Source organism: Tenacibaculum sp. MEBiC06402 (assembly GCF_049239625.1).
GTDB lineage: Bacteria > Bacteroidota > Bacteroidia > Flavobacteriales > Flavobacteriaceae > Polaribacter.
The window spans coordinates 230687-288357 of the sequence record NZ_JBMKKT010000094.1; the positions used below are offsets into that span (position 1 = coordinate 230687).

At 29.9% G+C, this 57671-nt stretch carries 45 protein-coding genes (2 of these 45 running past the window's edge); 14 read left to right on the top strand and 31 right to left on the bottom strand.

Annotated features, from left to right (window positions below; all coding sequences use genetic code 11):
- On the bottom strand, positions 1-244 hold the 5' portion of the coding sequence (gene pbpC / locus ACOSP6_RS07995; RefSeq protein ID WP_422093536.1) for a penicillin-binding protein 1C. It extends 2036 nt beyond the left edge of the window; 244 of the gene's 2280 nt are visible here — the first part of the coding sequence; its start codon is at positions 242-244; its stop codon lies beyond the left edge, outside the window.
- Between pbpC and ACOSP6_RS08000 the strand changes: the two genes are divergently transcribed.
- Positions 210-368 (top strand): hypothetical protein, encoded by a 159-nt coding sequence (locus ACOSP6_RS08000; protein WP_422093535.1) that lies wholly within the window; start codon positions 210-212, stop codon positions 366-368. The two genes, pbpC and ACOSP6_RS08000, sit on opposite strands and share 35 nt — an antisense overlap.
- A gap of 15 nt (positions 369-383) precedes the next feature.
- Here the strand turns inward: ACOSP6_RS08000 and ACOSP6_RS08005 are convergent, their stop codons facing one another.
- From ACOSP6_RS08005 to ACOSP6_RS08015, 3 genes are all read right to left on the bottom strand, one after another.
- Positions 384-1046 (bottom strand): hypothetical protein, encoded by a 663-nt coding sequence (locus tag ACOSP6_RS08005; protein ID WP_422093534.1) that lies wholly within the window; start codon positions 1044-1046, stop codon positions 384-386.
- 63 nt (positions 1047-1109) lie between these two features.
- Positions 1110-2255 (bottom strand): metallophosphoesterase family protein, encoded by a 1146-nt coding sequence (locus ACOSP6_RS08010; protein ID WP_422093533.1) that lies wholly within the window; start codon positions 2253-2255, stop codon positions 1110-1112.
- A gap of 193 nt (positions 2256-2448) precedes the next feature.
- Complete coding sequence (locus ACOSP6_RS08015) at positions 2449-7962, bottom strand: alpha-2-macroglobulin family protein (RefSeq protein WP_422093532.1); 5514 nt, start codon at positions 7960-7962, stop codon at positions 2449-2451.
- 115 nt (positions 7963-8077) lie between these two features.
- On the opposite strand from ACOSP6_RS08015, the gene ACOSP6_RS08020 reads away from it, so the two are divergent.
- The 3 genes from ACOSP6_RS08020 (at position 8078) to ACOSP6_RS08030 (ending at position 9675) form a co-directional block, all read left to right on the top strand.
- Entirely contained in the window at positions 8078-8659 is a 582-nt protein-coding gene (locus ACOSP6_RS08020) for a tRNA-(ms[2]io[6]A)-hydroxylase (RefSeq protein ID WP_422093531.1), read from the top strand.
- Between the two features lie 90 nt (positions 8660-8749).
- Complete coding sequence (locus tag ACOSP6_RS08025) at positions 8750-9187, top strand: DUF4268 domain-containing protein (protein WP_422093530.1); 438 nt, start codon at positions 8750-8752, stop codon at positions 9185-9187.
- An 11-nt stretch (positions 9188-9198) separates the two neighbouring features.
- A complete protein-coding gene (locus tag ACOSP6_RS08030) occupies positions 9199-9675 on the top strand; it encodes a CAP domain-containing protein (protein WP_422093529.1) in 477 nt (158 codons plus the stop codon).
- Between the two features lie 7 nt (positions 9676-9682).
- Here ACOSP6_RS08030 and ACOSP6_RS08035 read toward each other — a convergent pair whose 3' ends face one another.
- Positions 9683-10630 carry a C1 family peptidase gene (locus tag ACOSP6_RS08035; protein ID WP_422093528.1) on the bottom strand — a complete coding sequence of 316 codons (948 nt, stop codon included), beginning with the start codon at positions 10628-10630 and terminating at the stop codon, positions 9683-9685.
- 103 nt (positions 10631-10733) lie between these two features.
- Complete coding sequence (locus ACOSP6_RS08040; protein ID WP_422093527.1) at positions 10734-11069, bottom strand: DUF4870 domain-containing protein; 336 nt, start codon at positions 11067-11069, stop codon at positions 10734-10736.
- Between the two features lie 193 nt (positions 11070-11262).
- Here ACOSP6_RS08040 and mnmE point away from each other — a divergent pair, with 193 nt between their 5' ends.
- Positions 11263-12660, top strand: a complete 1398-nt coding sequence (gene mnmE / locus ACOSP6_RS08045) for a tRNA uridine-5-carboxymethylaminomethyl(34) synthesis GTPase MnmE (RefSeq protein WP_422093526.1) — start codon at positions 11263-11265, stop codon at positions 12658-12660.
- An 844-nt stretch (positions 12661-13504) separates the two neighbouring features.
- Here the strand turns inward: mnmE and ACOSP6_RS08050 are convergent.
- The 6 genes from ACOSP6_RS08050 to rpsU form a co-directional block, all read right to left on the bottom strand.
- A complete protein-coding gene (locus tag ACOSP6_RS08050; protein WP_422093525.1) occupies positions 13505-14068 on the bottom strand; it encodes an REP-associated tyrosine transposase in 564 nt (187 codons plus the stop codon).
- A gap of 666 nt (positions 14069-14734) precedes the next feature.
- Positions 14735-18820 carry a DUF6443 domain-containing protein gene (locus ACOSP6_RS08055; RefSeq protein WP_422093524.1) on the bottom strand — a complete coding sequence of 1362 codons (4086 nt, stop codon included), beginning with the start codon at positions 18818-18820 and terminating at the stop codon, positions 14735-14737.
- A 6-nt stretch (positions 18821-18826) separates the two neighbouring features.
- A complete protein-coding gene (locus ACOSP6_RS08060; RefSeq protein WP_422093523.1) occupies positions 18827-22039 on the bottom strand; it encodes an RHS repeat domain-containing protein in 3213 nt (1070 codons plus the stop codon).
- A 345-nt stretch (positions 22040-22384) separates the two neighbouring features.
- The gene (locus ACOSP6_RS08065) at positions 22385-22576 is read right to left on the bottom strand and encodes a cold-shock protein (protein WP_422093522.1); all 192 of its coding nucleotides are present in this window, start codon (positions 22574-22576) and stop codon (positions 22385-22387) included.
- 454 nt (positions 22577-23030) lie between these two features.
- Entirely contained in the window at positions 23031-23894 is an 864-nt protein-coding gene (locus ACOSP6_RS08070) for a sigma-70 family RNA polymerase sigma factor (RefSeq protein ID WP_422093521.1), read from the bottom strand.
- A 374-nt stretch (positions 23895-24268) separates the two neighbouring features.
- Positions 24269-24460 carry a 30S ribosomal protein S21 gene (rpsU, locus tag ACOSP6_RS08075; protein ID WP_422093520.1) on the bottom strand — a complete coding sequence of 64 codons (192 nt, stop codon included), beginning with the start codon at positions 24458-24460 and terminating at the stop codon, positions 24269-24271.
- A 390-nt stretch (positions 24461-24850) separates the two neighbouring features.
- On the opposite strand from rpsU, the gene ACOSP6_RS08080 reads away from it, so the two are divergent.
- Positions 24851-25765 (top strand): hypothetical protein, encoded by a 915-nt coding sequence (locus ACOSP6_RS08080; RefSeq protein ID WP_422093519.1) that lies wholly within the window; start codon positions 24851-24853, stop codon positions 25763-25765.
- Positions 25766-25840: 75 nt separating this feature from the next.
- On the opposite strand, the gene ACOSP6_RS08085 is transcribed toward ACOSP6_RS08080, so the two are convergent.
- From ACOSP6_RS08085 to ACOSP6_RS08100, 4 genes are all read right to left on the bottom strand, one after another.
- Complete coding sequence (locus ACOSP6_RS08085) at positions 25841-26542, bottom strand: hypothetical protein (protein ID WP_422093518.1); 702 nt, start codon at positions 26540-26542, stop codon at positions 25841-25843.
- A gap of 401 nt (positions 26543-26943) precedes the next feature.
- Positions 26944-27723: a hypothetical protein gene (locus tag ACOSP6_RS08090; RefSeq protein WP_422093517.1), complete on the bottom strand. Its 780-nt coding sequence runs from the start codon at positions 27721-27723 to the stop codon at positions 26944-26946.
- Between the two features lie 10 nt (positions 27724-27733).
- Positions 27734-28120: a hypothetical protein gene (locus tag ACOSP6_RS08095; RefSeq protein WP_422093516.1), complete on the bottom strand. Its 387-nt coding sequence runs from the start codon at positions 28118-28120 to the stop codon at positions 27734-27736.
- Between the two features lie 26 nt (positions 28121-28146).
- On the bottom strand, positions 28147-29616 hold the full coding sequence (locus tag ACOSP6_RS08100; RefSeq protein ID WP_422093515.1) for a T9SS type A sorting domain-containing protein: 1470 nt from the start codon (positions 29614-29616) through the stop codon (positions 28147-28149).
- A gap of 337 nt (positions 29617-29953) precedes the next feature.
- Between ACOSP6_RS08100 and ACOSP6_RS08105 the strand changes: the two genes are divergently transcribed.
- Positions 29954-32506, top strand: a complete 2553-nt coding sequence (locus ACOSP6_RS08105; RefSeq protein WP_422093514.1) for a ligand-binding sensor domain-containing protein — start codon at positions 29954-29956, stop codon at positions 32504-32506.
- Positions 32507-32509: 3 nt separating this feature from the next.
- Here ACOSP6_RS08105 and ACOSP6_RS08110 read toward each other — a convergent pair whose 3' ends face one another.
- Both ACOSP6_RS08110 and ACOSP6_RS08115 read right to left on the bottom strand, forming a co-directional pair.
- Complete coding sequence (locus ACOSP6_RS08110; RefSeq protein ID WP_422093513.1) at positions 32510-33250, bottom strand: NYN domain-containing protein; 741 nt, start codon at positions 33248-33250, stop codon at positions 32510-32512.
- Between the two features lie 142 nt (positions 33251-33392).
- Complete coding sequence (locus ACOSP6_RS08115; RefSeq protein ID WP_422093512.1) at positions 33393-34589, bottom strand: response regulator; 1197 nt, start codon at positions 34587-34589, stop codon at positions 33393-33395.
- 180 nt (positions 34590-34769) lie between these two features.
- On the opposite strand from ACOSP6_RS08115, the gene ACOSP6_RS08120 reads away from it, so the two are divergent.
- The 3 genes from ACOSP6_RS08120 to ACOSP6_RS08130 are packed head-to-tail and all read left to right on the top strand — an operon-like array spanning position 34770 to position 40587.
- The gene (locus tag ACOSP6_RS08120) at positions 34770-37859 is read left to right on the top strand and encodes a hypothetical protein (RefSeq protein ID WP_422093511.1); all 3090 of its coding nucleotides are present in this window, start codon (positions 34770-34772) and stop codon (positions 37857-37859) included.
- The gene (locus tag ACOSP6_RS08125; protein ID WP_422093510.1) at positions 37859-39058 is read left to right on the top strand and encodes a hypothetical protein; all 1200 of its coding nucleotides are present in this window, start codon (positions 37859-37861) and stop codon (positions 39056-39058) included. Before ACOSP6_RS08120 ends, ACOSP6_RS08125 begins: the two co-directional genes overlap by 1 nt.
- The gene (locus tag ACOSP6_RS08130) at positions 39052-40587 is read left to right on the top strand and encodes a glycoside hydrolase family 2 TIM barrel-domain containing protein (RefSeq protein WP_422093509.1); all 1536 of its coding nucleotides are present in this window, start codon (positions 39052-39054) and stop codon (positions 40585-40587) included. The genes ACOSP6_RS08125 and ACOSP6_RS08130 overlap by 7 nt, the downstream gene beginning before the upstream one ends.
- On the opposite strand, the gene ACOSP6_RS08135 is transcribed toward ACOSP6_RS08130, so the two are convergent.
- The 3 genes from ACOSP6_RS08135 to ACOSP6_RS08145 form a co-directional block, all read right to left on the bottom strand.
- Positions 40580-41797, bottom strand: a complete 1218-nt coding sequence (locus tag ACOSP6_RS08135) for a glycosyltransferase (protein WP_422093508.1) — start codon at positions 41795-41797, stop codon at positions 40580-40582. The two genes, ACOSP6_RS08130 and ACOSP6_RS08135, sit on opposite strands and share 8 nt — an antisense overlap.
- A 107-nt stretch (positions 41798-41904) precedes the next feature.
- Positions 41905-43161, bottom strand: coding sequence for an oligosaccharide flippase family protein (locus ACOSP6_RS08140; protein WP_422093507.1), 1257 nt, complete (start codon positions 43159-43161; stop codon positions 41905-41907).
- A gap of 18 nt (positions 43162-43179) precedes the next feature.
- On the bottom strand, positions 43180-43458 hold the full coding sequence (locus tag ACOSP6_RS08145; protein WP_422093506.1) for a hypothetical protein: 279 nt from the start codon (positions 43456-43458) through the stop codon (positions 43180-43182).
- Positions 43459-43598: 140 nt separating this feature from the next.
- On the opposite strand from ACOSP6_RS08145, the gene ACOSP6_RS08150 reads away from it, so the two are divergent.
- On the top strand, positions 43599-45674 hold the full coding sequence (locus tag ACOSP6_RS08150; RefSeq protein ID WP_422093505.1) for a tetratricopeptide repeat protein: 2076 nt from the start codon (positions 43599-43601) through the stop codon (positions 45672-45674).
- Positions 45675-45690: 16 nt separating this feature from the next.
- Here the strand turns inward: ACOSP6_RS08150 and ACOSP6_RS08155 are convergent, their stop codons facing one another.
- The 6 genes from ACOSP6_RS08155 to ACOSP6_RS08180 are packed head-to-tail and all read right to left on the bottom strand — an operon-like array spanning position 45691 to position 49996.
- On the bottom strand, positions 45691-46431 hold the full coding sequence (locus tag ACOSP6_RS08155; RefSeq protein WP_422093504.1) for a LytR/AlgR family response regulator transcription factor: 741 nt from the start codon (positions 46429-46431) through the stop codon (positions 45691-45693).
- 6 nt (positions 46432-46437) lie between these two features.
- A complete protein-coding gene (locus ACOSP6_RS08160) occupies positions 46438-46755 on the bottom strand; it encodes an Hpt domain-containing protein (RefSeq protein ID WP_422093503.1) in 318 nt (105 codons plus the stop codon).
- A 2-nt stretch (positions 46756-46757) separates the two neighbouring features.
- Positions 46758-47801: a sensor histidine kinase gene (locus tag ACOSP6_RS08165; RefSeq protein WP_422093502.1), complete on the bottom strand. Its 1044-nt coding sequence runs from the start codon at positions 47799-47801 to the stop codon at positions 46758-46760.
- A gap of 16 nt (positions 47802-47817) precedes the next feature.
- Positions 47818-49032 (bottom strand): sensor histidine kinase, encoded by a 1215-nt coding sequence (locus tag ACOSP6_RS08170; RefSeq protein WP_422093501.1) that lies wholly within the window; start codon positions 49030-49032, stop codon positions 47818-47820.
- A complete protein-coding gene (locus ACOSP6_RS08175) occupies positions 49032-49571 on the bottom strand; it encodes a heme NO-binding domain-containing protein (protein ID WP_422093500.1) in 540 nt (179 codons plus the stop codon). Before ACOSP6_RS08175 ends, ACOSP6_RS08170 begins: the two co-directional genes overlap by 1 nt.
- A gap of 2 nt (positions 49572-49573) precedes the next feature.
- Entirely contained in the window at positions 49574-49996 is a 423-nt protein-coding gene (locus ACOSP6_RS08180) for a response regulator (RefSeq protein ID WP_422093499.1), read from the bottom strand.
- Positions 49997-50176: 180 nt separating this feature from the next.
- Between ACOSP6_RS08180 and ACOSP6_RS08185 the strand changes: the two genes are divergently transcribed.
- Positions 50177-52015, top strand: a complete 1839-nt coding sequence (locus ACOSP6_RS08185) for a cystathionine beta-synthase (protein ID WP_422093498.1) — start codon at positions 50177-50179, stop codon at positions 52013-52015.
- 58 nt (positions 52016-52073) lie between these two features.
- On the opposite strand, the gene ACOSP6_RS08190 is transcribed toward ACOSP6_RS08185, so the two are convergent.
- The 4 genes from ACOSP6_RS08190 to ACOSP6_RS08205 all read right to left on the bottom strand — a co-directional run bounded on the left by ACOSP6_RS08190 (position 52074) and on the right by ACOSP6_RS08205 (position 56197).
- Positions 52074-53120 carry a sensor histidine kinase gene (locus ACOSP6_RS08190; RefSeq protein ID WP_422093497.1) on the bottom strand — a complete coding sequence of 349 codons (1047 nt, stop codon included), beginning with the start codon at positions 53118-53120 and terminating at the stop codon, positions 52074-52076.
- Positions 53117-54250 carry an FIST signal transduction protein gene (locus ACOSP6_RS08195; RefSeq protein WP_422093496.1) on the bottom strand — a complete coding sequence of 378 codons (1134 nt, stop codon included), beginning with the start codon at positions 54248-54250 and terminating at the stop codon, positions 53117-53119. Before ACOSP6_RS08195 ends, ACOSP6_RS08190 begins: the two co-directional genes overlap by 4 nt.
- A gap of 196 nt (positions 54251-54446) precedes the next feature.
- Positions 54447-55157 (bottom strand): LytR/AlgR family response regulator transcription factor, encoded by a 711-nt coding sequence (locus ACOSP6_RS08200; RefSeq protein ID WP_422093495.1) that lies wholly within the window; start codon positions 55155-55157, stop codon positions 54447-54449.
- 5 nt (positions 55158-55162) lie between these two features.
- Positions 55163-56197 carry a sensor histidine kinase gene (locus ACOSP6_RS08205; protein WP_422093494.1) on the bottom strand — a complete coding sequence of 345 codons (1035 nt, stop codon included), beginning with the start codon at positions 56195-56197 and terminating at the stop codon, positions 55163-55165.
- Between the two features lie 231 nt (positions 56198-56428).
- On the opposite strand from ACOSP6_RS08205, the gene ACOSP6_RS08210 reads away from it, so the two are divergent.
- Together ACOSP6_RS08210 and ACOSP6_RS08215 are read left to right on the top strand one after the other, a co-directional pair.
- Complete coding sequence (locus ACOSP6_RS08210; protein ID WP_422093493.1) at positions 56429-57304, top strand: CPBP family intramembrane glutamic endopeptidase; 876 nt, start codon at positions 56429-56431, stop codon at positions 57302-57304.
- 112 nt (positions 57305-57416) lie between these two features.
- A protein-coding gene (locus ACOSP6_RS08215; RefSeq protein WP_422093492.1) for a helix-turn-helix domain-containing protein crosses the window boundary here: on the top strand, positions 57417-57671 show its beginning. It continues 810 nt past the right edge of the window; the window shows 255 of its 1065 coding nt (coding positions 1-255); the start codon lies at positions 57417-57419; its stop codon lies beyond the right edge, outside the window.

A 57671-nucleotide genomic window follows, 5' to 3' on the forward strand; every position in this document is an offset into this window, starting at 1 on the left:
CTTTTCTATTCTCTAAAAATGCTTTTGCAATTGAAACAGGATTAAATCCAAAGTGTTTATAAAAATGGGCATCCTCAAATTGGAGAATACAGTGTTTAAATTTATAAGGAACTGAATCTAATTCTGGAAACCTCCATTGTCCATCTTTAGCAATAGTTGCGCCCAATAATTCGTTATTACGAGATAAAAGAACTGTAGAAGTAGATTCGTTGAAAAGCTTTTCTGGTAATGAAAAAAAATACATTAAAAATAATATCAAAAATATACTTAGCCTTTTCCAACGCTTTAATAAAAAGTATTTGATTTTTATCATTTACCAATTTTTATCTAAAAGAAAAATTCGAATAAATCTACTAACAATTTTTTGACTTTCAATGATTCATTTAGTATTTGGTATAGGTTACCTTACCCATTTTTAAATAATTAACAATATGTTGAATGGAACGTGTTTTTGCCTTCATAAATGTGTTGGTAAAATCAAACAAGAAAACCGAGCTCTCACCAGTTGTTACAAATTGTAAAATTCTTTTTTGTTCTTTAACATCATATAAAATTACTTCAGCATTCAGAATACAGTACTCAACTGTACTCTGAGTTCCTACTCCATGAGGACCAACAGCAGGATTATAAGTAGTTTCCAATCGATTGGTAATTTCAAAATTTGAAAAACTTAAAATATAATCAGTTTCTGAATTGGTAAACACTTCATTTAACACTTCTCTATCTGCATTAATTCCCTTGTTAAGCTCATCCAATATGGGATGTACATCAATTATATACTCTGCAAACAAATTAGACTTTATAGCTTCTGTGATAAACTCATTAATGTAAGAATCAACAAATAAACTATCTGTAGCGAAGTTTTTTTCAAAAGTATTAATAAAATTATTCGCTCTGATATTTTCAAAACCAGTTATTAAAACAGTTTTATTTTGAAAATTTTCGAAGTTCCCTTCTTTAACAACCCTATTGATATAATCTTTTTTAACAATACAAGAAGTAAAAGATAACAGAGCGATAGCAAACCATAGTATATTCTTTTTCATATTAGCTATATTAAATAAAAACAGGAGCAAATTTACTAAAGTTAATTTACTCCTGAGGTTTAATTAATTTGAATATGGATTCGCGTTTTTAGACGAAGTGAGAATTGTTTGATCTCTTATAGTCGTTGGGTTATTAGGAACCGAAGCATAATATGGATTTCCCTTATCGAATCCCATAGAGGTTAATTGAATTTCTCCTGAACTCATTACATCTATTTTTGTGTATCCAAAAAATGTTGCTTCACCTGGGCTACCTGCGTTACCAGCAATTACTTGATAGGTTTTATTACCTTCTGGCTGCATTCTCTGATAATCATGTTTATGAGCTGAAAGCATAGCAATAACATCATTATCTCTCAATTTTGGCCAAAGAACTGGTCCTTCTGGAAACCCTGCATGACCTGTTTTTGGTGTTATCTCTCCATTTTCATAGATATAATAAGGTTTATGGCCCAAAACAAAAATATGATCGATAGAGCTATCTTGTTTATACTCTTCTACTTTATTAATAATCCAATTTGTTGGAATTTGTCCTTCTAACCCATAAGGATTTTCCGTTGTTGGAGTATTATATGTATCAGTATTCATAAGTATAAACCCAATATTCTTTCGTGTAAAGGCAAAAGTCATTTGATTATTAATACTATCATTTCCAGTTACTACAGCTCTATCTTTAGGCATAAATTCGGACATATGTTTCATCCATATTTCCGTTGAACCTTTTAACGGCCATTCATCATGACCTTTTACACCATAATCAGCCCAATATAACATTTCATGATTCCCAGGAACTGCAACCGTTTCAATGCCAGAAGTGCTTATAGAACTAAAATTGGTGTCTTTGTATAAATTTACCCAATTACTTAATTGATCATCTAATTTTGTTGTAGTAGTTTCTCCCAATACCATATCTCCTAAAAAGAAGAACAAATCAGGTTTATTATCAAGATTTGCAACTTCGTTCCAAATTCTTTTCATTGCATATAAGTTAGCCGTAGATCCATTGGTAGCTGTAGTATCATACTCCTGATGTCTATCAACTCGATTACATCCTAAAAACACAAAACTATATTCGACCGAGTCCTTAGAAAATGATGCTAACTCTTTTATTGTTTCTTTAGTTCCTTCTTTTGATTTGTCTTTTTTGTTTATACTACAAGCAACAATTAAAGATGTCGCTAATAAGAAAGTTAAGTATTTAGTTTTCATGGTTAGTTAATTTAATTGATAACAAATTGATTATGTTCAAATATTATAAATATATCTTATCATTGAAAGGAAAAGGTTATGAGTGTAGAAAAATTCGTTATGAACATGTTTATTACGGGATAACTAAAGGTACGATATAAAAAAACACCCTACTTTTTATTGTTGGGCGTTTTTTAATTTATTGAGTAAAATCTTATTTAGTAACCTTAATCCATTGGCCTTGCGTTCTTGCCAAATAATCGTTATCGTACATGGCTTCACCTTGAACTCCCGGTAAATAATAATCTCCCAAATAAGATGCGTTCATCAACACCTTAAATGTTTTAGATTGATACTTTCTAAGGGTAAAATAGTTACTTACACTTGCGTCTCTTATATCGGTATAATCAACGCTATCAGAGTTTGTATTACTTCCAAAATCAGTAAAACGTGTATTTACAATTTCCCAACCTGATGGAAGATACTGTGTTAACGCAATATTTTCTACATTCTCTTCAGTACTATTTTTAATTGTGATTTGCGCAATAAAGTTGGTTCCCTGAGATAAACTAGATACGTCAATTGGGTTTCCGTTTTTGTCTTTATAGTTTACAGAAATTTCCAAGTTCTTTTGAATTACTTTTTCTTGACCTACTGGTAATATTCCTTTGTTATAAACTCTAACATATAGGACACCTTCAGACTTATTCGAAATTTTAAAAGAGTTTTGATTTTTAACGTCTTTTAAATCCTTAATCACCATAGATTTAGCCGAAGTTATTCCATTTGTATTTGAATTAAATGTATAATCTGCAATAATTCCCTTGTCAGTTCCATTCTTTAATGCATATTGAGCCATTGCTAATAAACCATATGATGTAGTTTGTGTGCTCATCCATCTTGAACTTGATAAACTTTCTGCAATTTCTTTTGCCAACTTAATAGCCTTCACATCATCACCCACTAATGTGTAAGTTTCTAAAGCCATAGCTTTATTTCTTACTTCAGAACCATAATAAGAATAATATCTTTTTGTGTATGATTCTTCAGTTAATGTGCTTAAAACTGACTTTGCTATAGATCCTTTTCCAATAACTGCATACGCAGCAGCAAGCCTTCTTTTTGCTTGATTAGAAATACCTTTAGTTTCTCTTAAACGATTCATAGAAGCTAAATCTGGACTATTAGCTAAACTTAATGTATATAATCTGTAAGCCTGTGCTAAATCATTTTTATAATACTTCTTTGAATCGAATCTCCAATTTCTAGCAGCATTCTTCTGATAATTTATCCACTTCGATTTAAAACCAATTGGCAAAACATAACCTTTCTTTGAAGCTTCAATTAAAAAGTGTCCTGCATAAGAAGTTCCCCAATCATTAGTATAACTTGATCCTGGCCAATAAGATAAACCACCATTAGAGCGCTGGAAACCTGATAAACGTTGAATAGCTGCTTTTACATTTCTATCCATTGATTTTTGCTTCTCTTCTGGCAAATCGAATAAATCATTCAAGTATAACTGTGGAAAAGCTCCTGAAGTTGTTTGCTCTACACAACCATGTGGATAACGAATTAAATACTCTAAACGATCCGTAAAATTCATAGGAGGTAATGTAGAAAGCTCGATACTCGCTGTATTTGTTCCTTTTGTACCAAAAGTTGTAAAGTCTATAGTACTCTCTTCGTTTCCTTTTAAAACAATCTCCTTAACCTCAGTTGTAATAGGATTTGGATTTAACACATCGATTTCAACTTCATAAAATGCTTTTTCTGAACCAGAACTTGCCTCGACTCTCACCTTTCCAATACCTTTAAAATCTTTAACTTTTAAAGTAAAATAAGCCATTTTTTCATCTGGCTGACTGAATGATAAGTTTTGCGTATTACTTCCAACTATTTCATAAGATTCATTTGGTTTAATCTCCACTTTTACATTTTTCACGTTTTCTTTCATTGCGAAAACCGTAACTGGTAATGTAACCGTTTCTTGCGGAGTTATTTTTCGAGGTAATGATGCTAACACCATCACTGGTTTTCTTACAAATGCCGTTTTCTCATCATTTCCGTAGGCCTCATTATTTACATCTGAAGCAATAACCATCGCTCTTACTGAACCCACATAATTTGGAATTTTAACACTATGCGTTTTTACTTCTCCCGAACCTAATTGGAATGGCCCCAAGAACTTTACCATAGGTTTAAAACGATTTGCTTTCTTATTTTTACTTCCAGCTTCAGCTTCATCTCCTCCAATACTCAAAATTTGGTTGACACTTCCTCCATAAGCACCAATAACATCATCAAAAACATCCCAAGTCTTAACTCCTAATGATTGTTTTGCATAAAACGTATGCCATGGGTTTGGTGTTTTAAATCTAGTTAAATCTAGAAGACCTTCATCAACAATTGCCACTGTATAGGTCATAGGTTTTGAGTTTACCTCCTTCACTCTAAAGGTTGCAGTACTCTCTGGTTTTAACTCATCTGCTAACTGAATTTGTGGTTCTAATTTTGTTTTCGGATCATTAACCAAAAGAGGAATCGCACCATACATCCTAATCGGTAAATCGTTTTCAGTTTGAGTATGCTTTTGAAGCAACGAAATATTTACAAACACATTAGGTGTGTAAGTATCTAGAATTGGGAATGTAAAATCTGTTTGTTTATCCTTCGTATCAACCCAAAAATAATCTAAGACTTCAGTTCCGTTTTCTATAGTAAGCAAAGCTCTTGCTCCTTCTGATGATGGAAATTTAATTGTAGCTTTTTCATCGACATTATAAGCATCTTTATCACTTGAGAATACGAGCATCGTCGCATTTGTTTTATCCTGACTTCCTCTTTTCTTTCCATACCAAGATGGCCAGTCAAAATATACTACAGAAGATGTTACGTGGTTACTATTTTTATCTCGAACTTTTATCAGATATCTTCCCCAGTCGTTTTTACTAATTTTTAAATTGAATGAACCTTTACCAGAACTCGTAGTAGTTACTTGTTTCATTGTGTAAGGCGTATGATAAGTAGAACCATCGTAGTATGACAATCCGTTACTAGAGGAATTCCACCACCATCTCCAACTCATTTTATACACTTTAACCTCTAAATTGTTGGCTATTCCCTTTCCTTCTTCATTTACAGCTGCAACGTTGAATGTATAATCTTGATCAGTGAATAAGTAATTTTTAGATTGTTGTTCTTCAGCTTTATTTAAACCAGCATAAGATTTATAAGGAGAAGCTTTTATACTAAATACATCTGTGCTAAAATCGCCACCATTTTCATAAACTTTAGTAATAAAAGTTGCTTTTACCATTCCAGGAACTCTACTTCCTAAATTTGGTTTTTTGGTAAATGATGTCTTTCCTTCATCGTCTAAATTGCCCGAAGCAATTGTACTTGTAGCAGTGTTAAAATTTCGTGTTACATCATCAAACGTATAATTACCAAAGTTCGGGAATTCAGTTTTTGTTTGCGTAAACTTTGACTCAATATCATACTTTAAACCTCTCGCAATTGCACCGTGCAACCATTTTACTTCGATATTTCCATTGATATCCTCTGATGCTCTTACTATTTTGTTATCCGTGTTAAACTTAATCTTTAAACGATTAGGTTTAATTGTTTCAATTTTTAGATTCTTATGAAATTTTGCTGCACCAACATTAACACGTACTCTCCAATTTCCTGTAATAGCATCTTGCTCTGTTTTTGGAGCATAGGTATAAATATTTTGTGCGTTCTTGTAAGTTATATGCTCATCGATTATTTTTCCTTGTGGATTAACTAATTCAAATTTAATAGGATGCCTTTCTGGAATTGGATTGGCCTTATCATTTAAAACGAATGTAAGGAATAGCTGATCGCCTGGCCTCCAAACACCTCTTTCTCCATAAATATATCCTTTAATTCCCTTTTGTAATTTTGAACCTGAAACATCAAACTTACTCATTGAAAGCGCATTCCCGTCATTCAATTTTACATAAGTTGTGCTATTTATATTAGAAACAGCAGCAAAATATGCTCCTTTTACTTGATCAAACTCAGCAATACCATCCGCATTTGAATTACCTGAGGTAATTACTTGTTTCTGCAAATTGATTAACTCTACTTTTGCCCCGCTAATTGGTTTAGCTGTGGTAATATCTGTTACAGCAACAAAAGTCTTGTCATTGTTTCCTTTTTTAACAATTACACCGATATTAGAAGCTAAAATATTAGTACTAATTTTTGTATCTCGGTAGAACGAATTTTTACAAGGATCTTTTCGTTCACTCCAATTATACTCATACTCCTCATCATAATAATAATCATCATAATACGAATAGCTTCTTGCTTTGTCAAACTGCCTAGTATCTACTTCTTTCTTACCAAAAGTAATTGTTTCTTTCTTACTGTCACCGTCGCATGAATAATTTGAATATGCTTTAGGAAATGATAATTCAACGCGATACATAGCTCCATTTTCAACTTCTATAAGCTCAGCTAAATCTACTGCAAAAGCATTTGGTTGAGTTAAATCTAAACCTTGATCTCCAAGATTTACCGTATACTTAGCAGTTGGACGACCTACGTAGCGTAAATCTCCATTATTATTCAAATTATTGTTTTGTAGAAACTGTAAAACATTGTTTTTATAAATTTTATAAACTAAAACATCAACAGCTCTAAGGTTTGTAGCTTTAAAGTTTATTTTTAAGTTATTCGAGTTTGGTAAGATAGTTCCACTCTTTACAAACTTTACCTCAGGCTTTAACTGTGTGAAGTATAAACTACGAACAACATTGTTTTTCAACGTGTATCCTTCGGAGTTCTTTATTCCCTTAAACACTTCGATATCTAATTTTGTTTCTCGCGTGCTAGTAGGATAAACAGTTACCACATTTCCTTTGATATTATAGGTATATACCTGAGTTTTGGTATCAACAAACTGAATTAAGCCTTTTAAGTTCTGTGATTCTTGTAAAACATCTGAAAAGTGAATTTCGATACGTTTTTTACCTGCATCAAATACATCAAAAGATAAGACCTTAAAATTGTTTTTACCAGTAATAAACAATTCTCGTTCTCCTTTAGAATCTGAGTTTACAGCAGCTCCATTCCAAGTTACTTTTAAAGATTTATCTTCATCTCCTCTCTTTAAACTATCAATTTTAAAATTTACTGTTGAAGCAAAATCATCTGTAACATCAAAAGTGATTTCCTTTGAGCTTCCGTCATATTTAGATTTTATAATGTCTGATAGTTTCTTACCATCAACAACATCACTTGCTGTAACTGTTCCTTCAACATAATACCAGTTTTTATCATAAATAGATGGTGATTTTATAGCAACTCCGAAACTTAATGCTTTGGTTTTCAAATAAACTGTAAATGTCTTTAAATCTTTTTCAACATTATTATAAAGTTTATCTAAATGTAAATTCAGAACATACTCTTTATTACTTTCTAATTTCTTTTCAGGAACAAATGAAAGTATATTATCCTCAAGAAGAACTTTCCCTTTAACCTCAGGAGACATTGAAATGACATCATCTAAAACCTTATCGACATCTACTTTTTTATTTAAGTAAAATTTCAGATTTGGAACAACAGAAATTGATTTTTCAGGATAAACACTAATGTAATTCGTATAGGCATTTACATCGCTCTCTACTTTCTCTTTTTTCTTGCAACTGGCAATTGTAACAAGTACAATTAATAGACTAAATAATATTTTTTTCATGGTTAAAGGTTTCTTTTTCTATGAGTTGTTCTTCAAAATTAACAAAATACTCGACAAATAGACGCTAGTTTTAGTATTTTTGTCCACTATTTTACTTACTGTCTTTTAAAAAATTATGTTAGGATTAAAATTTGACACTGAAACGTCATGGGTAGATGTTGCCAGTAATGGATTAGAACAATTATTAACTGATCATGCTTTTGCAGAAATTAAAGCGTCTGGAAATGCTACTTCAATTATTATTAATTATTCAGAAGAAACTGATTTAGTTAAAGATATGAGTGATATTGCCATTGAAGAAATGGAACACTTTAGAATGGTACATGAAGTAATGATTGAAAGAGGAATGGTATTAGGACAAGCTACGAAAAATGATTATGCTCTAAATCTTCAAAAGTTTTTTCCAAAAGTACATGATCGTAAAGAAGCTTTAGTACACCGTTTATTAGTAGCTGCCCTAATTGAAGCTAGAAGTTGTGAGCGTTTTAAAGTTTTTGCTGATAATATGGAAGACGAAAAGTTATCTAAATTTTACACAGATTTAATGATTTCTGAAGCAAACCATTATACGTTATTCTTAGGATATGCCAGAAAGTACATGGACAGAGAAGTTGTAGATAAAAAGTGGAATGCTTTATTGGCTTTTGAGGCTGATATGATGAAAAATAGAGGTACCATTGCTAAAGTGCATGGATAAAGATTATAGTTAGCAGTTAGCAGTTAGCAGTTAGCAAAGAAAATATTATATCTGCATATTGCTTACTAACCAACCCAATACACAAATACAATGTTTAGCAAAGAAGAATCGGCGCGCATACGTAAAGAATTTTGGACTAGTTTTGGAAAATCTTTTCCAAGAAAATGGTTGTTATACAATACAAAAATCAAAGGATTTTCCTTTAAGTTTCAAGCTGACAGAAAAAAGGCATTTGTTTGTTTAGATTTTGAACATCCAGATGAAATTGCTAACGAATTACTTTACGACCAATTACTATCTTTAAGAAAAATATTAGAATCTGAATACTTGCCGGAAGTAATATTTGATGATAATTATCAATTAGAAAGCGGAAAATATATTCGAAGAATATACGTTTTACATGAGAAAAAGTTTAGTATTCATAACAAAAATACCTGGAGAGATTGTTATGAGTTTTTTGTAGAGACTATGACACAATTTGAGTTGTTTTACTATGAATATGAAGACTTTATAAAGCAAGCGATTTAAATCCCCTAGAAATGAAATATTTACAACCTATCTTAATCTTGTCACTTATTTTTATAATAACTTCATGTAGTTCTGATAGTGATAATGCCGGAATCATTGATGATACTAGTAACTCTTCTTCTTACGAAAAAGACATTCTTGAACTTATTAATAATCATAGAAACAGTAAAGGTTTGCCATATCTAAAAGTTTTGAATATTATTAAAACTCAAACTGATAATCATACAGACTATATGATTGCTGATGGTAAAATTTCACATGATAATTTTAGTTCTAGAAGTAACTATCTTCAAACAAATGCTCAAGCAAAAGCAACAGCGGAAAATGTTGCTTCGGGTTATAGTTCAGCTTCATCGGTTGTAAATGGGTGGTTGAACAGCGATGGTCATAGAAAAAATATAGAAGGAAACTATACTCACTTTCACTTAACAGCTAAACAAAGCTCAAATAACAAGTGGTACTACACGAATATTTTTATACGTAAGTAATTATATATCACCTCCACCATTTTTTGTTTTTTGTTTTTACTGATTTTATAATCAACGCCTCAGTAGAAAGAATTTCATGAAAATCATAACTAATACGCTCATATCCTCCAAATCGCCAAGAAGGTCCGTAAGAGTTTTTGATGATAAAACCTTCGTTATCATAGCCAACTATCACAACTGCATGGCCCATATATTTACTGTCTAAATCAGTGGTTTCCATTATTACTTGGTTATTCACTATTTTAGAGTTTAAATCTTTACCAAACAAACCTTTAGCTTGATTATACGTAACATAATTACCTGTAATAGTTTTCACCTTAAAACCTACATTTGGAGTAATTGTATTATATTTTCGTGTTGAAAATCCTTTCCATGCTGGTGCGTACAATACGTATGAAACAGGAATGGCTTTTATTCCATTTCTTAATTGTTGTTTTATGTACTCAACATTTCTAACCTTTTCAGAATTAAGATATTCATATTGATCTAAATAAACGACAGCCTTATCTTTGTAATTAAGTACTAGATTAAAAAAACCAACTTCACCTTCGTATAAATATTTACCAAATTCTGTTTCGGTCATTGGTTGAACCTTTTTATAATCTAATTCATATGGCAAATATTTTTCCTCAATTATACCGTCTTTCTGTAGTGATGGAATATAAAACTCTAATTTATGTCCTCTCGTAATACTTTTATTATTAAACTGATATCCTTTTTGAAAAGCATACAAGTATTTTTCACTTAAATCTTTAGGAACTCCAGGAAACGTTTCAAAAGCAGCGGCAATAGCAAATGCTGTACATGTGAATTTTACACCTTGATTTTTTACTGATGATTGTGAACTAATATGAATAACTGGTAATGAATTTCTAACCGTATTCAGTTTATTGATTTGTGAATTACTTTGAAAAGCTAGCAAGAAGGCGATAAACAAAATTCTAAAATTTCTCATAGGGCATGCATTTTTAATTTTAGTAAATATACCAAAATCCAAAACCAGAAAAGCCCCTTTTTAAAGGGGCTTTTCACTAATTCAAATAAATTAAATTTTCCAATTAAAAAAATGATATACTAAATGGATAATTTGGCTCTTCTTCATTGCTTGCTCTTATGGCGTTCATAATAGGGAAAATGAAATAGAAAATTCCTAATACCAAAAACCCTAATAATCCTAAGCCAAATAATAATATCATAGGTATGCATAATAAAACATACAAGAACATACTAATTCTAAAATTCAAAATTGCTTTTCCATGCTCATCCATACCTTCCACTTCATCTTTCTTTATTGCCCATAATATTAATGGAACCAAAAATCCACCAATACCAGAAACTAAATCTAATAATTGACTTAAATGTGTAATTACAAGTAACTGTTTATCTTTTCGCATTTTTTTAATGATTAGTTATACTTAATAGACTGTTAACCGCCAATTTTGTTACAGTAATTGGATTATTTTGACACTTTTTAACAATAAAAAGTCATTAAATATGAAAAAACATATTAATACCCTATCTATAACAAGAATCATTTTACTGCTATAGCTGAACAACTCTTCATTATATTTGCAAAAAATATTCGATTTGCAAACAAACGTTAACGATACTATTATTGCTTTGGCTACTCCATCTGGAGTTGGTGCTATCTCTGTAATTAGACTTTCTGGAGAAAATGCTATTAAAATTGTTAGTCAATTTTTTAAGTCTGTTCGAAAAAACAAATCTTTATTAGACCAGAAAACACATACCGTTCATCTAGGTCATATCGTGGAAAATGAACGCATTATTGATGAAGTTTTAGTTTCGGTTTTTAAAAATCCAAATTCATATACAGGAGAAAACGTCGCAGAAATATCCTGTCATGGATCTGTATTTATTCAACAAGAAATTTTGCAATTGTTCTTACGTAACGGATGTAGAATGGCAGATAATGGAGAATTTACGATGCGTGCTTTCTTAAATGGTAAAATGGATTTAAGTCAGGCCGAAGCTGTTGCTGATGTTATTGCTTCTAATTCTGAAGCTTCGCATCAAATGGCAATTCAACAAATGCGAGGTGGAATTACCAATGAATTAAAAGAGTTACGTGGACAATTATTAGATTTTGCAGCATTAATCGAATTAGAGTTAGATTTTTCAGGTGAAGATGTTGAATTTGCGGATAGAACAAAGTTTAATGCTTTAGTCGATAAAATTTCATCTGTATTAAAACGATTAATTGACAGTTTTGCTTTTGGAAATGCCATGAAAAACGGGATTCCTGTTGCTATTATTGGTGAACCTAATGTTGGTAAATCTACCTTGTTAAATGCATTATTAAACGAAGAAAAAGCGATTGTATCTGATATTGCAGGAACAACTCGTGATGCTATTGAAGATGAATTAATTATAGATGGTGTTGCTTTCCGTTTTATTGATACCGCAGGAATTAGAGAAACCGAGGACGTTGTAGAAAGTATTGGAATTCAAAAAGCTTACGAAAAAGCTGATAATGCACAATTAGTTATTTATTTGTTTGATACTTCTAAGAAAGAAAAACGCGAAAAAATTAAGGAAGAGTTAGTAATTGTTCAAAAACGATTCGAACATAAACGATTATTAGTTATTGCTAATAAAATTGATTCTTTATCTGAAACCGAAATTGAAGAATTAAAGAATACGATTCCAAACGCTTTATTACTTTCTGCTAAGCAAAAAATTGGTGTTGATACTTTAAAAAGTGAGTTGACATCTTTAGTTAATAAAGGGGCTTTGAGTAATAACGAAACTATTGTTACCAATTCTCGTCACTTTGAAGCATTAAACAATGCTTTAGAAAGTATCAATTCTGTTGCCAATGGAATTGAACTGGGAATTTCATCAGATTTATTTGCTATTGATATTCGTGAATGTTTACGTCATCTAGGTAACATCACAGGAGAATACGACGTTGACAAAGATATTCTAGGTCATATTTTCTCTAACTTTTGTATTGGGAAGTAAATCTACAAACTTATTACTGAATACTAAGTTCAGTAAATGTATTGGGAATAATAACGTTATATAACACTAAAAAGATAGCTCGGAAATAATTTCTGAGCTATTATAAATTGTATACAATATTAAGTTATGATGTTGCACGGATTATAAATCCGCGCTATCGGGATATATTTAACTTATCTATTAATAAATCTCACAAAAACTATTCTCTATTTATTGTTTAAAAAGACTTACAACCGAATTGATTTTTGGTTTCCATTCTTTTATTTTTAAAAGAATAAATACAAGTTCAATTGAAGAAATTATTCCAGTATAATAAAATAAGTTTTTTAAACCATGGGTTGAATTATATAACAATTCAACCATATACAGAAAAATAGTAAATATCCACACCTTACTTAAGAAAGTACTTGGCACCTCAATTTTTTTGAACTTAATAAAAGTTATAATTAAGGGAATAAGTTTTATTACAAGAAGTCGTGGAAATATATTGTATAAATTTAAAACATTCTCTTGTTTAATTGTTAAAACTGTAATTGAAAGAAATATCCAAAATAGATAATTAGATACTATATTGTAAATATTAGACTCTCTATCTTCCTTGTATGTTATATAAACTCCCAAAAGTATCAATACAGACGAAATTATACTGTATAAATTTGTTGTGATTTTATATTCATAAACACAAAATATAATTCCAAATAAAATTATTCTTGAGATAAGGTTTTTCATTTTTATTATTAATTAGTTCTTTTTAAATTACTAGTTAGATCCGTACTCTTATTTTTTCTTCTTATTGTTCCCCCTATCCCGCCAGTTTGTACCTTGTGGTAATTATTAATCTTCTTTATATTGATATCGCAAAACCCAAATCATCAGTTCTTAATATTGAATGATCTCCACTAAAATTTCTAGCACTTGAATATTTCCAATCTATTGGATTGCTAACAAAACCACTTACAACAGGGTTTAAATGAATATAATTTATCTTTTGTTTAATGTCTTCATTGCTCCAAAGTTCTATAGGTTTATTATGATGCTGCCAAAATTGATAGTTTCGAATATTTGATTGTTTGCTTCCAGCACGTTTGAACATCCATAATAACCATTCTTTTCTACTTTCTTGTGGATTATCTATTATGCCTTGTATCAGTTTTTTTGAAGTGTGCTTTTTAAAATCTCTTAATAATTCTGATGGTTTTCCTTCGGAAGAACGAAAAATAAAATGGATATGATTTGGCATAATACAGTATACAAACAATTGTGAACCTTTTTCTTTTTTACAATATTCTATACTATCAACTAGTATATCAAAATAATTTTGACGTGTAAATACATCTATCCAATATACAGTTGCAAAACTAACAAAGTATAATCCTTGTTTATTATGAAATTTATAATTTCTACTCATAGCAATACCAAAATAAAAAAACCACGCTATCTAAACAAATAACATGGTTATATATTATAGCATATTTCTAATTGCTTACTCATACTCGCCACTAGTTACAAACTGGCGGGAGCAAGGGCTATCTGCTCATTCTTTATTAGTTTCAAATGAATTTCTAGTAAAGAGAATAAACCCTGTCTTATTTTTTCCTATAATCTTTGCATTTAAATAAGACTTTTCTATTTTAATAATTTTAGGTTTATCTTCTATTAACTCAATTAATCTATGCTCACTAGAGCAACTAGACAACAAAATGCATATTATAAAAAGTAAAGTACTATTTTTCATATTTTTTATTTCTTCGCTAAATATAGGAACGGTATTGTCAATAAAAGTACAATTAAAATAATAATTAAATTATTCAACAACTTATTCTTTAATAAATTCCTATAAATAAGGAACCCTAAAAATAACGTATAGATAAAACCGGCTACATAGTAATTGAGTATATCAAACATTTCAATTAATAAAAAAAGAAACATTAAATTAATATTCGAATTTAAACTATTTAGTTCTTTAATATTATATAGAACAAATATGTTAACAATTATAAAAGATAAAATAAATAGCCACTTCTTCTTATTATTAAATTTTAATAAAATACTTTTTAAATTTTTCATTCTAAAATTATTCTTTATTATTTTCTTTCTCCTGTTTTTTTAAAGCTTGCTTAGCCCACTCCTCTATTGTCTTTAAAATTTTGTTTGCAGCTTCAGGTCCTTTCTTCTGCAACTCTGTAAAAAATTTCAATAATTGTTTTTCATAAAACTTTGTTTTTTTCTGACCAAAACCATCTTTACCTAGTCCTACTTGAACTCCTGTTGCTGAATATATCAAAGCTACAACAAAACCATTTGAATTTGGACCTAGTGGCCCATATGTAGGTAAATTTTTATAATTTCCATCATCATCTTGTTCACTAAAATATTTAAAAAAACCTAGAATTCCCTTCTCCATTCTATTGTTAGTATTATCAAGTTTAGGCTCAATCAAAAGAGCACCACTTACATAACCTCTTCCATTTTTAAAATATTTAGGGTTAAATTTCTTAATACTTGGAGTTCCAGTTTTTCTTCCTTTTGATGGGCCAGTTAACTCAATTATTACATCAATTTTCTCTGTTTTTACTCTAATAAATGCATGTTTGCCAATTCCTGATGATCTTGCTAGACCTATATTTTCATTATAAACCCAAATTGAATCCCCCTTAATTTCTTTAAAAAAAACAGGATTATTCTTGGTAAAATGATAGGGACTATCTTGATAATATTTTTCAGAAAACCTATCTGATTTGTAAAACCTCCCTAATGCGGGATCATAATCCCTCCATTGATAAGCTATCGAATTTTTACCGGATTCTTCCTCAAATTCCTCATTAGCAAAACCTTTTTTCTGTGCATTACTATTTCCTATACTCAAAGTATTATTATTGTATCCTTGATGGGTCAGACCATATGGATAATAATTTTTTTCTTCAACTATCTCAGTGCTTGATGAAATTATACCATCGTTATTATTATCAGTATAACTTAAACGGATATTTCCTAAATGATCTTTGTATTGGTAAACATAATCAAAATTTCCATTATTATCAACCTGAACATAACCTTCTGCTTGGTTAAAAAATTGTAATGTTTTTGTTCCTGTTCCACTTTTTTCATACACAAAGCCTTCAGCATAATCAGTAACAACATCATCTACAATTTTTCTTACTTTATTTCCTGATGCATCGTATTTATAGTTGATATACTTTCCTCCAATTACTACTCTTTTAGGTAAGTTTAAATGGTTATATAATATATCATAATTAATACCTTTATTATAATCTTTAAGCATATTTCCGTTTACATCGTAAAAATACTCAGTAGTTGCATTAGAACCATTTTTAAATCCAAAAGTACTACTTCCTGAAGATGTTTCTTGTACTCTTGTTAATTTGTTACTTCTACTTGCATAGGTGTACACCAAATCGTCCATCAATCCAAAACTTGTTGCACTTGAATTTCTATGACCTCTACGTTGTAATCGGGTTATATTTCCATTCTTATCATATTTCACAGTGGGCAAACTGTACTTATTTGCATTATCTGTAGCTTTAACAATCCTATTTAAATCATCATAATCGTACTTATACCATCTTAATTGATTATCATTTTTTGTACGCCATTCTGTTTCTGAGATATTTCCGTTATATAATTTAGTAGCGCTATGTAATGTGTTATTGTAATTAATTTTGAAAGCAAATAAATCATTTCCTAAACTTGCCGTATTGTTAATCTGCTCTAACCAGCCTCTAATATTATAGGTATAATCAACAGTTTGTAATCTGCTTTGATTGGTCTTTCCTCCAACACCTTTACTAATCAATTGACCTAAATCATCATAAGTATTGTATACCAATACTTCTTCTGCTTGACTTCCTATTTTTTGAGTTTGTTTTTTAAGCCTATTTGCATGATCGTATTCAAACTTATCAACTATGGTAATTGTAGGTAAATTATCATCTGTTTTGGTGTGGGTTGTTGTCGTTTCCAAAACTTTACCAGAAAAATCTAATTTACTTTTTAATATTGTTGTACTCGACAAATAGTCATTTTTAGTATACACATAAATAGGTCGTGCTTTTTCATCAAAATAACTTACTGTGGTAGTCCAGTTGTTCGTTTCTAATATTCGTACACGAGAACCTGTAGCTAAGCCTTTTACATTTGTAATGGAATTAACACCATATACGTTACTTACAGAGGTTCCAGTTCCTGCTCTGTTAAAATTGTAATTATCATAATAATTAACCGTTAAAACTTCTAAACTAGTACTAGGGAAGTCACTATAACTATAATAAATTCCTAAGCCTCCACTTGAGGTTAGCTTTGTTTCATATAATTCAGCATCTGTATTGTTTGTAGCATTTACATGAGTTTGCATCTGAGTTTGTGTAAGCAAACTTCCATGCGTATAAATCCCTGTATAAACTACCCTTCCTAAAATATCATATTTGGTAAAGTTCCATTTCTTCGAAGGCCTTTGTAAACCATCTTGTGTTAAAATAGGACGATCTAGAATATCGTAAACTATATATTCCCAATCTTTACCTGCTATTTTCTTTTGCACTAATCGGTTACGATAATCATATCTGTACTGGTAACATAACTCATTTAACTCAACAGAATCTGGTTTAGCAGAATGAGGTTCAGCTTTTGGAGAAAGAACATAAGTTAAATTCCCAAAATCATCATACACATAATAAGTATCATGAGCTACATTATTATTATAAGTACGTTTTAAAACAACTTGACCTTGCTTGTTTTTAAACTCTTCTGTTGTATGATTCTTAGTTGTTCCACTATGATTTTCGTCTTTAGTAATGGTTTTTGTTAGTTCACCAGCTTCATAATAACCGTAATTATTAGAAGACGCAGTATTTAACTGTAACGTTGGTACGTACGTATTACTCGAAACTGTTGTTGTTACATAATACTCTCTAACCTCTGTACCATGATTTGTTTGGTATTCAAACTTGATTTCATGTCCACCTCCCATTCTCCAATCATATCCAGGTGCAGCTTGTTTAATAATTCTATTTAAGGGCGAATTGTCAAAAGCTTTTTCTGAGTATGGGTTTGGTACAGATGAATTTATGTCACTTGTATATTTATTTTTATAATAATTATCACTAGCTGTGGCTGCTCCTGTTTTAAAGTAACCATCATTAGCTGTTGAAGCATAAGGTAAATGACCTTTAACAGCTCTACCCAACTCATCATATCCTACATGAGTAACAATATCTTTTTCATTACTACTTTGCTTAATGGCTATACTTTGCTTAGTTCTTCCTAATCCATCATAATAAACTACACTTTTTATAGCATCTTTATTTTGAGTAAGCTGAGTAATAGTAGTAACCGCTTTCTGAGGAACTATTTTATAAACATAATTTTCATTACTTAATCCTGCTCCAGCTGGACACCCATTCGATGTTCCACCTCCATTGGTTGTAGGACACTGGTCACTATTATTACTTACATAACCAGAGGGTTGTGTACATTGAACTTTAGTAGTGTTTGGGTCTCCTAAACCATCACCATCAGTATCTGCATACCAAGTACTTCCTCCGATTGTTCCTAAAGTAACTTGTATAGAAGAAGAACCAGTACTCCATTGTCCATCTGAATTTCTAGCTCGTAAATAGTATCTTCCCGAGCTTGTTACTGAATATGTCGCATTAGAATTAGATGTGCTTGTACCTGAACTATTTGTTCCTTGCCAGTACCATGTATCTCCTGATGGAGGATTTCCTTTACTTAAGGTAGCACTTGTACAGTTTTGAGTTTGAACTATAGGGTCAGAAGGTATAGAGGGACCAGAGGCACCATTTACATTAATAGGCTTCATTGTTTCCATAGTACCACTACTTGAACTTGTTGCTGTATAAGTAATTAATTGAATACCTACTGTAGTCCATTTTATGGTAATATTTGTGTCTGATTGACTTAAAATACTACCTCCATTTACAGACCAAGCCCCCGTGTAGATAGTAACTCCAGATGCGGAAATTGAATAATTTTCTGTATCATTTACATTCACATTATGTTCTCCAACAATAGTGATAGAACCTGTTTGATCTCCTCCATCAGGAGAACCAAATTGAGCATTACTAATTATTGTAAATAGCAATGCAATAACTATTGTTATATAAAATTTTATCCTTTTCATAGTCTATTAATTTTTATAACGATATTGATTTTCTTCTAAAATATTTCCGTCTTTATCCTTTACTTGTTTTAAACGATTAAAATCATCATAAACATAAAACATCGTATATCCTCTAGCATCTGTAACACTAGTTAAACCTAATAATCTATCATAAGTATATGTAGTAACTTGAGCCGTTGTGCTAGCAAAAGCGTTTCTTAAAGCTGTTAGTTTAGTTCTTAATTGATCTTCTGTACTGGAAGATACATCTGAATTAGATGCTGAAATAGCATCGTTAATTGCTGCTAATTGGGTAGAATTAATACTAGTATATCCTTTTATTTCTGCAATAGGCATTGAACCTTCATAACCCCATACATAATAAATTTTAGCATCATTCTTCTTGCTTATTTCCTTCGGGTTTCCTTTACCAGTATAAGTATGATAAATAACTCTATCTTCAAGAGCGGCTGTCCCTTTACTTGCTTTAACAATGTGAGGTTTATAAATACCGTTTCCGTAATCTTTATAGGTCGTATTTTGAGTACTCAATTTAGTAGTTGTTGAACCTACTTTCTTTGATACTTCAACTTGCAAAGGTTCTGCAATTCTATTTTCACTAATTAACCTACTGTTGTTAAGTTCATGTGCATATTTTGTGGTTGTAATAATCGTTTCTCCTTTACTATTTGTTACAAATTGCCTTGTTGGTAATTTATGAGAAACATTATCATAAAACTTCTCAGTTGTTGAAATAATATTTCCATTGGTATTAATTATAGTATTAGTGGTTTTATTATCAACAAACCAACGAGAAAACATCTGGTATTCCTGAACCGAGCAATAAGTTGAGCCATTTCCTCCTACAATTACATTACTACAATTTGTTGCGTAACCTGAAACCGATTTATCACTATTTAAGAAACTATAATCGTAAACTGTTTCAGAAACTCTGTTATTTGATTTATCATAACCTTCTTCTTTCCATAACATTCCATTACTGTAATCTTCAAGTGAATTAGGAACTACAACCGAGGCACCACCACTATGCGCATAACCTTGAAATGAGCCTCCAATTAAATTAACACCATAATTCCTAAAGTATCTTTTGGTGTGATACGAATTACTACCATTTTTAAATGTTTCTTTAACATTAGTATATAAAACATGTGAGTTTTTACTAAGTGCTAATGTATTTTGAACGGCAGAATTAAGTTTATTAAAGTTATATGGAAAATAGTTATTGTTTTTAGGATAGTAATACAGGACATTATCTTGGTAATTAAACTCATGATAGCTTCCTAGAACATCACCGCTTGAAGTATTACTATCATCAAATTTCTGATAACTATATTCTTTTGTGATAGGTAAAAATCCGCTTTCACTATAACTTTTAGTTGACGCTATTCTTACTCCTCCAAAATACTTATGTTTAACATAGGTATTTTGTTCTTTACTGCTTCTAATTACAATGCCCCATGTAGTATTACTGTAATTATAGAGACTTACTCTAAAACGAAACGTTTTATTTGGTAATTGAAGATTGTCTAAAAATGAAACTGTTTCATCTAAATTATCTCCTAATCTGTCTAAAGTTTTCGTATAATAAACTATTCCGCTAGTATCTACTAATTCCACTAAAGGTTTATTCCATCTTGAAGGTAAGGCTCCATCAAAGTTGTTTAAGATTATATCCTCAATAACAAAAGGTTCATTGTTTAAGGTAAAGGTATTAGTGTAATGTGTTTGATTACCTAATGGAGATGCATTTTCTAAAACAGTAAAATCAACATCTATCCACTTCTTCTCATAAGAGTTATAATGAGCTTCATTTGGTTCGAAAGCAAATTCTGTATATCCTTTTGTCGGGTAAATAATTTTCTTGATATTTCCTGTATTAAGTTTATTGACGTTAATATCTCTATTAGCTCCAGCATAATCAGCTACTCTCAGGCAAGATCTTGTAGGTGATATTGAACAACTATTTATAGGTATAACATATTTACCAGATGGTATTAATTGACTATTTGCATAACCATTATAGTATCCAAAATGATCTTGTGAGAAATTTCCTTTAGCTGGAAACTCTTCTTTATTTTCATACTCAAACTGATACCAAATCTCCAATACATTTAGCTTACTTACTTTTGTGATATTATCTAAAAACAAGCGTTTTTTACCAGTTAAACTGTAATTGAAAACAAATTCTTCTATCTTTTCACTCGGATTACTAACTTTAATTTTAGTTAGTTTCTTTCCTAAATTACTGTTGCTAGTATCTTTATTAGCATAGAAAAATTCAACTGAAGAACTATTAAATGTAATCTTTTTTAAGTCTCTTTTTACATAAGCATTACTGATACTTGAACTTTGTAAGTTAGCTGGAACTCCGTCTAAATGATATCCTTCTGCTAGATGAATCCATTGTGATCCTACATATGATTCTTGATAGGTATATCCAGTATGATATTCATAATTTATTACCCCATTATTATAAGGTAAAATAATACTATCCAGTTTCCATGATGATATATAACCCGCAGTTAAACATGGATTAACACCAAATCCACCACCTCCAACAGTACTAGTATTAGTCTCGATAGTGTTAAAAATATATTGAGTACCACTTGTATCTGTAATTTTAAAGCCTGATTGAAGCGTATAGTCATTATAGAAATCAATCTTAAAATTCTCAGTATTTGGAATTAAAACAGGTTGTTTGTTCTCATTAAAAACAAACTTAGCAGATTGTCCTGATGGCAATGAAAAATTAAACTCATCCGGTCGTGCATCTACACAACCATTTTTCATCCAGCTCTTTTGTGTGTCGGTTAGCTGTAAATTATCAAAGTTCAAATTCTGACTTGAATTAAACCAACCAGAAATATTATTAGCAGTGTCTTCGTCTGGTCTTCCGTTTACAATACGGTCAATACTACCACTTCCATTAGTTAAAGACCATTTTAAACCTGTTAAACCATCAGAATCATTCACCTTAACACCTCCTGCGTGGTACGATAAACTTATTGGTAAGTTAATACCTCCCGCATTAAAACTATATAACGGAACGCTAATGTTAGGAACTCCTGTAGCATAACTAATTGGTACACTACCATACTCTATCATTTTCATTGCCTCTGGTGCTGGTGGAATAATATCTGGTAAATTAGATATATTATCCTGACCAAAAGACAAAGAAACACTAAGCATTAAACTAATGCTCAACACTAATTTTCTCATAAGATTTATTGAATTTTAGCAATTTATAATTAAACAATTTTTCCTCGAATTAAATATACACTTTTTAAAATAAAGTATAAAAAAAGAAAACAAAATCTTCCACCTCTCCTCCTCCTTAATAGTCTGAAAGCATTGTTTTTGTCGAGTTAGTTAGATTTTTTTTTGGTAAGTAAACTTTCTTAAATATTAATCAATCCGAGTATATTGATTGAGAATCTCAAAAAAATCAAAGTGAATTTAATTGGTTTAAGAAAAATAAAAAACCCACTCAAAGATTGAGTGGGAAATTGCTATGAAAAAGAATCTCCAAACGTCTTTGGAGAAGTTTTAAATATTGTTATCGGTCTAAATTACTTCAACATTAATAGCATTCATACCTTTTTGACCTCTTTCAGATTCGTATCTTACTTTATCTCCTTCGTTGATATTGTCAATTAAACCAGAATTATGAACAAAAATATCTTGTCCTGTTTCTGATGATGTAATAAACCCAAAACCTTTTGAGTCGTTAAAAAATTTTACTGTACCTTCTTGCATCGTTACTGTTATTATTATTTATAAAAAAATTGTTTAAGAAGAACTATAAATAACTTATAATAAATAAGTTATTAATATTCTAAACACTTAAAAAAATAAAGTAATGATGAAATATAAAAAGGAAAGAGAAATCTCGGATACTTGTTACTTGATACTACCTTAAAATTGAAAATATTGTTCTACTTGAACGGGTCAAAGGTAACTGTTTATTTTTAATTCTAACTATTTTAATAATTTAATTAACTATCATTACTTAAAAAAAGCTCCATACATATTATGCTTTCTTTATTTCTGCTCTTCCTCTCACAGATTCTTTTGTAAATTATCTTCTATTTCTTAACTCTCTCATAAATTTAATATTTCTAAATTGTATTTCATCTCGCTTTAAGACTCTATCATTATTCTCCTGGTCTTTTACTTCAATTATTTTCAGACTTTATGAATTATTAAATTCTTACCCTAAAAAATCTACTAATGTCTTCGATTTTGACTGATGCTTTAATCTCAATAGTGCTTTCTCTTTTATTTGACGAACTCTTTCTCGAGTTAAATCGAATACTTCACCTATTTCTTCTAATGTCATAGAATACTCTTTCCCTAGACCGTAAAACAACCTAATAATATCAGATTCTCTTCGTGATAATGTTTTTAGTACTCTGTTAATCTCAATTTCCAAAGATTGAGTGTTCATTTCTTTATCCGTTTCTGTTAATTCACCAGAATGATAAACACTATAAAAATTTGAATTTTCTCCCTCTAACAATGGAGCATCCATTGATAAATATCTTCCAGAATTTATTACCGATTCTTTCACCTTAGTTATTGACATATCCAATGTTTTTGCTATCTCATATATAGAAGGATACCTTTCATTGTCCTGCTCTAACTTTATAATTGATTTTTTTATTTTATTAATATCTCCTATTCTATTCAAGGGTAATCTTACAATACGAGACTGCTCAGCCAAAGCTTGTAATATGGCTTGTCGAATCCACCATACTGCATAGGATATAAATTTAAAACCTCTAGTTTCATCAAATCGTTGAGCCGCTTTTACCAAACCAATGTTTCCCTCGCTTATTAAATCTATCAACTTTAATCCTTGACTCTGATATTGTTTAGCTACGGATACAACAAAACGTAAATTTGCGCTAACCAAAGTATCCAAAGCCTTTTGATTTCCTGCTCTAATTTGTCTAGCCAACTCCACCTCTTCTTCTGCTGAAATTAAATCTACTTTTCCGATATCTTGCAAATACTTATCCAAAGCTTTTGACTCCCTGTTCGTAACTTGCTTTATAATTTTTAGTTGCCTCATTTTATTTTTTTGAAAATTAGATACTGGGTAAACCATTAAGTATTATAAAATCAATTGTACTTAATGTTATAATTATATAATTAGAAAAAAATTAAAGCGCTACTAGTAGAAGACTTTCAAATGAGCTTTGAAGAAATTTAAGCTAAACTTATTAATTCATTTGAAGTTTAATCTAAGATTTATTATATATCTCAAAGATATGAGTTTATCGCACAAAAGAGACAAATAATTCTTATTTATTTTTCCGATGATATTGAATACAAAAAACCCACTCAAAGATTGAGTGGGAAATTGCTATGAAAAAGAATCTCCAAACGTCTTTGGAGAAGTTTTAAATATTTTGTTTGGTTTACAAAACCAAATTTTGCTTTTAACTAATCGTTCTGAGTAGAAATTCTTTCTTTGTATTGAGCTTTCTTAACCTCTGCTCTTCTTCTAACAGATTCTTTAGTATACTCTCTTCTCTCTCTTAATTCTCTCATCAATTTTGTATCTCTGTGCTTTCTTTTGTATCGCTTTAAAGCTCTATCGATATTCTCTCCGTCCTTTACTTTTATTATTAACATATGGTATAATTTATCATGATTAAACTTAATTCCGACTATTTTCAGAATTAATAAGTTATAATTCAATTGTTATACATTGCTCAACACAATGGAAACATTGAACTGTATATAATTTGCAAAAAAATTAAAACGCAAGAGGAAAAAGTTTGTAAGGATCGCCTTGAAGAAATGAAACTTAACTAAATAATCCGTTTGAAATTTAATCTCAGATTTTATTATATGCCCCAAAGATATGCTTTTACTGAGGAATATAAAAGGATTACTTTGATTTTAAATTTCTATTGTTGATTCTTAAAAGAATAAGTACATCATCAAAAAAAAGAACTTTTAAGTGCATTTTGAGCTAAAAACACGAAAGTCATTTTTATACTTTTGGCAAAAATCAAAACAATGCTTAAAACCAATACGCTACTATTTATTTTTGCTTTTAGCTTTTTTGTAAAAGCACAAGAATCTAAAAAAACTTTCACTGCTAATTGGTCTGTAGGAGATCAAAAAGTGTATTTACATGAACTTCAAAAAACCGTTAGGAAAAACGACAGCACTTTTTATGATGAACCTACGAGTTTTAAAACCATTGTGAATGTTAAAGAGGAAACTCCTGAAACTTTTATACTTGATATAAAGTATTTTAATCTAGCTTATAAACTAGCTACATACATTTACAAAAACACCAAAAATGTTTTACCCGAATTAGAACACATCAATTATACCTACAGTTTTAACAAAACGGATTACTCCTTAGAACTTTTAAATTGGAAAGAGGTGAAAAAACAGTATAAAAAATCTGCAAAAAAAATTGAAAATTACTTCTTATACGATATCAAAGAGAAAGATTCTAAGATGGCGCCACTAGGTGGTACGATGTACTCATATATTGGTGGACCGATCGAAAAGCTCAAAGTTGCCTATAGCTCTAAAGAAAAAATCGAAGAAATCATGAAATCTGAGATAGCATTTATTTTTGAATCTTATGGAAAAGAATTCGTCATTGATATGGACGACTCTTCTGAAAAAATAGTTCCAATGAAAAAGCTTGAGACAGAATCATTAAAAACAATTACTACAAAAAACAACTCGGATATTGACGCAGAAGGTCATTTTTCCTCAAAAAATGAATCAGTTTACTTCATTGTTAAAAATGAAAACACGGAGCAAAAACCAAATGGCAGTTATAAAAAGGCAACCGAAATTGATCAACTAAATTTTAGTTCAGGTTGGCTTACTCGTCACAGTTTTGAAGTAGTAACTTTCATTAGCAATAAATTTTTGAAAGGAGATAAAACAACGATTACGCTGCAATAACTCAATAAATATTTTTTTTAAAAAAAAATCAAAGTAATTAAAATATAAATCCGGTGAGATGCATTTTCACTGGGTTTATCTTTTGTAAATATTCCCGTTGAATTTTAACACTTGACTTTTAATAGAAATTACTTCTTCCTTTACTTCACAGTCATCATTCTTATCTCTAAAACTTTCCAATTTTGAAATTACATTTTTAACGGATAAATCATAAAAACCATTTGTCACTGAATCAGTAACAATTAATTTATTGACTGTTTTATTAATATTGGAATAACAGGCGTTACTACTTACATTAACAACTCCTGATTCTTCCTGTAAAGTGTAAGAATCTAATACTTTTTTAAGAGCAGCATTGTGTTTTGTAAATAACGAAATATCTTTTCTACTATATGGATTTGGTTGTGAACTTCCTACATATTGAATTATTATTCCAAAAGCTTTGTGTGTTGAAGAAAGCTTGTAAGTAGTTGTATCTATTTTAATATCGGCAATATAAATTGCATCAGAAACCCAACCACTTTCTTTAGAAGGTTCAAAGAATTTATGAGAAATTACACCTGTTTTGTTATTTATAATGAATATATGACTATTTAACTCGTACATATCTTCCTCTTTATTAACAACTTCAGGAATTACAATAAGAGTTTCATTTTTATTACCAGGAAAAACTTGGGCTGAAATAAATTCTGTATTTGAACTTTCAACATTTACTTTATCTAATGCAATTTTTATAAGTTCTTCTTTTGAAAATTCAGATGAATTACCTGAATTCATATTTTGAGAATAGGATAAAAAAGTACAGAAAAATATTAAGACTAAAATCTTGTTTTTATTAAATAACATCGATGATTTTTTCTAGGAAATAATGAATAAACCCAACCACAATTATTACACAAAAAAGCAATACAAATCGAAAAAACAAAAGTCTCTTTCGTACTTTAATTCTCTTTTTAATGTGAAAATAATCTATCGTTACGAAAATGACAGCTATAATACACCCGATTAATGTACCTATTTGCAACAATGCAATATCGTAATAAATATTAGCTATTACTGAGAAAATATTTGAAGATTCAAATTTTGAACCTAAAAGTAGCTTCATATAAACTAAACCACTCAATAATGATAGTATTATCCATACTACATAATTTAGAACGTACTTTATTTTATTCATTCTATCGCTCTAACAATTGAAAAAAAAATTCATCTTCTTTCTCGAACTTTCCATCTTGATCCGAGCTTTGATAATAGTGTGTTTTCTCAAATTTCTTCGAACCTTCTTTATGAACATGTTTTGATGCCCAACTTTCATTAAATCTAATATACTCTATTGACAATTTTCTCTCATCGTAATTTTTAGCTCTATGATATTGAGTCAACTTTTCATGATAATCTATTTTTGCACGATCTAAAGCATCCGTTAAGTAGCTACTAAAGTCTGTTTCAAGCTTTAATTTCTTATACAACAAATACGTTCTAAAGTTCCCTCCATATTGTATTATAACAAGTTTATCTTCTTTTTTCTTTATAATTACTTGATTATATAACGTAAAACCTTTTTCGAAATTATTTCTTGAAAAACCTGTTGACTCATCATATTCGCAAAAAGACAATTGATGAAACTTCCCTTTATAATTCCTTAAAATCCCTTCTTGATCGCTAGGTCTTCTACCTTTAATTTTATGCGCTGCATAATAACCAAAATCATTATCAGATAATTTCTCTACAATTAAATTAGAAGTTAGTATTTCCTCTTTTGTACCACCTAGAAATAGTGTGTAACCTTTTATCAGTTCATATTCTCCTGAAATATCTATGATACTATTATTCTTTTCTTGTTGCTTCTTATCATATTGATTTTCAAAACGACATATAACAAAAGCTTCATCCCTTTCAATTTTAAAAGAGAAAAGGATGAATAATGGAAACCAAAATGTCAGACTATAATACTTCAATTATTTCGTATTAGCTAACCGCTTTTTTAACTACTTGTTCTAATTCTAAAAATGCCTTTTTCTGATTCGGAGCTAAAACTAACTCTTTAATTTTTCCCGTAATTATCTCAACAATGTTTTGATATCTTTTTTCACTTTTACCAAAATAGGCATGCATCATTTTATTTGGAATAATATAAGTCATTTTCACTTTGTTATCTTCTTGAAAATGAATTTTCATTCCATGCATAGCACTCTTTTTTAGCACAATACATTGAGCCATTTGACCGTTAGAATCTAATCTATGTTCCCAAACATCATACTCTTTTGAAACTTCTAAACTTGAAGCATTTTTTAATTGTTGGTTTAGTGTGTCTAAGGTATTATATTCATTTTTTACATTAATTGTATTTTCCATATGAGATTTATTAATAATTAAACTTTTTATTCTTTAATAATCTTTAAAGTGTGCGTAGTTTCTCTTTCTATGAGTTTAACTAAATAAACACCAGGAAGTTCTTTTGATAAATCGATACTTATTTTTGAAGCAATTCTATTTGTTGAAAAAACTAATCTTCCATACACATCATGAACTTGAACTTCATTCGTGCTATCAATTAAAGATTCATCAATTTCTAACGTTGTTGTTGATATAGTAGGATTTGGATAAGTACTTATTAGTTCTTCAATAACTACATCATCTCCATTACTTTTAGATTCGCAGTAAAATGGACGAGAATGTTCAATCTTCGATTCATATTTATTGATTGTTTTTTTAGATTTAAAAAACAAATACTGAAGTCCTAACATTTTATGAAATGCAATAATATCTGAGGGTTTGCCTTGTGTTAAACCTGAAGTCCTAGAGTCGTAATCGACGATTCTACCTGTTATTAGATCTGGATTCAGACTTAGCTCCCAGTTCGATGAATGATTTATGACAGCTACTTTAAAAAATGAATTTCCGTCAGATTTCCAAATTTGCATTCTTGTTACTCCATTATTTATAGGTCTTTTATAAAATGCAACTATATCATCATAATTTTCTCCTTTACGATCAATGTTTAATGAAATTACGCGTTTCGATATTCTATCTACATTGTTAATTGCATAAGGACTACTCTGAAACCAACCGTTAGAACCTTGGTACCAGAAATTAGTTCCTGTTGATAACCACACATGAATTCTGAACTGTCCGTTACCATAATCATAAAATGCCGCAATATCATCCACATGACCATCTTTATCAAAATCACCAGAAATAACTCGGTCTGTAACTTTTGATGCAGTGTAACCAATACTATTCCACCAGCCTACACTGCTTGAATACACAAAGGTATTTCCATTTGAACGGAATGTATGAATTCGAGTTTCACCGTTTCCATAATCATACAAAGCGGCAATATCATCCCAATAACCGTCATTATCAAAATCACCCGATACTACTCTACCAGTTATTTTATCAGGATCATAACCATTTAAAGAATATACACTGCTCTGAGAAAAAATTGGCGTAGATGCTCCATTACTTTTAAATAAATCAAAGCGCATACTAGACACACCTGTTTTATTGATTAAAATGAAATCATCTATATGTCCGTCATTATCAAAATCTCCGCGAACCATTCTTCCATTAACATTTGCTAAATCATAATTAATCATATTATCACCTACTTTTAATGATTTATTTCCATTCAAATCACTCGATAAAGTATTTAACCTAAAAGCACCAGTTGTATGACTATTCCCAAGCATTACAACATCATTTATAACATCATCTCCAGAATTGTCCTGAGAAAAATTTCCAGAAATCACATAATCGGTAAAATTTATCGGTGAAATCCCACAATCTTGTGCCATTATTACATTCATTGTCAAGATTGAGATTGCAAAAAAGAGTAAAGCTTTTTTCATAATTTTCATTTTTTACTTGTTTTTTAAATAGTTTTTTTAATTCTCTTATCATATCGTTAAAACAATTTTTTTAACTGCAGATAATTTTTTAGTTGTGACTAAAATATTTTGTAACAAACAAAAATCACCCTCTAAAAAAAGCTTTGTGACGAACCCTATAATTAAAAGTGACAAACATTCGTTTTTTATAAATTAAGTAGAGCAAACTAAAACAAAACATCTAAAACCCTTGTAAATAAAGAAAAAGTGACGAACACATCTATATTAGTGACGAACAATAAAACAAGTTTTATTCCATGTAATAATTAATATTACATTTGTTAAAAACCATATTTTCTTGAAGTTACAATTCGCATTTTTAATCTTTATTATTTTTCTTCAGACAGGAAATACGCAAGAATTTATTTACAAAAACTTTAGTATTGATGAAGGGTTACCTAGCTCCGAGGTGTACGATATGTATCAAGACAAACTTGGTTATATCTGGTTTGCTACCGACAAAGGACTGTCGCGTTATAATGGTTATGAATTTGAAAACTTCACAACGAAAGATGGACTTCCAGGAAACACCGTACTAGATTTTTATCCTCAAAAGAATGGAAGAGTTTATTGCTATGAGTACCATAGCAAAAGTTTGTTTTATTTCAATTCAAATTTTGATGGTTTTCATAATTACAACTATAACCATTTGCTTAGAGAACAATTAGCTAGTAATCAAGTTTTAAAGAGTATCCATTTTGACGAAAGCGGAACACTCTATACTGGTGGATATGGAGTTCATGGTTTAATCAAAATTACTTCAAATGGGACACTTACTAAACTTTATGATAAAATAGAAGGAAATGATCAAGAGGGATACGATATAAAGTTGGGGATAATTCCCCAACAAAAAACTGCTTTTGCTGTTTACGCGAATTATTCATCTACCAATGAAGTAATTTTTGTTAACACAGAAAATAGCCTAAGCTCCAGACTAGATATTGTTAAATTAAAAAATGACAAAATCGCTTTCATAGATCAAAAGTTGGGCGTTCTCTCTGAAGATAAAACTATAAAATATTACAAAGAACACCTGAATCCAACTGGTATTAAACGTATAAATGATTCTCTTTTTTTTGTTGGATTCTATAACAATGGAGCCGAAATTAGAGATGCTTCTGGTAAAATCTATCAAACATTTTTACCTAACAAATCGGTGTCAGATTTATTAATTGATAAAGAAGGTGGTTATTGGTTTAGTACTTTGGACAACGGTATTTATCATATTAAAAACCCCAAGATTAAAATACTTATCGACTCTCATGTTACTTCATTAACAAAAGATGACAAAAATCAATTATTTGTTGGTTTAAGTAATGGGAATATTGGAAAAATTAGTAATAATGATTTAGAAATATTTTACAAAGGAAAAAACAACAATATTTCATTGGTTCAATTTGACAAAAAAGACGGACAACTATATGGATATAGCGATGCAATACTTTTTAACTATACAACTAACGAAACTGTAGCAAGTTCTTACTCAAACAAACTCCCAGAAAAAATCGGGCATCCACTATTAAAATCTAGTAATAACAATTTCAGTTTTGTAGGAAAGGATAGCATTCTTCATTACAAACTGACAAACGACATTCATGATGTTTGTTATTATAATAACAAATTTTTAATAGGAACCTCTTCAGGCTTATTAGTCAAAGAAAATAGTGTTCTTAAACCTAAGCCATTTCTTGACTCTATAAAAGTAAGAATTGATGACATCGATAAGGGTGAATTAACCAATACCATCTTCATGGCAACGCAAGATGCTGGGGTTATTGTTTATCGTGAAAATGATACTATTTATAGCATCAATAGAGAAAAAGGACTTACTAACAATATCATTAACGAAGTTCATATTGAAAACGATTCAACGCTTTGGGCTTGCAGCAATACTGGATTAAATAGAATTTTATTCAATAAAGAAAAAACTAATTTTCGTATAACGACTATTACAACTTCAGACGGTTTATTAAGTAATGATATAGATGACATTGAAGTATTAAATGATACTGTTTGGGTAGCCACGAAAAAAGGACTTTGTTTTTTTGAAAAGCAGTATATGAACGAAAAGAATACAACCAAAATATTATCACTTTCTCTAAAAGAGATTAAGGTGAATAAACAAAAAAGAAATAACTTTAAAGAAAGAGTAAATTTAAAACACAACCAAAATAATATCGAGTTTACGCTTCAGGCGATCTCACTAAAAAATAGTGAGCAAATAAATTATTTATACCGTTTAAAGGAAATAGATAGTTCTTGGTATTCAACGAAAAACAGAACGATTAGTTTTCCCTCTCTTTCTCCTGGATCATACACTTTTCAATCAAAAGTAATAACCAATGGAAAAATTTCAGATAAGGAACTTTCCTATTCTTTTGAAATTCAACCACCATTTTGGCAAAGTTGGTGGTTTTACAGTTTGGCTGTCATTGTATTCGCGGGATTTATCTATTTATTTTTCAGAATTAGAGTTCTTACATACAATAAAGATATTGCTCGAGAATTAATGCGTTTGGCTATCAAAAAGTTAAAACCTAATGATCAATATTACCATTTTAGAGCTAATGGAGTAGACTCTAAAATACCAACAAATCAAATTTTATATGTTAATTCACAAGGAAACTATTTGGACATTATTACTACTAAAAAAACCTACACAATTCGTTGTAAAATAGGTGACTTTATTGACACAACACCCGATAAATTAGAATTTTTAAGAGTTCATCGATCCTATATCATTAGAATTGATCAGGTTTCTAGTAAAGGAAAAAATTGGGTCATTATAAACGAGGCTCAAGTACCTGTTGGCGAAACTTACTTACATCAGCTTGAAAAAATAAAATTCTAAATTTTACTTCTTCTTTCTGGAAGTTGCTTTCTTTTTTATGCGAACATAAATCAATTTGTTGTTATTTTTTTGATTTTCTCTTTGTTCGATATCAAATTTTCCCGTGGATTTAATTAGAGGAGTTAATTTTTGAAAACCATAATTTCTGGAATCAAAATTTGGACGTTTTTGTTGTATTAAACTTCCAACATCTCCAAGAAAAGCCCAACCATCATCATCAGATAAATCATTTATTGTTGATGAGATTAAATCCAATTCCTTCTTGGTAATTTTATCAACCGAAGGTTCTTTGGTTTCTATTTTTTCTTCAGTTTGTTTCTTTAAAATTTCAATATAAATAAATCGATCGCAAGCAACTATAAAAGGATTTGGTGTTTTCTTTTCTCCAATTCCAATTACATTCATTCCTGCTTCTCTTAAACGAGTTGCTAATCTCGTAAAATCGCTATCACTAGAAACCAGGCAAAAACCATCAACCTTCCCACTATACAAAATATCCATAGCATCAATAATCATAGCAGAGTCCGTAGCATTTTTACCGCGTGTATATCCGTATTGTTGAATTGGAATAATTGCGTTTTCAAGAAGTAAATTTTTCCATTTAGACAAACCAGGACGTGTCCAATCTCCATAAATCCTTTTTATAGTAGGGTTTCCATATTTTGCTATTTCTTCCATCATTTCTTCTACATAAGCAGAAGGTATATTATCTCCGTCAATTAAAACAGCTATATTATTTTTCATTATAAACCAGTAGTTTTTAGATTTCCCATAAAGTTAACACTATTCAAATGATTAACCTGAGAGTAATACTAAAAACAGAAAAGCACATTATAAAAATGTGCTTTAAAACTGATTGTTACAAATAATAAACAATATTTACCCACTAGCTTAGAATGACTTGCTTTTCTGAATTCATTACTAAATTCTTTTTAGCTTTATTTTTTCTATTATAATGCCACGCAATTTGACCTAATTGCATGATAATTTTAAAAGAGTCTTTCATTGATAGTTTAGAACCATCGGCATGAATCCATCTCTTTAATGGTTGCTCACATAATAACTGTCTCGCTTGTTGTAATCCATAATGAAGTGTTACTCTTCTGAAGATTTCAACATCAAATATCCATTTAGAAACAAATTTGTCTTGGAAAGAAATCTGGATAACATCTCTATGAAAAATTTTCGCACCACATTGTGTGTCTTTAAAATCCATAGAAAGGATTTTTCGTATGATGAAATTAATAGTTTGACTAATAATTTTTCTAGCTGATTCTTTAGTAATATTAGCTCCCATTCGGCTAATTCTAGAACCGCTAACGATTTTGTAGTCTGAATTTTCAATAGTAGAAACTAAATCATCAAAATCTCTTAAATCCGTCGACAAATCTGCATCTAAAAAGCCTATAAAATCTAGACCCTCTTCTTTTAGCATATGTAACATACCTTGCCTTACAGCTTCAGCTTTACCTCCATTTTTTTCACAATCGTATACTGTTATAAAATCTTCTCTACCTTTTCTAATAGTATTTAAAACTTCTAATGTTTTGTCAGTACTTCCATCATTTACAAAACACAAATGATAACCTGTGTTATTGTCAATAAAGTTGGTAAACTCATCGCTTAATAATCTCTTTTCTTCATTATAACAAGGAATTACAACTCCTACACATCTTTTTTGTATAATAACTTCATTATAATTTTTAGATTTATTTGATTCAGCCGGCGAGCCAATTAATCTTTTTACCCTCGTACAAACCTCAGATAAACTCAATGGCTTTTTCATGTAATCATTTACACCTAACTCAAAACCTTCTGTAATTATGCTGTTATCCGTATTTCCAGATAATACCATAATCGGTGTATCTGATTTATCGTAAAATCTAATATGTTTAATAACCTCAATTCCAGAAAGTCCTGGCATATTAATATCAACAATTACCAAATCAGGTTTTACTCTATCGTATAATGCGATACCTCTATTGGAGTTTGTTTCGGTGTACACATCGTAACCTAATTCTTTTAATCTATTCTCTAATGGAATTAAAACTAATCTTTGATCATCTATTGCTAATATTTTCATGGTGTGGGATTTTTATGATTCAACAACACTGTAAAAGTAGTTTTGTATTTCATTCAAAATTCTGAATAGTATTAAAATGGAGATTTGTAATGACGAATGGTAGTTTACTATTGATTAATAAATTTTAAGCATTATTTAATTAAATTATATTTACATTATAGAAAAATTAGCTTCTTATTAATGAAAGGTGTTTCTAATAAATATTTAATTGCTGCATTCCTACTATGTATTGTTTTTCATGGTAGTACTGTTTTTTTTACATTAGAAACTACTTATGATGCTTTAATACATTTATTCTTTGCGGATCATTATGCGAATAATTGGTTCGAACACTGGAGCAATAAATGGTATACAGGATTCTCTGTTATGGGATACCCTCCATTAGTACATCAATTAATTGCTGCATTATCATTAATAGGCGGATTAAAATTTGGGCTTTTTACGGTAGCCATTATCGCTTCCATTTTATTTGTTACTGGAGTATACAGATATTCCTTATTAATTACTGCTAACACAACAGCTGCCGGTTACGCATCTCTTTTAGCTGTGTTTTCATCTTCCTTTGTTGAAACGCTGCATGTTTTTGGTCAGCTTCCCAGTATCATGGGAGTTTCCATTTTAATGCATTCCTTACCAGAAATTTATTTATGGCTCAAAACAGGTAAATACAAATACTTTTTTACTTCTTTAACATTAATTTCTGTAACCGTTACTTCTCATCATGTAACACCCATTTTTGGAATGGTATTTTTTATTTTACCACTTATCGGAATGGTTATAATGGATACCGCTAGAGAGCAGGTTAATTCTTACAAAGAAGTAACATTAAAATTATTTTTAAATGTCTTTGGTAAACAATTTAAACGTAATATTACTTTTGTTTTTGCTATTCTTTTGCTTATTGTAGTATGCATTTTGCCTTACTGGATTAACTCTAAGAACAATCCAATTACTCAAGTTCCAATTCCACATGGATCTCGAGATAATTTTCTAGAAGTACTTTCATCTGGTTTGGTATTCTTTTTAATTCCCTGGGGCGTATTACTTTTTTTAATTCCTTATTTCGTTTACCGGTATTTTAGTAAGAGATATTTATTCTTTGGATTGTGCTTCTCCATGTTAATTATTCTAGGAACAGGAGGAACAACTCCAATACCGAAAATGCTTTTAGGTGAAAATGCTTTTAACATTTTAACTTTAGATAGATTTACGTTGTGGGCATCTATCATGTCTTTACCTTTATTTGGAGAATTTGCATATCGTTTTATTCAAGGCGACTTAAAAGATTTAATTCAGAGAAAATTCGGTGCTGTTTATCATAGATTGGCTGGTGGAATTTTAGCTTGCCTGTTTTTAGGTTTTACTATTTTCACCCTTAGTCTTGGCTATTTTAGACCATCGCAACCACAAAAAATTAACATGTTACCTATTGTTAATTTCTTAAATCAAGACCAACATGATCAATGGAGATATTTGACTTTAGGGTTTGGTGATCAAATGGCTTGGTTATCTGCTCAAACAAAAGCTACCACCGTAGATGGTAATTATCACTCAGCGAGAAGACTTCCAGAACTTACAACTAGACCAATAGAGCGATTAGAAAACTCAAAATTTAAAGGAGTAGCCGGAATAGGTTCTTTACAACAATTCTTAACGGTACCAGAAAAATATAATTTAAAATACATCTTTTCGAACGATAAATTTTACGATCCTATTTTGTATTTCTGTGGTTGGCAACGCCTACCTCAATTAGAAAATGGAATTATGGTTTGGGAGCGATTAAACATACCTCCACTCTCTTCTATTTTAACGAAAGATGAAGTCGCTAATTGGCAAAATATACTTTGGGGAATTGTCCCTTTTACTACAGTAATACTTGCGTTTATTTTTAATATCATCCCTTTGTTTAGAGAAGGTTTAAAACTAAAACCAAAAGTAGTCCCAAATTATTTAAACTTTAAAAACTCATATTCCAAGTTTTCAAGTAAGATTTTAACAATAAGTCATATTTGGTCAGTGTTCGTTTTTGCTTTTTTCTTTTATGGATGTTATCTATTTTATATTAAAAATGATACCCAAAGAACACCCGAAAACGTTATTACAACCTATTATAACGCACTCGATTTTAAAGAATTTGAAAAAGCTCATAACCTGTTAGATCCGAAAAGTAACTTAAGTCTAGCTCAATATATGTTAGAAACCTCGGTTACTGATGGTTTGTTAAGTTCATACGCTAAGCTAGATGCTATTAAAACAACAATTTTAAAGAAAACTGATAGTGTTGCTACTATGAAAGTGATTACTGATTGGATAACTCCTTTGGAAAAAATCAGTAACACCGAGTTTAAAACGCTGGTTAAAATAAAGAATAAATGGTTTTTAGTTCCAGAAAAAAAGGATGTTGATTTACCGCCAGACCAATTGTACATGAAAAACAACACGGGATATTTCAATCAAGGTAGAAGACGTATTACCACCGAACAGAGTTATCATGAAGATATTTTAAAACAACCTGTTGTTGAAATTGTTACTGCTAAACTCGTAAAGTATGAAAACAGTTATGCGATTATTGGTGAAATTCAGAATATAGATAATACACCTGCAGATATCATTTTAAAAGGAACTCTATATAACGAAAACAATAAAGAGCTTGCAACTTTTAACGCAAAACATTTAGTAAAACATAAACTAATGCCCAAGGAAGTAAGTTCTTTTCGAATAAATTTTGAAGGAATTGCATGGTCGAAAACAAAGGATTCCATCCCTAAAAAATTTAATCCAGATGAGTTTACACCTGTCGAACTAAGCGAGCAACCAACTAAGTTTAATTTACAATTAGCAGCAAATGTTTCAAATTCCGATTTATTTAAAAACCATGTAATTAGCGATCTTAAAATTCAATCTAAAAAAATCCGAGGAACTCTTTTTAATAGCGGTTTACAAGAAGTCACTGTTCCACAATTAATAGTAACTTATTACAATAAAAACAAACAAATGATTTGGGTAGATCATTTATACCTCGACCAAGGAATCAGACAACATAGGAAGCGTTATTTTGAATATGATTTGGCACCAATATCCGACCTTACAATTATTAATGAAGACATGAATAATTGTTATGTAAATGGTTTGCCAAATGAAGATGTATCGAATAAAATCGTTTCAAACAGAATCGAAAATCATACAAGTGAAGTATTACAAAAAATACCACATCCTGAATATGACTTTATAAAAATAGAGTTGAACAGTTTTATAGGAAATCCTAAATAATGATAAAAAAATCTACACATATCTTTACAATGTGCTGGTTGATTATACAATCAGTTATGGCTCAAGACTCAATAATTCTTTTGATGAATAAGGAAAGGTTTACTGTAGGTGAAAATATCTCGTTAATATTTTCAAATCCTTCCAATGAGGTTTATCATCTGTATTGTAGTAACAGTTTTGGAACAACTATTTTATCTGGAAAATTGAGTAAAAATAAATTAGAATTCGAAATTCCTTCTTTCATGAGCAATAAAACTGGTGTAATAGCCTGGAAATTAATTCATAGCTCATCAAAACTAACTGGAAAATTATTTATACAACCTTCTGAAAAATCAACATCTTTGGAAACCTATATTGGTCCGCCAACAATTGAAGCTGGAGGTAAAGATTTTGCCATGGCCGTTATAATCCCAACAGACTCATTGGATAATCCTGTTAAAAAAAATACCGGAATCGTTATTAAAAATCATTTCTATCAAACTCCGAAATCACAACAAATTTTTACAAAAAACCTCATTGGTTATCAAAATATATTTTCTCCTTTAAAAACAGGTAGAATGACTGTTTCTTCCGAATCATTTGGATTAAACTCAAAAGAGTACGATGTAGATATTTTGCCCGCTATTGGAACTAATTTTAACATTGTTGCTAAGAGAAATCATGAGTATGCCGATGGTAATCAAATAACCAAGTTTTCAACTTCTATTATAAAGGATAAAAATAACAACATTGTAAGTGACGGAACTTTCGTTGAATTCTATATTCGAAACAAAGAAAGTAATATTTTAAAAACATCTGGAACAACTATAAATGGAATTGCAGAAGCTTTTATTGTGCATCCTGATTGCGAAGAAAACTGGACTGTAAAAGCTTTTATAAATGGAATCGCCAATAGTAATACCATCAAAATTTCTTACAAAAAAGTGATTGATACGATTCCTGTATCTTTTTCTAAGGATAATAGAACAGTGAAAGTTGCTCCATTACAAAGTTTTATGAAACAAATGATTCCAGATGGATTACAAGTGCGGTTATCAATTTACAAAGACAATAAATTGGAAAATCATTTAATTGAGCAATCAAAAGATGGTTTCGCTATTTTTAATTTAGATCCAAATATCTACAAAGCCGGAAATTATACTATTGAAATTTCAGCCGCTTGTAATACAATAACTCATAAATCCATTAAATTATGGTAAGCAGCAATGACATAAAATTAGTTACTAATAAAAGAATTTTAAGAGGTTTACTAATGCTTTCTTATTTATTGGTAACGTCAGTAATTGTATTTCTTTTTAGCTCATTGTATATTCATTTTAATACAGGTGCAGACCGAAGTAAAATTCTTCATACAGAGGTAAAAAAAGTAGACCAGTACTTACCAAAAATAACTTGGAAAAATGATGGAAATGAAGGAAGAGAAATGAATTCCCAAACTCTAAAAAATCTGGAAAATGATTATTTAGATGCCTGGTTTATTCAACAAATTGCTTATAAATCTAACAATACTAAAGGAATTGACGATTACTTTACAGAAAATGCAAGAAAAAATCTGTTTGCTTTTATTGACCATAATAAAAAAGAAAACATCTTCGTAGATGCCACTACTATAGAACATCATCCTAATATTTTATTCTTTAGTGAAGATGGTCAATTAATTGTTTTGGAAGACAAAGATGTGATTCAGCATAAAAAAGTTTTTAAAAACAATAAACTTCTGTTTGACGTCACTGAAAAATCGGATTATAAAATTGTGTTATTGGCTGAAGACGGTTTTTGGAGAATCAGACATTTAATCAAAGAGAATTCATCAGAAGTTTCTACTCAGGAAGCTACTTCTTTATTTGATGTTTCAAATGTTAAAGGCATAAATTACTATCCTCAAGCAACTCCATGGAAAATGTTTGGTGATGAATTTAATGCCGAAATAATAAATAAGGATTTTGAGATTATTACAAATGCAGGCTTAAATACAATTCGAATTTTTATTCCTTATGAAGATTTTGGGAAAGCAAAAGTAAAGGAAGAAAGATTAAACAAGTTATCACAGGTGCTAGATTTAGCTGAAAGTAATAAATTAAAAGTAGTTGTTACCTTATTTGATTTTTATGGAAACTATGAAACTTCCGACTGGACTTTGAATCACAGACATGCAGAAACAATCGTTTCTCGTTTTAAAAATCATAGTGCTATACTCGCTTGGGACATAAAGAATGAACCAAATTTAGATTTTGATTCTAGAGGAAAAGAACAAGTAATTTCTTGGTTAAAACACCTTATAACTCTTGTTAAATCTACAGATAGAAGTCATCCTGTTACTATTGGCTGGTCTAACGCGGAAAGTGCCACCATTTTAAAAGACAACGTAGGTTTTATCTCTTTTCATTATTACGGAGATTATAAGAATTTTGCAAAAACCTATGATAAAATAAAAGAAGAAGTTCCAAAAAAAGGGATCGTTTTAGGGGAATTTGGAACCTCTTCTTATTCGGGTTTATGGAAACCCATACGTAAATCAAAAAAGAAACAAGCTACGTATCACAAGGAAATGCAAAAAATACTTACCAATAAAAACATTCCCTTTTTATCATGGACCCTTTATGATTTTGATAAAATTCCAAAAGAAGTGATTGGTGGACTACCTTGGAGAACACAACCACAGAAAAAATTTGGATTTATCGATAGTAAAGGGAATAAAAAACCATCTTTTGAATATATCTCTAGATAGCAGAATTTGCTGAAACTTCTGGTGTCGAAATAAATCTTTTGTCTACTATTTTTTCAAATTCTTCGATGTAGATTTCTGCTATTCTCGACATAGGATAAGCAGTAGCTGCTTTATAATTAGCTTTGCCCAATTCAATTCTATAGGAATCGTTTGAAACTATATTTTCGATAGCATTAGCTAAACTATCTATATTTTCTGTTTCAAAAAATTCTCCTCTATAGCCTTCTTCTTTGATTAATGTTGCTAAATCTCCCAAGTTTGGCATTACTACTGCCTTACCATAACTACCTGCCTGATGCAATACACCCGAACTTCCCGTGGTAGATGTGTAAGGAAAAACAACTACTGCGCTTTCATTAAATATTTTCTCTACATCATGTTCTTCAACATATCCGGTAAATGTTAAATTAGATACATGTTTATATTGTTCTTGTACTTTGGCTAAATAACCTGGTACATTTGGATTATCTGTTCCTGCAATTACAATTTCTAAATCGAGATTAGATGTCTTTCTTATTTTCTCAACAGCTTCAATCATCGATTCTACCTTCTTATACGTTCCGAATTTTCCAAACGTCATTACTTTTAATGGACCTTTAGTTAATTTATACGAAGGTTCTTCTAAAACTTCAAAAGTTCCATGCGGAATCATTTTAACATTCTCCACTTTATATTTATTCTTTAAAGTTGCAACATATTTTTCCATGGTAACAGCAACTAAATCCGCTTTTAACACTAGTCTAGTTAATCCTGTTCCTATTAAATTATAAATTGTTTGCAATGTTTTGTTTGAAGTAAAACCAGCGCTTTTTAAATCTACTTGCTCTAAGATATTGTGCAATAAAACAATTGTTGGAATCTTCTTCAACTTACATAATAATGGTAATGTTAAACCTAATGCTGCAGGAATCTTTTTATCTCCAAACTTCATAAACTGAAGATTGAATAATACTGAATCTGGTTTGGTTTGATTGATAGCTTTTAATACACTAAAAATATTGGTATAACTATTAAACTCCCAACATTCTTTAACTGTAATTTTACAACCTGCCTCAGAAAACTCAATTTCTTTAGCCTCTGTTGTTTTATCAGTTAATAAAACTATTTCAGTTACTTTTTCATTTTTTCTAAAACTCTTAACTAAATGGTAAGCATACTCATTTAACGTTACTTTGCTTGGTGGATAAGCTGTTACAATTGCTAATTTCATGATAGGTATTTTTTGTTTTTTGATAATTTAAATTTCCGATTAAAAGGGGACAAAAAAGTACAACTGTTGCCTAATGGTGGTTTTCTGATGCTAAATGGAAAAAAGAGTCACACATTCTGAATTTTACTTTTTCCTTCAGTTGCCAAGAAATAAAGTAGTTGTAATACAAGTAATAAAGTCATAACATATACTTGAACCATTATTACTTGATTTATTGAGCTATGAAATTGTACAATTAAAGCGATTTGTGCGATTCCGAACACTCCTGAAAAAACAACCGGGATATATTTATCTAATGATAAATAGTAATAAGTAAATATGTTTGAAACAGCAAATACTCCTGTTGCTAAAGCATACTTCCATAGCAATGCATTTACACCTAAATAACTGTCACCAAACAATAGTCTAATCACTTGTTCTGGAAATAAAAAACATACTGAAATGATAATGGCAGTAATAACACCAATATAACTTACGTACTTGAAAAGAATTGGCTTCGTTGGTTTTCCTTCTTTTTTTAGTTTTACCACAACTGGCAGTAATATCATTACAAACATCCATGCAATAAAATACACCACTCTACCAATAAGCGCTAATGAAGCGTATAAACCAGCATCATAAGATGAAAAGTAATGCTTTACTAAAAGGATATCACTATTATTAATGATGATTTGCGTTAATTCATAAAACACAGTAATAATGAAAAAGCTGCGAACAGCTTTAGCTTGAGAATCATTTAAAGAAACTGTTTTTTTAAGAGAAATATTCTTTGTTCTGAACGGAAATAATCCAAATAAAAAAGATCCTAAAACTCCTAATGAAATTATTACTGAAGATTCAATTTTTAGAAAATACAATAATGTAAACGTTAGTATTAATCGACTAATCATTTCCATTTGATAAGTTCCTGACAAGAATAATAATTCCTTTTTTCCTTGAAAAACTCCTCTGTTTACGCTCATCAAAAAATAAAATGGAACTCCGATTCCAAAAATTACAAACATCAGGGATGAGCTAGTTTTGAAAACATTTTGCAGGTTTGTAGAAAAATAAATAATTAGGACTCCTAGAACTATACTGGTTATAGCAGCTCCTTTATACATCTTAGATATAAAAGACGAATATGACTCTCCTTCAAAAATAACTGCAAATTTTGCCGTTACCAATTGAAAAGTCATTGCTAAGAAAGATAAAACCAATAGAAACGTAATAATAATAGCAGCATCTGCAAACTTTTCAGGCCCTAAAACTCTTCCTAAAATTAAATTATATAAATAATTCCCTCCGTTAACTATTAATGCACTGAGCATAAAAATATGCTCAGATGCAATTTTATATTTAGTTTGTTTTAATACAGCTATCATAATCTTAATTATTTACAATTAGGCTACTAAACTTGTTTCGAAATGATCGTATATATCCTTGCAACCGCAACCCGTAATTGAAAAATCCTTATTCTTTCTTAAGGTCATAGCCCAAACTATTTTAATAGCTTCCATTCCATCATTATCAATCTCTGTGACATTTTCTATATTGATAAGTATATTTTCAAATTTTTCTACATAATATTCTACGTGAATAATAAATAATCTTGCAGTTGTAGAATTAATTCTTCCTTCGAAATGAAGTTCCTCTTTTTTAAGTGTTACTTGTAATGCCATAATTTTTTCTTTTTTTGATTATTAATGACACTAATTTCATTTTTAAATCAAGAAATTAACTACAAGTATGGTCTAAAAACCATTTTCTGAGGTTTAATGATTAAATAGTATTGCTTAAATTGTAGTCAAGAAAAAACAATATGAAAATCAAACGTTTTATCCTATTTTATTTATTACTCAGCTCCTATTTTGGGTTTACTCAAGACATGAAAAAGGGTTTTTCATTATTAGAAACTGGTAAATATGAGCAAGCTGAACGATTTTTTGAAGCTATTCTAAAAGATTACCCTACAAATAAAACTGCTCGATTATGTTATGGTAGAGCAGTTGGGTTAAACGGTAACTCAGAAAAAGCAATAACAATCTTTAAAAACCTATTAGAAAAGTATCCATCTGATTATGAAATAAAACTGAACTATGCAGAATCTTTACTTTGGAATAAGAACTTTTCAACAGCTAAAGATTATTATATAAAATTAGTTGAAGAGAACAGCCAAAGCTTCCCAGCTTTACTTGGTTATGCAAATACCCTATCCAACTTAAAAGAATACAATAAAGCTTTGGACTTTGTTAACAAAGCATTAAAGGTATCTCCTGGCAATAATAATGCGCTTATTTCTAAGAAATATATTCGTTTTGGGTTAGCCAATAACAAAATACAAAATCAGAAGTACCTAGATGCTGAGAATATTCTGATGGAAAACCTCAACGATTTTGATAATGATACCGAAACTTTACAGAACCTGGCAAATTTATATCTGATAAGTGAACAAAATGATAAGGCACAAAAAGCGTTTGAACAAATCGGAGAAAACCCAAATAATATTTTAATTTCTTTAAATGGTATTTCTTTAACAAACCATATTAATGAAAATGATGAAGAGGCGCTCAAGATAAGTTCAAAAGCAGTTAATTTAATCAATAACAAAACTGTAACCTCCTTAAAAGAACAAACAAAAGAAAGATACATTCAGGCTTTAATATGGAATACAAAATTTAAGGATGCAGAAAAAGAAATCAATCAACTGTTAGAAAAAAATGAAACTCCCGCAAACTGGATTTTAGCTTTGCGCGCTACACTTAACATTTATAAAAGTGACTTTAAAAAGAGTATTAAAAACTATAATTTAATATTACAAAAAGACAGCACTTCTTTTGATGGAAACCTAGGAAATGCAAATGCTTTTAAAGCAATTGGAGATTATAAAAATGCTTATAAATATGCTGATAAAACATTGCTATTTTATAAAAATCAAAAAGATGCGATATTTTTCATTAAAAGTTTAGACAGAACTTTCACTCCGTTTGTTAATACAAGAGCTTCTTATTCTTTTGACAACGGAAATAACGAGGCTTACTCCTACTCCATTAATTCGGAGTTTCCTCTTTCTTTAAAGTTTAAACTTTTAGGAAGTTACAACTACCGAACCAACTCAAATAGCGTTAATGATATAAATGCGAGTTCAAATAATTTTTCTTTCGGTTTTTCGTATCATTTACTAAACAATTTAACATTCACTGGTGATGCGGGCATTTTTGCTTCACAGTCTGATGCAAATAATTACACCCAGTTTTTAACCAATTTAAGTTTTAATTTTAAACCGTTTAAACTTCAAAATCTTGATTTCGGATATAAAAGAGAAATGCAAAATTTCAATACCGAACTTCAGGATAGAGAAATAATTCAAGATAACTTCTTTGTGAATTACAGTTTAAATACCAATTTCAATCTTGGATTCTTTTCTCAATATTTTTACACAACTCAAAATGATGAGAATACAAGGAATTTATTATTCGCATCTTTATATTATTCCATTCTTCGAAAACCTTCTTTAAAGGCAGGATTGAATTACCAAAACATCTCATTCAAAAATCAAGTTCCAACTATTTATTTTAGTCCAGAGCGATTTAATGCTGTAGAAATATTCATGAATATTATTAAAGATGACGCCACAATTAAAAACAAAGGATGGTTTTATGAGTTAACTGCAGCCACAGGTTTTCAATATATCGAAGACCAGAATAAGCAAAACACCTATAGATTTCAAGGAAAATTAGGCTACAAAATCTCAGAAAGAAGTTTACTCAATCTATTTGGAACCCATAGTAATATTGCCTCTACAATTGCCACAGGATTTACTTTTACAGAAATCGGAATTCAGTTTAAATACTACTTTCTTAAGAAACCAATATTTGCGACTTCTAAAATGTTTTAATCAGTAACTAGAAATCCTATAATAAATCCAATCTTTTCATCAAGTCAGGTCGATTAGATCTACTAACAGGAATAACATCTCTATTAATTAGAACGCTATTATCCTCTATATCGATAATTTTCTTAACATTAATAATATAAGAGCGGTGTACTTTAAGGAAAAGTGAAGAAGGTAATTTTTGTTCTATTTTTTTCAATGATGCATGAACTTCATATTCTTTATCATCTGTTTTCACAAAAATATAGTCTCCTTTGGCTTGCACAAAACAAATGGAAGGTAAATCAATCTTAACTAATCTCCTGTCTATATTTACATAAAAATCATTTTTATGTTCCTCCTCCTCTAAACTTAGCTTTTTTGTTGAATTATCTATTGGTTTTTCAGAATTTTCTAAGTTCTCCAGATAAATTAGTTTTCGTGCTTTTTCAATCGCTTTTGTAAACCTTTCCGAAGAAACAGGTTTTAACAAATAATCTACTATAAAACTATACTCAAATGCTTCTATAGCGAATTTAGAATCGGTTGTTGTAAAAATAACTTTAGGTGGATCTTTTAATGTTTTAATGAAATCTAATCCTGAAAATCCAGGCATATGGATATCTAAAAAAATAAGATCAACTTTATTAGAATGTAAAAACTTAAAGGCATCCATTGAATTTTCAAATTCTTCAATAATTGAGATATCATCAGTCTCCTTACAAAGAGTTTTTATGATAACTCTTGCCATTTTTTCGTCATCAATAACAATGCAATTCATAATAAATTAAATAGTTTTCAGATAGTTAGAGATAACATTTAAAATATTTTCGAAAGCTTCCATCTTTTCTAACTTAGCTTCTCTTAATTCGTTTTCATAATCATTTGAAAGCTTGTAAGCCATCTCTAGTCCCAAAATACTAATTTTATGTTTAAGTCTGTGTACATTCTCTGCGATTAATTTATAGTTTTTCGTCTCTAAACTATCATAATAATCTTGTCTCTCCTCGGGAAACTCGGTTTTTAAAACGTCAATTAATTGATTTATGAGTTCCTGATCTCCTCTCGCCAATTCATCTAAGTAAGAAAGGTTTGGTGTTTCCATAGTTATTTTTTTATGGTAAAATATACTGTTGTTCCTTTATTTAATTCTGATTCTATCCAAATCTTCCCCTTATATACTTCGACTATTTTTTTAACAATGGACAATCCCATTCCTGCTGATTTATAATCATTTTCAAGCTTAGAAAACGCTACAAAAACTTTTTCAAAATATGTACTATCGATACCTTTTCCATTATCTTTCACATAAAACTGCCAATGTTCATCTGACTCCTCATACCCTACTTCAACCAGCTTCTCTTCTTTCTCATTAAATTTAACGGCGTTATCAATTAAATTAATAAACAACTCTTTACAACAATATTTATCTCCATTTAGAACAGGTAGTCTTCTAGGTATTATAATCTTAACATTATCAGATAGTTTTAACTCACGCTCTATTGAAGTAATTACATCATTTAAATGAAAATCTGAATGAGTCTTAACGGTTCTAATAATTCGAGAATATTTTCTAATTGAAGCAACCAATGTATCAATCTTTTCTACATGTTCGCTTATTAATTCTATATGGTTTCTACCTTCTTCATTTAAATTTTCTTTATGATCATCTATTAACCATTGCGTTAATGTTTCAATACTTTGTAATGGTGATACCAAATCATGAGAAATCATATGCGTGTAATCATTTAATTCTTGATTTTGACGCTCTAAATTATGTAGTAGTTTATCTTTCTGCTTATTAATCTTGACAATTTCTTTCGTCTGATTATCAATAAAATCCACTAAACTTAAGGTGCTCGAACTTTCTATAAGATCATTCCCTTCTAATTCATCTACTTTCAGTGTATTAAAGACATTCTTTAATTTTTCAATTAAAGCTCTTTGCTCGTTTGTTTCTTTTTTGAGTTTTTCACTAGCTTCGGAAAGTTCTTCAGAACTAATAGCCGTTGCTCTTTGCAACATAAATAATTGATCATCGGAATTTTCATATGATCTATTTACCGCATCCAAAAAAGCATCTAACCTATCGCTTTCTTGAAGATCTTTAGGTAAGTATTTTCTTATTTGCCTTTTTAAAAGAGAATTCATTATCCGTGTATGATTTTTATTTTTTAATAGTAAAATAAAAAGTAGTTCCTATTTTCGGGGTGCTTTCTAACCAAATATTTCCTTTGTACAAGTCTACAATTTTCTTAACTATAGACAAGCCAATTCCAGTAGAATCTTCTCTTTTTGTAAGCGCTTGAAAAACTTTAAATATTTTTTCGTGGAATTCTTTTTCAATTCCAACACCATTGTCTTTTATTCTAAACTGATAAAATGTAGCTTCTTCAGTATAATCAACTTCAATTAATCCTTTGTCTTTATCGTTGAATTTAATTGCGTTACTGATAAGATTTTGAAACAATTGTTGAAATTTAGTACTATCACCTTTAACAACTGGAAGGTCGGAACAGACTTTTAACGTAATGTTTTCTGGAATGAATAAGGTTGTTTTTATGTTGTGCAGAACTTTATTCAAATCTACATCTACTTCCTCTGTTGCACAATCCGCACTTGAAAAATTTAAGATATCCGATATAAGATTATCCATGTTTTCCACAGTCTTTTCAATCAAATCTAAATTCTGAATAGTTTCCTCATCAAAACTTTCTATATTATCTGTTTTAACCCAAGATACTAGAGCATCGATAGTTCGTAAAGGTGATTTTAAATCGTGCGAAACTACATGTGCATATTCATATAATTCTTCGTTACTTTTCTCTAGTTTTTTCAGTATTTGTTCTTTTTGATCCTCCAATAACTTCAATTGAGTAATATCTCTAACAATTCCTTGCGCTGCAATAGGAAGATTCTTAGTATCAAAGATTACACTGGCATTTATATGAACCCATTTAATCTCTTCATTTTTTGTTAAAATACGAGCTTCATAATTCTTAAAAAAACCTTTTATTTTTAATTGTTCGAAGGAAGTCATTGCATATTCCTCATCTTCATGATAAATTAAATCTAACACATTTAGGGGTTCTCTTCTAACATCATATCCGAATAGAGCCGTTGCGGCGTCGTTAAACTTCAAAACATTTCCGGATAAATCCATAACAACATAAGCATCTACAATATTCTCGAAAACTCCTTTTAATTCAGTAGATTTTTCATCTAAAAGATTTGCCAACTTCATATTTGCCTCCTTTAATTCTTCAGATAAAAAGTAAAGATCTCTAGATTTATCTTCAAGAATTTTCTCTGCGGCTTTCCTGGCGGCTTTCTCTCGTTTTAAAGTTCTTTCTAAAATTTCAATTCTCTCTTGTTGACTCATTAGTTCTTCTTAATCACAAACTTTACTTCGGTTCCGTCGTCTTTTATTTTTTCAAGTACTATAGATGCTGAGCTATTAAAATGCTCAAATGTTTTATTCATTAAACCTAAACCAAAATGATGCATTGCTCTGCTCGATTTGTATATCATTGTCAGAGAATCATCTGTTTTTTCCTCTACAATAAACTCCGGCAACTCTGCATCTGGATAAATCTTTTTCACTTCTACATGTATATGATTTTCAATAGATGAAAGCATTTCGATAGGATCTTTATAAGTATCTAATAATCCCTTATAACTTTTTTCAATAACAGAAAAAAAATGCTCTCCATAGGTTAGCAACAAAGCATCAATAGAAATTCCTGAATTAGAATTTAAACTTTGAAGTAATTGCAACATTTCAGAAAACTTATACGTACCAATTGAAGTATAAGCTCCCTCAGATTCTAAATTAGATTCTGAAATAATTTTATCAACCATTTCCAAACCAAATTTATCTTCCACTAAATCTAAAAACTCGGTAAATACAATTCCTTTCATACTTAATATTTTTTTAATTCGTTTAAACTCCAATAGGTCAAAATTGCTGCTATTTTTGTTTCATAATCTTTATACTTTAAAGGTTTTAAAACATAACCAGAAACTCCAATTTTATAACATTCCTCCAAATCTCTTTGATTGTCTGATGTTGTTAAAATTACGGTTGGGATATGCCTTAAACTTTCATCTTGTTTTAATCTAGATAAAAACTCTATTCCGCTAATTCGCGGCATATTTAAGTCTAGTAAAATTAAATCTGGCAAGTTATTTTTGTCTTCTAAAATTTTAAAAGCCTCATCTGCATCTTTAGCTTCCCTTATATTATGTTTTAAATCATGATATGAAACTGTCTTTTTGAATTTGACAATCTCAATCATATGATCTTCTATCAACAAAATATTTAAACTCTTTTGTAAAATATTCATAAGCATAGTTTGTATTAAAAATACTAGTTTTTTTCAATAAACTCCAACCTTCTTTCCAACAACCTTAAATATCTTTAGGTGAAAAACTCATAACTTTAGATAAAATGTTAAAGCCTGTCTTAATTGTAGCGTTAAAAATTGAAATTGATGTATCTTGCAACTTATTTCAAGAAATATATTATGCTAGAGAATACGGTAGTAAATTATATAAAAAATGTACTAATTAATTTACCAAAAGATTGGTTAAATCTTACCACTCACAGATTAGATATTTATAATGAGGAACTTGCTAAAACAGAATTTTTAGCAACATTTGAAAAGCTATATAATAACAATGATTTCAGTAAAAATGTCCTAGAAGAATTGCCGACTGCATTTGACTATATTCGACTTGGACATCCACTATCTTGTGTTTTGGAATGGGTAATTGGAAAATTACATCAAACTGCATCGGAACAAGTAATTAGTTTTTCATCTGAGAGCATTGCGATAATGGCTATTCTGAGAAAAAACTTATTTGAGAAGAAGAACACCTTGATTCTTGTAAAAAACGAATTACCTGCGTCTTTTGATATTGAAACTGTAAAGAAAGTTTATGGCTATCAATTTGAAGTAAAACAAATAAAAGATACTCAAGAAATTCCGAGTTTTGATGGAAGTACTATTCTCTTCGATAGCAAGGAAGACATTTATAACTTTGACATTACTACGAATGTTGATTTTATTATTAATACTCGTGAAGATGTAGGAAGCATTTTACTGGTAAAGCAAAATAATGCTAACTACATCTCGGAAATACAACATGTAAGAAGAAGAGAAACTATTGCAATGACACCTGCAAATACATTAATCGTTTTACAGGAGTTAACTAATACGGCTTTTGAGGTTACTAAATATGAAACCGAGACAAATAAACTGGCTGTAGTAGAAACGATAAAACAGATTACAGGAGTAAATACAACCGCTGTTGTTGGTTCAAGTGGACTTTCGATTCAATATGCTATTGTAATGGGCTTGATAGATTTTGCGATTGAAAACTATCAAGACCGACCAATTAAAATTGTGGTTCCACCAAATTGCTACGGAGGAACAAATGATCAAGCTAGAAGAGTTGCCGCCTGCTTAGATAATGTGGAAGTTATGGATTTACCCGTCGACGGTGGATATGATATGGTGAATAGTATTGATAGAGTTTTAGAAACCATAGCAAAAGAAAATGCTGTTCCGTATATCATTGCGGAGATTCCGACAAATCCGCGAGTTGAAGTTCCTGATTTATTAAAACTTAAAGATGTATTGAGCAGAGAACGTTTTACTTCAACTAACGAAAAAGCAATAGAGCCAGTTTTTATCTTAGATCAAACTTTTTGCCCGAATGTACATTTTTTAGGAGATAATGAAATCCTTTCAACCGTAAAAACTATTGCTTATGTAAGTGGTTCTAAATTTCCAAGTGGTGGAAGATGTACAGCTGGATATTGCACAACAAATACGAAAGCTGCTCATTTAATGGATAAAATTAGTTATCATATTCAACTTTGTGATAATGAAGCTACCGATTTACAATTGGAAATTTTGGCGGAACAAATGCCTTCAATGATTCAACGAATAGCGAGCGCTTACAAAAACACTAGAGAATTTGTAACTTTTATAGAAAAAGTATTACCCGATGCTAAAATTAATTTTGTTTCTGAAGAATTAGCAGCACAAGGTTTTACACCGTCGGTTTTCTCTTTAGATTTACCAACAAAAGGTGAGACAAAAGAGGCTAAAGAAGCTTACAAGAGAGCTTTAAATTTAAAGCTAATTAACTTAATGATCTCAGAAATTCCTGATGAGAGTAAATATTGTGTTAGCTACGGACAGTTAAAAGGATGTTATTGGACAATTCCTGCTACATCAACTCAAGGAACAACAAAAGAGGAAGATAAAGATTACATTGCAAGAGTCGCTTTATCAGGAAATATGGATTTAGCGAAACATAAAGAAGTGTTCCAAGATTTTGTAAAAGAACTTTAAACTAAAGAATCATTAAAATAAAAAGAGATGAGTTTTCAAGAAAAACCTGTCTCTTTTTTTATTTTTTAATGGTAAAGAAAAAAGTAGAACCTTTATTCACCTCTGATTCTGCCCAAACATTTCCTTCATATAAATCAGTAACTTTTTTAACAATCGACAAACCTAGTCCAGCAGACTTGGTATTATTCTCTAGTTTAAAGAAAGCTATGAATACCTTTTTTAAATAAGGTTCGTCAATTCCGTTTCCATTATCTCTAATAAAAAATTTCCAAAACCCCTCCTCTTCTCTACAACCAATTTCAATTTTCTTTACTTCTTTATCGTTATACTTAATTGCATTTTTTATAAGGTTTAAAAAAAGATGTTTAAAACTATGTTTTTCACCTTTTAAGCTTGGTAAATCATCTGCTATTTTAATATGAATGTTTTCGGAAATAGACAGTTCATTTATTGTATCATCTATAAGTTTATGTAAATCAATGTCAACATAAGTTTTTCCAACTATTTTTATTGATGAGTAATCTCTTATGGCACTTATTAAAGTTTCAACTCTATGAACATTTTCACTAATTAACTTTAATTTATGTATTCCAGTTGCGTCAATCTCATCTCCGTAATCATCTTCCAATAAATGCGCAAGTGTTTCAATGTTTTGGAGTGGTGTTACTAAATCATGCGAAACCATATGTGCATAATCATTTAATTCCTGATTTTGACGTTTCAAATACTTGAGTAACTTATCTTTTTCTTGATTAATTTTAATAATCTCTTTTGTTTGCTCATTAATAAAATCGATTAACTTAACAGAGCCAGAATCTTCCAAAGACTTATCTTCCTCTAACTCATAAAATTTGAGTGTATTAATTACGGTCTTAAGTTTTTCTATGATAACTTTTTGAGCACTTGTTTCTCTTTTCAATTTTTCGGTAGCAACTGATAGTTCTTCTGAACTGATTGTAGTTGCTCTTTGCAGCATTAAAAATTGATCATCGTGTGTATCGTAGGATCTATTGACTGCTTCTAAAAAAACATTTAAGTCCTCATTTTCTTGAAGATACCCTGGTAAAAACTTACTGATTTGTCTTTTCAAAAGAGAATTCATCATTCACTAATTAATGTAATAGTCATTGTTTGATTGTGTAACTGACAATTATTTTCTCCATTAAAAGGAGCTATCTCTCCGTAAGAATACATACCGCAAACCGTGGCTTGCTCACCTATAATTTCAATTACTTCCTCTATTTCTTCTTCAACTCTTTGATCTAACACTAATTTTCTTCCAATACAACTTACTAGAATAGCTAAATCAGGTTTGTTTTGTCTTATTTTATTCGCGTTTTCAGCCGCTTGTTCAGATGCATTAACAATATTATCAACATGGGTCATCATCAATTGTACTTTTTCTCCTTCAAGAATATTTCCAGCTAAAATCATTGAATGATTTTCTTCATCAATATTCAAGATAGTTCTCACAATCGAATGATTCTCATTATCAGATTTTACTTTCAAAGGATATAAAAGTGCAGCTCCTGGTAATTCTTTAGATTTTTCACCTAGGTACTTTTTATATAAATCCAACGCAGGTTTATTATCCAATTCAAACAAAACATTTCCTTTTGATTTAGTAACTATCCTATCAGGTCCAAAAGGAGTCCATCCACCATTTATTGAAAATGAAACTTCCAAGGTTTCTCCATATAAACCAATGGCAACTACTTCTCCTGGTTTTGGATTTTCATTGTAAGCTGCTAATGTTTTTTGAAAACGACCATCGTCTCCGCATAATGCGCCTGTAATTAGCAAATTGTTATCTGTTGCAGCGTTCATTCCTTGCGTTAGTTCACTTCCATTCATAAACCTGCCTTCTGATACGATAAAAACATGCTTTAACCCTTCTTTAGAAAATTGACTTATTAGCTCTTTTCCAGTATCAAAACTATTTGATTTTGAATCTAAAACATTCACACGTTTTATTTCGAAACAACTCTTTTCAAACTCAATAGCTGTAATTGTAATCGATTTAACTTCGACATGTTCAGCTGTTATATCTCCCGCAGTTGAACCAAAAACAATATGTCCATCTTTAAACATTGTTCTTACTTCATTATAGATGTTTTCGTCTTCAAGAAGGTATCTATTACCAAAAACAAGTACTAAAGGATTTTTAAGTGGAATATTCTCAGTTAAATATTCCCAATCAGTATCTTTTCTTTTTTGTAACTGAACTGTTTTCATTTTTAGGGTAGATTATATATATTTTCAAAGTTCTTATTGAAAATTTTGATTGATTGATGTTAAAAATAATTCATTTTTAACATATGTTTATGTTAACAATAAACTGAAGTAAAGTTACTTAGACCAAATGCAGTTATGTTTAGATGAATAGTAAAAATACAGGTTAATCGAAAAATATTACTTTAATAATACGGTTCTAAAGAAGTAAAAACTCTTTTAATTTATCTCTATAATTTCTTCCGACAGGTAGCTTTATTTCAAGGTTATATAGCGTGACTCCATCATACTTTAACGCTTTTATAAAATTAACATTTACTATGTAAGATCTATGCACTCTTACAAAGTTTCTAGAAGACAATTCCTTTTCAATTTCACTTAAACTTTTTTTTACTTCAATTTTGGTAGTTAGTAAATTATATATGATATAATTCTTCATACTTTCTACATATACTAACTCGTCCAATTTTACCTGATGTGTGCCTTGATTATTTTTGACAAAAAAACTTTCCTTTTCTCGACTCATATCTTGATCATAGACGTGCTTTTTAGAATGGCTCTTTAAAATATCTTTTGCTTTGGTTACTGCTTTTAAAAACCTATTAAAACGTATAGGCTTTAATAAATAGTCTAATGTATTGTATTCATATCCTTTTAACGCATATTCTGAATATGCCGTGGTAAAAATGATGTAAGGCTTATAAGGTAGATTTTCAAGAAATTCCAATCCATTGATATCAGGCATATTTATATCTAAAAAAATAAGCTCTGGAGTTTCCTTTATAACAAAATCTAATGCCTTTAAGGGGCTTCTAAAACTACCCTTCAAATTTAAAAAAGGTACTTTATTAACATAATCTTCAATTATGGTATTCGCCAAAATCTCATCTTCAATTATAATGCAATTCATGAGTGTTAGATTATTTTTATTTCTAAATTAACATTATACTTTTTCTGATCAGTATTAATATCCAAAATATATAAGTTTGGGTATAATAATTCTAGCCTTTTTTTAATGTTATCTAATCCAAAACCATTAGTGTTTTTTGATTGCTTTTTGATATTATGTATGGTGTTTACACAACTAAAAATCAATTTATCATTCACAATAGAAAAACTAATATCAATTAAAGAATGCTTATCTAAACTTACTCCATATTTAAAAGCGTTCTCTGCAAATGGAATAAACAACATTGGAGATATCGATAGTGTATTTGCGTTTTCAATAGAGTTTTTAAACTTAATATTTAGATTATCTGTTTGATCAAATCTCAACTTTTGTAACTCTATAAAATCATCAATATAGCTTAATTCTTTTTCTAAAGACACCTCCTCCTCTATTGAGTCATAGATCATATACCTCATCAACTCTGCTAAATTTGAAATACCGTTCGCTGTTTTAACATCTCCAAATTGATGAGCACTTCCGAAGAGATTATTTAAAACGTTAAACAAAAAATGCGGATCTATTTGAGCTCTTAATAAGGATATTTCGGCTTTTAATTTTTCTTCCTGTAATTGATACTGCTTTTTCTTAATTTTTAAATAGTTTTCGTAGTACCAAAAACCAAATGAAGGTAATAGAAAAAAGATAAAGTGAATTGCGAAGTTATCGGTCAATAAAGATATAAACTCATAATTTTTATCTTCTTGATAATTCTTCAAATAATACGCATCTATTAATGACTCACTATAACTCAATAACCCTAAACCAAAAAACAGTAAAACCCAATAGTGTAATTTATTTTTTTGAAGGTGTTTTTTTAATAAAAACTTCCAATTACCATAAAAAATAATGCTATTTATTATTGTTCCATATATACTAGGAATTAATAAAGATACATCTGAGGCATTAAAGTACCCAACTGTAAAATCTAGTTTAGGTATGTTAATAATTAACAAACCATACACCCAAAATAGGATATGAACGAATACAGATTTTAGCTTCATAAACTAAATATAATGTAATTCTAAAAATTTAAACTCAATTAATATATGAACTACTAATAATAGCATACTAACAACAAACATGCATGAAGTGTGTTATTCATATAATTAAAAATGCTTAGCATCCCTAACAAAGCAATGCAATTAGTAAGAAAATGATTCTTTGTATTCATAAAAACAATCTGCAATAAATTATATGCTGAGAATTTATTTGCAGATCTAAAAACAAATAACATGAATACTTTTTTAAATTTAAGTAGAAAAGGTTGGCATTTTGTAGTTACTGTAGTAATTCTATCAATTATACCTTATTTTTTTATTCTTCAACAAGGAAATACAGATTCTATTTGGACATTAATTTTAATGTGGACTCCTACAATCGCAGCCTTAATTATTAGATTATCCAACAAAGAAGGAATCTTTACATTTAATTCATGGAATCCTTTAAAAGATTTTAAATGGTTGTTACTTGCTGCTTTTATTCCTTTAATAATAGAGTTATTAAGTCTATTTATAACATTAGGATTAAACGGAGCTGAATTAAAACCAGAATTTATTAATGTTAATGATGGCTTAATTTCATTAAGAGGTGTAGGAATGATTTTTGGCACAGAACCTCAGCCGTGGTATATTTTACTACCTAATTATTTATTCTCATATTTCATTGGAGTACTTTTATATAGCTTATTTTTCGCTTTTGGTGAAGAATATGGTTGGAGAGGTTATCTTCAAAAAGAATGGGCAAAAAACAATGAGCTTTCAGGTTTTATAACTATTGGAATTGTTTGGGGTTTATGGCATCTTCCAGGTATTTTAATGGGACATAATTATCCTGATTATCCTGTTCTTGGTGGATTTATTCTCATGCCTATGCTTTGCTCCTTTTTCTCTATTATTTTTGGAATAACTAAAAACAGGAAAAATGTAATTTGGGTAGCAGTTCTTTTTCATGGTGCATTAAATCTTAGTACAGACGTTTCCAATACTGCTTTAATAGAGGAAAGTATTAATAAACCTTTAAATGATTTTGTTTGGGGTTTCTTATGGGGGCTTACCGCAATAATTACATGGTTAGGCAATAGAATAAAACAAAAAAGCGCCTATAAGTAGTTAAAAACAATTATTATTTACTTTTACGCTAAGCAATTTGTTTATTAAGAGTAACACAATATGTAGTTTTACAATTCTTTTTCAAATTCTAAATAAAACAACAAACTAATTAATGAGTATTATTCGATTAATTATATTAGTTCAAGCACTTTTTACCTTTTTCATTGCTGGAGGAATGTTCTTTAAAGATAATTCTATAAGAAATAGAAGTATTGCCTTATTTTCAGTTTTATTTGGTTTTGAGATTCTTTACTTTTTATTCGGAACAAGTAAAATAGGTTCTTTGTATCCTTTCTTTAGAGTGCGGTTTTATTTTTCTTTAGGAGTTTTATATGGACCTCTTTTATACTTTCATTTTAAATCTATT

Bases quoted from the DNA above. Each gene is read 5' to 3' on its own strand.
- ACOSP6_RS08005 (WP_422093534.1), bottom strand. From the start codon at position 1,046: ATGAAAAAGAATATACTATGGTTTGCTATCGCTCTGTTATCTTTTACT.
- ACOSP6_RS08010 (WP_422093533.1), bottom strand. From the start codon at position 2,255: ATGAAAACTAAATACTTAACTTTCTTATTAGCGACATCTTTAATTGTT.
- ACOSP6_RS08015 (WP_422093532.1), bottom strand. From the start codon at position 7,962: ATGAAAAAAATATTATTTAGTCTATTAATTGTACTTGTTACAATTGCC.
- ACOSP6_RS08020 (WP_422093531.1), top strand. From the start codon at position 8,078: ATGTTAGGATTAAAATTTGACACTGAAACGTCATGGGTAGATGTTGCC.
- ACOSP6_RS08025 (WP_422093530.1), top strand. From the start codon at position 8,750: ATGTTTAGCAAAGAAGAATCGGCGCGCATACGTAAAGAATTTTGGACT.
- ACOSP6_RS08030 (WP_422093529.1), top strand. From the start codon at position 9,199: ATGAAATATTTACAACCTATCTTAATCTTGTCACTTATTTTTATAATA.
- ACOSP6_RS08035 (WP_422093528.1), bottom strand. From the start codon at position 10,630: ATGAGAAATTTTAGAATTTTGTTTATCGCCTTCTTGCTAGCTTTTCAA.
- ACOSP6_RS08040 (WP_422093527.1), bottom strand. From the start codon at position 11,069: ATGCGAAAAGATAAACAGTTACTTGTAATTACACATTTAAGTCAATTA.
- ACOSP6_RS08050 (WP_422093525.1), bottom strand. From the start codon at position 14,068: ATGAGTAGAAATTATAAATTTCATAATAAACAAGGATTATACTTTGTT.
- ACOSP6_RS08055 (WP_422093524.1), bottom strand. From the start codon at position 18,820: ATGAAAAGGATAAAATTTTATATAACAATAGTTATTGCATTGCTATTT.
- ACOSP6_RS08060 (WP_422093523.1), bottom strand. From the start codon at position 22,039: ATGAGAAAATTAGTGTTGAGCATTAGTTTAATGCTTAGTGTTTCTTTG.
- ACOSP6_RS08065 (WP_422093522.1), bottom strand. From the start codon at position 22,576: ATGCAAGAAGGTACAGTAAAATTTTTTAACGACTCAAAAGGTTTTGGG.
- ACOSP6_RS08070 (WP_422093521.1), bottom strand. From the start codon at position 23,894: ATGAGGCAACTAAAAATTATAAAGCAAGTTACGAACAGGGAGTCAAAA.
- rpsU (WP_422093520.1), bottom strand. From the start codon at position 24,460: ATGTTAATAATAAAAGTAAAGGACGGAGAGAATATCGATAGAGCTTTA.
- ACOSP6_RS08080 (WP_422093519.1), top strand. From the start codon at position 24,851: ATGCTTAAAACCAATACGCTACTATTTATTTTTGCTTTTAGCTTTTTT.
- ACOSP6_RS08085 (WP_422093518.1), bottom strand. From the start codon at position 26,542: ATGAATTCAGGTAATTCATCTGAATTTTCAAAAGAAGAACTTATAAAA.
- ACOSP6_RS08095 (WP_422093516.1), bottom strand. From the start codon at position 28,120: ATGGAAAATACAATTAATGTAAAAAATGAATATAATACCTTAGACACA.
- ACOSP6_RS08100 (WP_422093515.1), bottom strand. From the start codon at position 29,616: ATGAAAAAAGCTTTACTCTTTTTTGCAATCTCAATCTTGACAATGAAT.
- ACOSP6_RS08110 (WP_422093513.1), bottom strand. From the start codon at position 33,250: ATGAAAAATAATATAGCTGTTTTAATTGACGGAGATAATATACCTTCT.
- ACOSP6_RS08115 (WP_422093512.1), bottom strand. From the start codon at position 34,589: ATGAAAATATTAGCAATAGATGATCAAAGATTAGTTTTAATTCCATTA.
- ACOSP6_RS08120 (WP_422093511.1), top strand. From the start codon at position 34,770: ATGAAAGGTGTTTCTAATAAATATTTAATTGCTGCATTCCTACTATGT.
- ACOSP6_RS08125 (WP_422093510.1), top strand. From the start codon at position 37,859: ATGATAAAAAAATCTACACATATCTTTACAATGTGCTGGTTGATTATA.
- ACOSP6_RS08130 (WP_422093509.1), top strand. From the start codon at position 39,052: ATGGTAAGCAGCAATGACATAAAATTAGTTACTAATAAAAGAATTTTA.
- ACOSP6_RS08135 (WP_422093508.1), bottom strand. From the start codon at position 41,797: ATGAAATTAGCAATTGTAACAGCTTATCCACCAAGCAAAGTAACGTTA.
- ACOSP6_RS08140 (WP_422093507.1), bottom strand. From the start codon at position 43,161: ATGATAGCTGTATTAAAACAAACTAAATATAAAATTGCATCTGAGCAT.
- ACOSP6_RS08145 (WP_422093506.1), bottom strand. From the start codon at position 43,458: ATGGCATTACAAGTAACACTTAAAAAAGAGGAACTTCATTTCGAAGGA.
- ACOSP6_RS08150 (WP_422093505.1), top strand. From the start codon at position 43,599: ATGAAAATCAAACGTTTTATCCTATTTTATTTATTACTCAGCTCCTAT.
- ACOSP6_RS08155 (WP_422093504.1), bottom strand. From the start codon at position 46,431: ATGAATTGCATTGTTATTGATGACGAAAAAATGGCAAGAGTTATCATA.
- ACOSP6_RS08160 (WP_422093503.1), bottom strand. From the start codon at position 46,755: ATGGAAACACCAAACCTTTCTTACTTAGATGAATTGGCGAGAGGAGAT.
- ACOSP6_RS08165 (WP_422093502.1), bottom strand. From the start codon at position 47,801: ATGAATTCTCTTTTAAAAAGGCAAATAAGAAAATACTTACCTAAAGAT.
- ACOSP6_RS08170 (WP_422093501.1), bottom strand. From the start codon at position 49,032: ATGAGTCAACAAGAGAGAATTGAAATTTTAGAAAGAACTTTAAAACGA.
- ACOSP6_RS08175 (WP_422093500.1), bottom strand. From the start codon at position 49,571: ATGAAAGGAATTGTATTTACCGAGTTTTTAGATTTAGTGGAAGATAAA.
- ACOSP6_RS08180 (WP_422093499.1), bottom strand. From the start codon at position 49,996: ATGAATATTTTACAAAAGAGTTTAAATATTTTGTTGATAGAAGATCAT.
- ACOSP6_RS08185 (WP_422093498.1), top strand. From the start codon at position 50,177: ATGCTAGAGAATACGGTAGTAAATTATATAAAAAATGTACTAATTAAT.
- ACOSP6_RS08190 (WP_422093497.1), bottom strand. From the start codon at position 53,120: ATGATGAATTCTCTTTTGAAAAGACAAATCAGTAAGTTTTTACCAGGG.
- ACOSP6_RS08195 (WP_422093496.1), bottom strand. From the start codon at position 54,250: ATGAAAACAGTTCAGTTACAAAAAAGAAAAGATACTGATTGGGAATAT.
- ACOSP6_RS08200 (WP_422093495.1), bottom strand. From the start codon at position 55,157: ATGAATTGCATTATAATTGAAGATGAGATTTTGGCGAATACCATAATT.
- ACOSP6_RS08205 (WP_422093494.1), bottom strand. From the start codon at position 56,197: ATGAAGCTAAAATCTGTATTCGTTCATATCCTATTTTGGGTGTATGGT.
- ACOSP6_RS08210 (WP_422093493.1), top strand. From the start codon at position 56,429: ATGAATACTTTTTTAAATTTAAGTAGAAAAGGTTGGCATTTTGTAGTT.